The sequence below is a fragment of the Rhodoferax sp. LS1R11 genome, from assembly GCF_056521395.1.
Genome location: NZ_JBWMAW010000010.1, coordinates 114,580 through 171,041 on the forward strand (window position 1 = coordinate 114,580; position 56,462 = coordinate 171,041).

Consider the following 56,462-nt stretch of genomic DNA (forward strand, 5'->3'; position numbering starts at 1 on the left):
CATCTTTTCAGCTGTCTTGGCCTTGACGTTGACCTGATCCACCGTCACCCCCAGCGCCTGCGCGATGCTGGCGCGCATGGCGGGCATGTGGGGCATCAATTTGGGGGACTGGGCAATCACGGTGCTGTCCACGTTGCCGATCTCGAAGCCTTTGTCGCGGACACGGCGCGCCGCCTCGGTCAGCAGCACCTTTGAATCAGCGCCTTTGAAGCGAACATCGGTGTCGGGAAAATGGGTGCCAATGTCGCCTAAAGCAGCGGCACCCAGCAGGGCATCGGTGATCGCATGCAAAAGCACATCTGCATCAGAGTGTCCCAGCAGCCCCAGATGAAAAGGCACCTCCACGCCGCCCAGGATGAGCTTGCGCCCCTCTACCAGGGCATGGATGTCCCAGCCCTCACCGATTCTGAAGTTCATGTGGTTTGCCTTTTGAAAATACCCGCACGGGCGTTCAGCACCGCCTCTGCCAATGCAAAGTCTTCGGGATACGTGACCTTGAAGTTCTGCGCACTGCCCGCCACCAGCAGGGGGTGCAAGCCCAAGGCTTCCATCGCGCTGGACTCATCCGTGACCTTGTCTCCGGCCTGTTCCAGTGCGTCGATCAACGCACCGATGCGAAACATCTGGGGCGTCTGGGCCAGCCACTTGTCGCGGCGGTCCAGTGTGCCCGCCACCCGGCCATCGACTTCGCTTTTCAGCGTATCAGGCAACTTGTGGGCCAGCAGGCCGCCGACGTCATCATTCACACAGGCATCAATCAAGCCGTTGATCTGCTCAGGCGTGATGAGGCAGCGGGCGGCGTCGTGCACCAGCACCCAGTCATCCGCGACCGCACCTTGGGTCAACAGGTAATTTAAACCATTAAAAACGCTTGCAGCCCTTGTATAACCTCCACATGTAGCTATCAAATATGTAGCAACAAGAGATTCAAAAAAATCATTGTCCGACGCTACCACCACGGCGGTGCGTGCAATACGGGCGACCCCGGCGAAGGCGGCCAGGGTGTGCAACACCATGGGCTGGCCCGCCAGCGGCTGGTACTGTTTGGGGCCATTGGCGCCAGAGCGTGAGCCCGTGCCGGCACACGGGATCAGGGCCCAGATACGCGCTGGCGTAAGGGGATTTGAGGGGGAATTGGGAGGGAGGTCAGTCATGGGTGTGGCCCCATTCTAAAATGCTCCCCAGACATGCCCGACACCCCCCGCCTCACCGCGTGGGGTGTTTTGTATTTGTGTTTTTGAACCCTACCCAGGCACACGTTGTCATCAGGCGATTCATGGATTTACCCAAACTGCTCCCCGGCAAACGCTTCACCCTGCCCCGCCCCGTTGGCTCAGCCGATGCCTTGCTACTTGCCCAACTGGGCCAGCGCGAGAAGAGCCAGCACAGGCTCACCGCCATCGTGACCGCCAATGCCGCCGACGCCCAGCGCCTGCTGGACGAAATTGCCTTTTTCGCCCCCGACCTGCGCTGCGCCCTGTTTCCCGACTGGGAAACCCTGCCCTACGACACGTTTTCACCTCACCAGGACCTGATCAGCGAACGGCTGGCCACGCTCTGGCGCATCAGCCAGCGCGACAAGGAGACCGGTGCCGATGTGGTCATCCTGCCAGCCACCACCGCGCTGTACCGGCTGGCACCGCCCTCGTTTTTGGCGGGCTACACCTTCCAGTTCAAGGTCAAGCAAAAGCTGGATGAGGCCAAACTCAAGGCCCAACTCACGCTGGCGGGTTACAGCCATGTGACCCAGGTGGTGAGCCCGGGCGAATACGCGGTGCGTGGCGGGCTGATTGACCTCTTCCCCATGGGCAGCCCGGTGCCGTTTCGTGTGGACCTGTTTGACGACGAGATCGACAGCATCCGCACGTTCGATCCGGACAGCCAGCGCAGCCTGTACCCCGTGCCCGAGGTGCGCCTGCTCCCGGGACGCGAGTTTCCGATGGATGACGACGCGCGCGCGCGCTTTCGCAGCCGTTGGCGCGAGTTGCTCGAAGGCGACCCGACCAAAAGCCGCATTTACAAAGACATCGGCAATGGCGTGGCCACGGCCGGCATTGAGTACTACCTGCCGCTGTTTTTTGAAGAAACCGCCACCGTGTTTGACTACGTGGGCGCGGACGCCACCGTGGTGCTGCATGGCGACCTGGAGCCCGCGTTCCAGCACTTCTGGCAAGACACCAAAGAGCGCTACCGCCTGGTACACGGCGACCCCGAGCGCCCGGTGCTGCCGCCCGAGTCGCTTTTTTTGGGCACCGAGCAGTTTTACGCCCGCGTCAACCAGCACGCGCAACTGGCCCTGCGCCCCTCGGTGGAGGATGTGGCGGACAACGCCCAGTTCCAGAAGCTGGTCGACATCACCGTGGTGCGGGGTGCGGACGACCCGCTGGCCCGCCTGAAAGAGCACATTCGCCAGACCAAGCAGCGTGTGCTGGTGCTGGCCGAGAGCGAAGGCCGCAAAACCAGCCTGCTGGACTTTTTGCACGCCAGCCACCTCAGCCCGCCGTCATTTGATTCGCTGGAAGAGTTCCAGCACAGCGATAAAAAACTGGGCATTGCCACCTCCAGCCTGAACACCGGCTTCGCGTGGATCGAGGCAGGCATCGATTTCGTCACCGAAACCGAGCTTTTTGCCGCCGGTCCCACCACCCGCCGCCGTAAAAAGCAGGAGCAGGTCAGCGACGTTGAAGCGCTCATCAAAGACCTGAGCGAACTCAACGTGGGCGACCCCGTGGTCCATTCGTCGCACGGCATTGGCCGTTACCGTGGCCTGATCAACCTGGACCTGGGCAACAAACTGCCCAATGGCGAGCCCGAGATGCAGGAGTTTTTGCACCTCGAATACGCCGACAAGGCCACACTGTATGTGCCGGTCAGCCAGTTGCAACTCATCAGCCGCTACACCGGCGTGAGTGCGGACGAAGCCCCGCTGCACCGCCTGGGCTCCGGCCAGTGGGAAAAAGCCAAACGCAAGGCCGCCGAACAGGTGCGCGACTCCGCAGCCGAGCTGCTCAACATCTACGCCCGCCGCGCCGCACGCGAAGGTTATGCCTTCCGCTATTCGCCCAGTGACTACGAAACCTTTGCCAACGACTTTGGCTTTGAGGAAACCGCCGACCAAAAAGCCGCCATTCATGCCGTCATTCAGGACATGATCAGCCCGCGCCCGATGGACCGCCTGATTTGCGGCGACGTGGGGTTTGGCAAGACCGAGGTGGCCCTGCGTGCGGCCTTCATCGGCATCACCGGCGGCAAGCAGGTGGCGCTGCTGGCACCCACCACGCTGCTGGCCGAGCAGCACTACCAGACGCTGGTGGACCGCTTTGCCAAGTGGCCGGTCAAGGTGGCCGAGATGAGCCGCTTTCGCTCCGCCAAGGAAATCTCTGCGGCCATGAAAGGCCTTGCCGACGGCACCATCGACATCGTCGTGGGCACGCACAAGCTGCTGAGCAAGGACACCCATTTCAAAGACCTGGGCCTGCTCATCATTGACGAGGAACACCGGTTTGGCGTGCGCCACAAAGAGCAAATGAAAGCCTTGCGCGCCGAGGTCGACGTGCTCACGCTCACCGCCACGCCCATTCCGCGCACCCTGGGCATGGCGCTGGAGGGCCTGCGTGACCTGAGCGTGATTGCCACCGCGCCGCAACGCCGGCTGGCCATCAAGACCTTTGTGCGTACCGAAGGCAATGGCGTGATTCGTGAAGCCGTGCTGCGTGAACTCAAGCGCGGCGGCCAGGTTTACTTTTTGCACAACGAGGTCGAGACCATCGAGAACCGACGCCAGAAACTCGAAGAGTTGCTGCCCGAGGCCCGCATTGCCGTGGCCCACGGCCAGATGCCCGAGCGCCAGCTGGAGAGCGTGATGCGCGACTTTGTGGCGCAGCGCTACAACCTGCTGCTGTGCTCTACCATCATTGAGACCGGCATTGACGTGCCCACCGCCAACACCATCGTCATGAGCCGCGCCGACAAGTTCGGTCTGGCGCAGTTGCACCAGCTGCGCGGCCGCGTGGGCCGTAGCCACCACCAGGCCTATGCCTACCTGATGGTGCCCGACCTGGAAGGCCTGACCAAGCAGGCCAGCCAGCGGCTCGATGCGATTCAGCAGATGGAAGAACTCGGCAGCGGCTTTTACCTTGCCATGCACGACCTGGAGATTCGTGGTGCCGGTGAGGTGCTGGGCGAAAACCAGAGCGGCAACATGCTCGAAGTCGGCTTCCAGCTCTACAACGAGATGCTGAGTGAGGCGGTGCGCTGCCTCAAGGCCGGTATCGAGCCCGACTTGCTCAGCCCGCTCAACGTGACCACCGACATCAACCTGCACGCCCCCGCCCTGCTACCCGACGACTACTGCGGTGACGTGCATTTGCGCCTGAGCTTTTATAAGAAGCTGGCCACCGCCAAGAACACCGACCAGATCGACTCACTGCTCGAAGAAATCGTGGACCGCTTTGGCAAAATGCCGCCCCAGGCCCAAACGCTGATCGACGTGCACCGCCTGCGCGTGCTGGCCAAGCCGTTTGGCGTGGTCAAGGTTGACGCGGCGCCGGGGGTGATCACCATCACCTTCAAGAAAAACCCGCCGATCGACCCGATGAAGATCATCCAGATGATCCAGAAAAACAAGCACATCAAACTGGCCGGCAGCGAGAAGCTGCGCATTGAGCGCGAGCTGCCCGATGCCAAGGACCGCGCGCAGATGGTGCGCGATGTGCTGAAGAATCTGGGGCAGCCGATGGCGGAAACAGTATGACATATGCCAAGGCATAGGCTAGACTCGACATTCAAGCTGCCCAGGAGAATCATCATGCCCATCGCCTCAGAAAAAACCGCTGACTATCTGCTGGAAACCCCGGCACGCCACGTCCGCCTGTTTCGCAACGGGGCGAATCAGGCCGTGCGGATTCCCAAAGAGTTTGAATTGCCTGGCAAAGAGGCGGTCATGCACCGCGAAGGCAACCGGCTCATCATTGAGCTGGTCAAAGTCAAAGCGACCACGTTGGCCGAAGCCATGAAAGACTGGGAAGACATGGACGAACCCTTCCCGGATGTAGACGAAGGCCTGCTGCCACTGAACGACATCATCTTATGACCGCCACTGCACCGGTCTGGATGCTCGACACCAATATCCTGTCACACGCCATTCGCTACTCGCGCGGGCCGCTGGCGGTGCGCATCCAGCAACTCAGCGCCCAAAACGCAAAAAACCTCTGCACCAGCCTTGTCGTTGAGTGCGAATTAAGTTTTGGCGCGGAAAAAGTCGGCTCGATCAATCTCGTCTCCAAAATCGAGACCATGCTTCAATTCGTGCCGTCAAAAGCCATCGACCATGACGTGGTGCAACACTACGCCACCATCCGCGCCCATTTGGAGAAAGCGGGCACCCCCATCGGCCCCAACGACACGTTGATCGCCGCCCACGCTTTGGCGCTTGACTGCACGCTGGTCACAGACAACGAAGCCGAGTTCTTGCTTGTGCCGGGTTTGCGGGTGGAGAACTGGCTCCAAGCGACTGCCATGCTCGCGCCCTGAAACTGCAACCACCAGTTGCAGAAATAGCGCAATAATGTAGCTTGCTACATTGATAACAAATGACATTCAATCATGACGACTTCAGCACCTCATTCAACGTCATCTGCAAAACCACAACAACTGCTTTTGCGTTTGCCAGACGACTTGGCCCAGCGCTTTGCACAAGTGGTGCCCTCGCGCCAGCGCAGTCGATTTTTACTGGATTTACTCCGCTCGGAGTTAGACCGTGAAAGTCTGGCACTGGCGCAGGCAGCCAAAACCTTGACGGAAATGGAATCAGGTCATTCGGCCCTGGCAGCAGAGACGGCGCAATGGGTAGAGTCGTCACTCACCACCGATGACGATGCGGATTTCAACGCAGAGGAGTTTGAGCGCGAGTTTGCCAAAGCACAGGCTCAGGCAAAAAACGCATGAGCGCTTCTATTGAACGAGGCGACGTTTATTGGGTGGAACTCGACCCTACGCGCGGTGCTGAAATTGCCAAAACCCGCCCCTGCTTCGTCTTGTCCGCCACCGAAATCAACCAACACCGTAAAACTGTCGTGGTCATCCCGTTGACCACAACCCCAACCCCTGCTGCTGCACCACTGCTTATCGCTGTACCTTCAACGGGCGCCACAAGCAAGGCACGCATAGAACACATCCGTGCAGTCGATAAAAGCCGCCTGCAACGCAAACTCGGCAAGCTAAGCACCCAAGACCTGCACGCGGTTGAAGATGCGTTGCGACGCGTATTGCGCTTGCCGAAGGACTGAATCAAAACTCCAATCGCTGGTTAGAGAAATTAGATTTATAGCAAATCAGCTTCCAGCCGCCGTCCAACGTGCGCAAGCAGCTATCAAAACAATAGTAAACATTCCTATGCAAGCTACAGAACTCTCCCACGGCCTCGTCATCAAGGGCTTGGTCCCGCCGCTGAATTTGAGCGACTTCAAACTCATTGCCTTCGACATGGATTCCACCCTCATCAACATCGAGTGTGTGGACGAAATTGCCGATGCGGTGGGCCGCAAGGCTGAAGTGGCGGCCATCACCGAGGCCACCATGCGCGGCGAGATTGCAGACTTCAAGGAAAGCCTGCGCCAGCGCGTGGCCCTGCTCAAAGGCGTGACCCTGAGCAGCATGGAAGAGGTTTACGCGCAGCGCCTGCGGCTCAACCCCGGTGCGGCAGCCCTGGTGGCGGCGTGCAAGCAGGTGGGCATGAAAGTGCTGCTGGTGTCCGGCGGCTTCACGTTTTTTGCCGAGCGCGTGTGCGAGCGGCTGGGCATTGACTACATGCGCTCCAACGTGCTTGAGATCGAGAATGGCGTGCTCACCGGCCGCATGATTGACCAGCCGTGGGGCGATATTTGCGACGGTGCTGAAAAACGCAAAACGCTGCTGGAAACCTGCGCGCAACTGGGCATCCGGCCCAGCCAAGCCATCGCCATGGGCGACGGCGCCAATGACCTGCCCATGATGGGCGAAGCGGGCTTGTCAGTGGCCTACCACGCCAAGCCCAAGGTGCGCGAGCAGGCGATGGTGGCGATCAATTCAGGCGGGCTGGACCGCTTGCTGGAAGTGCTGCGCTAAGGCAAAAGCCACATCATGCCCACTCCACCACGGGCCTGCCCGCCTGCACCACAAAGCGGGCCAGGGTTTCGATGCGGGTGTCCTGACGCGTGACATCATCCACGGCGCGCAAGGTGGTGGTGAGTTGACCGGGTGTGAACTCCACCACCCCGTAGCCTTTGGCTTGGGCATCGGCAAACACAAAATGCGGGTTCTCGGCCAGCCGCTCTGGTGTCTTGGCGTTGCCGCCGGAGCGTGACGTGATGCTGGTGCCGCAAAACTCCACGCCCACGTTGGCACTGCCCGGGTTTGCATAATCGGCCTTGACATGGCCCACCCAGTTCTCGTGCACATCACCCCCCAACAACACTGGGTTGGACACGGCGTTGTGCCTCAATGAATCGGTCAAGCGGCTGCGGGCGGCCGTGTAACCGTCCCAGCCATCGTTCCACAAGGTCTGGCCAGGGCCTGCTTTGAAATCCCGCTGGCCGAACAGCGTGGATTGCCCCAACACGTTCCAGCCGGTGTCACGCGTTGAACCTTTCGCGAACTCGTCATCCAGCCAGCGCTCTTGCTGACGACCCAACATGCTGCGCTGCGGGTCAGGCCACGGCGCGCAGCTCACAGAATTGACCAGACTGGAGCCCGGCGCGCCGTCCTTGTTGCACACCTGCGGGTCTTTGTACTGCCGGGCGTCCAGCAAGTAGAGCGAGGCCAGCCGGCCATAGGGCACACGGGCGTAGATGCGCAGCTCGGTGCCCTGCCCTGTGGCGTTGATCAAACCAGCCAAGCCCTGCTTCAGGGTGGAAGTGCGTAGGGGCATGTGCTCGTAGTACGCCTGGTACGCGGCGGCCCGGCGGGCCAGAAAATTGGCGGGCACCGAGGGGTCGGTGGCACTGCTGAACCCTGCCTGCACACCCGCATAGTCGTTCTGCACCTCGTGGTCGTCCCAGGTCATGAGCCACGGGCAGGCCGCGTGCATGGCCTGCAGATCGGCTTCGCCTTTGTAGAGCGCGTAGCGTTGACGGTAGTCGTCCAGTGTCAGCACCCAGCCGCCGCTGGGCACGCGCACCTTGCTGCCTTTGGCGGGGTACTCGTAGAGGTAGTCGCCCAGGAACATCAGCGCGTCCAGGTTTTCCGCGCACATATGACGCCAGGCGGTGAAGTAGCCGTCCTCCCACTTCTGGCACGAAGCGTAGCCCAGGCGCAGCTTCGCAACCATCGCATCAGGCTGGGGGAAGGTTCGCGTGCGCCCCACCGGGCTCTCATAACCGCCCGCCATGAAGCGGTAAAAATACCAGCGGTCCGGCTCAAGACCGGGCACTTCCACATGCACCGAATGGGCTAGTTCGTGCCGGGCCGTCGTGGCACCACGCTGCACGATGCGGCTGAACTGCTCGTCATGCGCCACCTCCCAGCGCACAGTGACGGGGTCGCGCCCGATCTCCCCTTGTCCTGCCGTGGCCAGGCGAGTCCACAAGACGACCGAGTCCAACGTGGGTGATCCGCTCGCCACGCCCAGGGTGAACGGGTTGCTGGCCATTCGGGTCTGGCTCCAGGCGCTGCGCGGCAACCACAAGGTGATCGCGCTGGCACAGGCCAGTTGAAGCCATTGGCGGCGGCTGGGCGATTCTGGTTTAGTCATGGCGGGATGGCACCGTTTCGATAGAGACAATCGGTTGGATTCTGGCAGAGGTTCACGTCCGACTGGCCATCATGTCGCAAGCCACATGTGGTTGTTCTGTGCTTTGGTTGGAGGTTATAGACAACTATTCAATTCCTGGTAGCAGCTGGCTGCTTTGCAAGCGTAACTTGCCGGTCGCGAGTACTCGCTTCCTGGAAGTCCAGTTTCACCGTCTTCACCCCAACCTGTGAACCGCCAGCATCTAAGGCTACACGCGCTGCTCCTTGCCATGCAGCAGATCGGGCAATGGGTGTTTGTCATGCACATTGGCGGCTGTGACCACAGCGCTGTGCGCCAGGCCACTATAAGAAGACTATTTGTAGATCCCACTGCCGACAATGACGCCGTCGGCTTGCTCGATATAGGTTGACTTCCGTTCAATGACACCGGTGACCGGATTCGGCCAACGGTAGTCTATCCAGCCCTTGCCCATCTTGTGCGCGACGCTGACAAACTCCTTGATAAACGCCTTGCCGTCGGCATCTTTCATGGCAATCAGATTTTTTCCAACCAAGGTGGCGTTCTCGCCATGCGCCAGCGTCATGCCTTCCAGGTCAATGACATTGATGTACAGATCGCGCTTCTTGAAGAGTGGTTCCGGCTTGCTGAATGCAGCGAATGCATTTTTCTGGCCATGCGCATGCAAGTAACTGACAGCGCTACGCACCATCGCCACGGCATCATCAGCATTGTTTTCAAGACGAAAGGTGCTGACCGATTTCGCCATCACTGCTGCCTGGTCCATCAGGCGCTCCGCTGCCGCTGCCGCCTGTTCGACCACGGCGGCATTTTTCTGTGTCATGTTGTCCATTTGGGCCACCGCCTGATTGACTTCAACGATGCCTGCACTTTGATCGTGGCTCGCTTGGGCAATTTCACCAATCAGGACGGCGACACCCCGCACCGACTGCACAATCTCATCCATCGTCCTGCCAGCATCAGCCACCACGCGGCTCCCGCTGTCTACCTTGGACACCGAAGTCGTGATCAGGGTCTTGATTTCTTTCGCGGCTGTGCCTGAACACTGCGCCAGGTTACGAACTTCCGCGGCGACCACGGCAAAACCCCGGCCTTGTTCTCCGGCACGCGCAGCTTCCACCGCTGCATTCAAAGCCAGGATGTTGGTCTGGAAGGCAATCGCATCAATCACACCAATGATGTCAACAATTTCGCTTGAGCTTTTCTGGATGTCATCCATCGTCCGTATCACTTTACGCACAGCCTGCCCACCACGGGTGGCGACTTCCGCGGACGACAGTACGAGCTGATTTGCCTCACGTGCGCTGTTGGCATTTCTTTTGACAATCGAGGTCAACTGGTCCATTGATGACGCAGTCTCTTCAAGCGAGGCGGCCTGCGCTTCAGTGCGCGCGGACAAGTCGGCGTTACCCATCGCGATTTCCCTTGACGCCACAGAAATCGAGTCACTTCCGCGGCGGACATCTCCGACGATCGTGAGAAGGAAAACATTCATCGCCACAAGTGCTTGCAGCAGTTCGCTGACTTCATCCTGGCCTGAGATTTTCGGCTGCGACGAAAGGTCGCCCGCGGCCACCTTGCGCGCGATAGACACAGCTTCCTGTAGCGGCCGAGTCACACTGAGTGTGATGCGCCATGCAAGCATGCCCCCGCTCAACAGGGCGGCAAGGCATGCGCCAGCCAGCCAGATGAGTTGACCTTGGGCAGCGAGGCCCGATGTATCCTGGGTCTCCATTCGCACGGATGCAACCAAAAAAATGGTCGCCATCATGATCAGCAGGATGATGCCGAAACCAAATCCAAGCCTCTGACCAATGCGCCAGTTACGCAAATTCATAGGGTCGCCTTGTTCATCAAAATCGAAGGGGGCTCACGCCCGCTTGGTTGCCGTCAGTGATTGCACCTTCGGTGAGCGTACCTGGGGGCGGTCAGGTTCGGCAAAGGGCAGCGGGTCAACCAGTTGCATGGTGGCAATGCAGCGGCGAGTCAGGTCCTGGTAGGTCTGAGTGCCTTGTGTTTTCCAGGCGATTTCGTCCTCGCTTAACTCGCGTTTGACCTTGGCTGGGACACCCGTCACCAAGCTTCGCGGGGGTATTCGCATTCCCGCTGGAACAAAGGCACAGGCAGCCACAATGGATTGCTCGCCGACCTCGGCCTCGTCCATCACTACGGCGTTCATGCCGACCAATGCGCCGCGACGCACGATACAACTGTGCAGCACGGCGCCATGACCGATGTGACCATCCTCTTCGACAACCGTATCGTGGTCGGGAAAACCATGCATTACACACGTGTCCTGAACATTGGCGCCCGCCTTCAGCACAATCCTCCCAAAATCACCACGCAGGCAAGCATTGGGGCCGACATAGCAGTTTTCCCCGATGTTGACATCGCCGATCAATACCGCCGTTGGATGGACATAAGCACTCGGATCGATGACCGGCACCACACCTTCAATTGAATAGCAAGGCATGATGCTCAGCGCTCGTCATAGCTCACCGTTAACTGAGCGCTGGTCGGACGGGCTTGACAAGAAAGTACAAAGCCTTTTTCTGTCTCCCACTTTTCCAGTCCGAAATTCTTGTCCATGTGCACACTGCCTTCCATGACCTTGACTCGACAGGTTGAACAGACACCACCTTTGCACGAATAAGGCAGGTCAAGACCAGCAGCGAGGGCCACATCTAGCACGTGCTGGTCTGACTCCATGTTCAAGTCGTGGGATTTCCCGTCCAACACCACCGTGAGCGCAATTTTTCCCAAAATCGGGGATTTATGACCCGCCACAGCGGCCTGCCGATCCGCGGGTGTGAGCTCTTCCAGCGTCGGCGAAGTAAAACGCTCGCTGTGCACGCGGTTGGCGGGTACACCGGCAGCCAGCAACGCGGTCTCAGTGGCTTCGATCATGACTTCAGGACCGCAGATGAACACTTCGTCCATGCTACCCACCGGGAGCAGTGCGTCGATGATGGCGCGAATCTTGTCGCCGTCGATGCGGCCTTGCAACAGATCGGCCTCCTGCGCCTGGCGCGAGAGGATGTGGATCAGCGTGAGACGATCAGGGTAGAGATCCTTCAAGTCCTGCAGTGCTTCGTTGAACATCACGCTGGCCATGCTGCGGTTGCCGTAAATCAGGGTGAACTTGGAGTCGGGCTGCTCTTCCAGTGAACTCGCCATGATCGACAGAATAGGCGTGATGCCGGAACCGGCGGCAAAACCGACGCGGTGTAGCGCGCGCGGGCGCTTGGACACAAAGCGTCCTTCCGGCGGCATCACGGCCAGCGTGTCGCCCTCCTTGAGTTCATGCGCAGCCCAGTTGGAAAAAACACCCCCCTCCATCGGCCGAATACCCACCACCAATTCATGGTGCGTTGCCAGGTGACTGCGGGTGCTGCAGATGGAGTAGCTGCGCCGCACATCGGCGCCGTTGATGCTGGTGCGCAGCGTCAGGTACTGGCCGGGCTGGAACGCAAAGGTCTCCTGCAGATTGGACGGAATGGCGAACGCGAGGGCGACAGACCCGACAGCTTCTGGGCTGATGCGCGCAAGCTTGAGGTCGTGAAAACGGGGAATGGTGGACATGATGGGGACGCAGAAGCGCTCAATAGGGTTTGAAGTAATCAAACGGTTCCATGCAATTCAGGCAGCGGTACAGCGCCTTGCAAGCCGTGGAACCAAAATGCGAGGTTTCGGTGGTGTTTTCTGAGCCACATTGAGGGCAAGCGATCGCTGGTTGTGTGTAGTCAGCTACTTTTTTGGTAGCAAACTGCACCACGTTGCCGCCCTGGTTCGCACAAGCGCTGGCCTGCGGCGGCGCAATGCCGTAGGCCCGCAGCTTGGCGCGTGCCTCGGGCGTCATCCAGTCGGTGGACCAGGCGGGCGCCAGCTGGGTGACCACGCGGGCGGCCACACCGGCTTGCGCCAGGGCCGCGATCACGTCGTCTTCCATTTGACTCATGGCCGGACAGCCACTGTAGGTGGGGGTGATGACCACCTCCAGCCCGTCAACGCCCTCACGTACAGCTCGCAAGATGCCCATTTCGCGCAGCGACACCACCGGAATTTCCGGGTCAGTCACGGACTCCAGCAAGGTCCACACCGCGTGATGGGGGTCAGAGGCTTGCTTTTCAGCAATGGGCCCGTCCGGTAAGGGTGCTGCGTTCATGGGGTTTACCAAACAGCTTCGGGATGGACGCGGGCCAGGCTCTGCATCTCAGCCAGCACAAACCCTAAATGCTCGGAATGCAGGCACTGCTTGCCGGTGGAGACATGGCCGTCCGTGCTGGATCGCGTGAGCGTGGCCTGGGCCAGCGTGTCGTTGACCACTTCGTTCCAGGCCGCTTGCAGGCTGCTTGTCGCCACGCCGACACCGGCATCAACCGCGACAGTTTCCATAGCACTCGACGTCCAGAACTCCTGCGTGTAAGGCATTAAATGTTCCAGGGCCGCTTGAACTCGGGCGTGCGATTCATCGGTGCCGTCACCCAAACGTAGCAGCCAGTCGCGCGAGTGGCGCAGGTGGTATTGCGTTTCCTTGAGCGACTTGGCGGCTATCGCAGCCAGTTGCGCGTCCTTTGACGCCTTGAGCGCATCCCACACCAGCACCATGAGGGCGCTGTAGAGAAAGTTGCGTGCAATCGTCACGGCATAGTCGCGGTTACCCGCGGCAGTGGGCGCCAGCGCCGTGCTGTGCGGCAACTCCAGCAGGGTGTAGTTGCGGAAGTCCGGCACATCACGGAAATACGCCAGCCGGTCTTCGGTGGCGCGGCCATCGTTGCGCAGCGCGGCGACGTGTTGATACAGCAAACGCGCCTGACCGATCAGGTCCAGGCTGTTGTTGGCCAGGGCCAGATCTTCTTCCAGAATCGGGCCGTGGCCACACCATTCGGCGTTGCGCTGCCCGAGGATAAGGGCGTTGTCGGCCAGATGCAACAGGTAGTCGGTGTGCGCCGCTACCGTAGGGGCTTTGACATCCATTACATGTGCCCCACTTCGTCAGGGATTTCGTAGAAGGTGGGGTGACGGTAGATCTTGTCGGCGGCGGGCTCGAACATCGATTCCTTGTCCTCCGGCGCGCTGGCCGTGATGCTGGCCGAGGGCAGCACCCAGATGCTCACACCTTCCTGGCGACGGGTGTACACATCGCGCGCCATCTGCAGTGCCTGCTGCGCATCAGCGGCGTGCAAACTGCCGCAATGCTTGTGCTCCAAGCCTTGCTTGCTGCGGACAAAAACTTCCCATAGGGGCCATTCTTTCAATGCGGGTGTACTCATGCTGCTTCCTTGCTTGCTTTTGTTTGCTGTTTGCGGGAATAAGCCAGCGCGGCATCGCGCACCCACTGGCCATCGTTGTGGGCCTTGACCCGGGTCGCCAGGCGTTCTTTGTTGCAGGGGCCGTTGCCGTTCACGGTCGACCAGAACTCGTCCCAGTCAATTTGCCCGTAGTCGTGGTGCTGGCGTTCTTCGTTCCACTTCAGATCAGGATCGGGCAGGGTCACGCCCAGCACCTTGGCTTGCGGCACGGTGGCATCAATGAACTTTTGACGCAGGTCGTCGTTCGAGATGCGTTTGATGCCCCAGCGCATGGCCTGGTCGCTATGCGCGCTATCGGCATCGGGCGGACCGAACATGGCCAGGCACTTCCACCAGAATCGGTTGGTCGCGTCTTGCACCATGGCTTTTTGCTCGGCCGTGCCCTTCATCATCACCAGCAGGGCCTCAAAGCCTTGACGCTGGTGAAAAGACTCTTCCTTGCAGACGCGAATCATGGCGCGAGCGTACGGCCCGTAACTGCAACGGCACAGCGGAATCTGATTCATGATGGCGGCGCCATCCACCAACCAACCCACCACACCGACATCAGCCCAATTGAGCGTGGGGTAGTTGAAGATCGAGCTGTACTTGGCTTTGCCACTGTGCAGGCCATCCAGCATCTGGTCACGGCTGGTGCCCAGCGTTTCGGCGGCGCTGTACAGATAGAGGCCATGGCCGCCCTCGTCTTGCACCTTGGCAATCAGGATGGCTTTGCGCTTGAGGCTGGGCGCACGGCTGATCCAGTTACCTTCGGGCAGCATACCCACGATTTCGCTGTGGGCGTGTTGGCTGATCTGGCGCACCAAGGTTTTGCGGTAGGCCTCAGGCATCCAGTCCTGCGGCTCGATCTTGCCGTCGGCGTCGATCTTGGCATCAAAACGGGCCTGAAATTCAGTATTTTCTGATGACGGGGCCACCGGCACCGACTTCAGGCCTGGACTGTCCGGCACATTGAAAGACTGCGTATACATGTTGTCTTACCTCCTGTGGATTGAAAAAATATTCATGAAAGAAGCCAGGCCGGCGTACGTTTATCAAGGAACGAGACGATGCCGTCCTTCCCTTCATCCGTCGCCCGCTGGCGGGCAATGCGCTGAGCCGTTTCCTCCATCACCGTGTCGTCGATGGTGCGGCCGTTGATCGCCTGAATCAAATCCTTGGCCGCTTGCTGGGCCCTCGGGGCGCCGGTGATCAGAGCTTCAACCAGGGCCGCAACGCCTGTATCCAGCGCATCGTCAGCGGTCACTTCGTTGACCAGACCAATCGCCAGTGCCTTGTCGGCAGAAATCCGTTCAGCCGACTGGAAATAGCGCAGCGCATGACGGGGCCCGATGGCGCGCAGAACGTAGGGGCTGATGACCGCCGGAATAATCCCGAACTTCACCTCGGACGTGGCGAACACCGCATTGGACGCAGCCACGGCCATGTCACAGGCTGCGGCCAAGCCGGTCCCGCCCCCAAGTGCCGCCCCTTGCACCCGGGCAATGGTGGGCTTGGACATCCCCGAGAGCGCACGCAACATGCGGGCAAAACGGCGGGAATCGGCCAGGTTTTCCGCTTCGCCATAGGACGAGGCACGCTTCATCCAGTTGAGATCGGCACCGGCTGAAAAATGCCGGCCCCGCCCCGCCAGTACGACCACGCGTACCGACCGATCGGCGTCGAGTTCGGCACAGGCTGCGCTCAAATCGTCGATCAGTTGTTCGTTGAAGGCGTTGAACACCTCCGGACGATTCATCCAGATCGTGGCGACCCGGCCGCTGCGTTCAATTTCAAGGGTTTCGTACATGGCGACTGTTGTTGTCTTGGCGTTACTGGGAAATCGTCCAGTCACCCGCCTTGACTTCCAGCATGCGAAAGGAGGTCAGATCAAGGCCCATGTGATCCGTGGCCGACATCGTCACGTTGCCACTCGACCCGACATAGCCTTTGGTGGCTTCGATGGCGTCACGCACTTTGGCTTTGTCCGTACCGCCTGCGCGCTTGATCGCATCGACGGCAATCATCAAACCGTCGTAGGCATAGCCACCGAAGGTCGATACATCTTGCTGGTAGCGCGTCTTGTAAGCCAGTTCGTAAGCGACGACCACCGGTTTTTGAGGATCGTTGGCAGCCAGTTTGCCGGGGATCAACTGTGCTGGCGAAGGCAGACGCACACCTTCAGCGGCCGGACCGGCCAGCTTCAAAAAGTCATCAGAAGCCACGCCGTGCGATTGGTACAGCGGCAAGGTGATGCCGAGTTGCTTGTAGTTCTTGGTGACAATGGCCGGGCCTTGACCCAACCCAAACACGAACACCGCTTGCACACCGGCTGTGTTTTTGATTTTGGTCAGCTGTGGGCTGATGTCGGTGTCTTTCGGTCCGTAGGTTTCGTTGGCGACCAGGGTGATGCCGTACTTGGCGGCAACGCCTTCGGTCTCTTTCCTGCCGGATTGGCCAAAACCGCTGGTTTCAGACAGCAGCGCCACCTTGGTAAGGCTGCGCTTCTTCATGTCCTCGAACACTTTTTCGGCCGCCATGCGGTCAGTGTGCGGTGTCTTGAACACCCATTTTTTGACCGGCTCGACAATGACCACCGCGCCAGCCAGGGAGATGAAGGGAATGTTGGCTTTTTCTGCCAACGGCACCATCGACATAGTCGAACCCGTGGTCGTCCCACCCACCAGAATATCGACCTTGTCATCATCGATCAGGCGCTTCGCAAAACCGTTGGCTTTGTTGGCGTCACTGCCATCATCGTAGTGAACCAGTTCCAACTGGCGACCGAGCACGCCGCCTTTTTTGTTCAATTCTTCAACATAAAGTTGCAGTGTCTTCAACTCGGGATCGCCGAGAAACGCGGCGGGGCCGGTGACGGAGAGGACCGACCCAATCTTGATCGGATCTGCAGCCTGGGCACTCAAGGTCCCCAGCACCAAAGCGGCACTGAGAGCGATCGTTTTGAGTTTGAATTTCATGGTTTTGACTCCTCGTTGTAAAAATTAAATGCATTCAATAATGATGGCAATGCCTTGCCCGACACCGATACACATCGTGCAGAGCGCATAACGCCCACCACGCCGTGCCAGTTCGTAACTCGCGGTGGTCACCAGGCGGGCGCCACTCATGCCGAGCGGATGGCCCATGGCAATGGCACCTCCGTTCGGGTTCACGCGCGCTTCGTCGTCCGTCAGGCCGAGGTCGCGTAAAACAGCCAAACCCTGCGCAGCAAAAGCTTCGTTCAGCTCAATGACATCCATCTGGTCCAGCGTCAGACCGGCCTTGGCCAGCACCTTGCGCACGGCAGGTGCCGGGCCAAAACCCATGATGCGCGGGGCCACGCCCGCGGTTGCCATCGCCACCACCCGGGCACGTGGCGTCAGGCCATGCTGACGGGTCGCGCCTTCAGAGGCAATCAACAGCGCACAGGCCCCGTCATTCACGCCCGAGGCGTTACCGGCGGTGACGGACAGCTCCGGACTGTTCACGCCCTTTAGCTTGGCCAGCATTTCCAGCGTGGTTTCGGGGCGTGGATGTTCGTCGGTATCGACGACGATTGGCTCCCCCTTCTTGCGCGGAATCAGCACCGGCACAATTTCGGGCAAGAAGCGACCCGCCGCGTGGGCTGCGGCCCAGCGCTGTTGCGAGCGCACGGCAAAAGCATCCTGATCGGCGCGAGAAATTCCGAACTCTTGCGCCACGTTGTCTGCTGTTTGCGGCATCGAATGTGTGTCATACAGCTTCTTCATCTTCGGATTGGTGAAGCGCCAGCCGATGGTGGTGTCAAAGATGGCCGCATTGCGCGAGTAAGCGCTTTCGGCCTTGCCCATCACGAACGGTGCGCGCGACATGCTCTCAACCCCGCCCGCAATCATCAGCTCGGTATCGCCGGCCTTGATGGAACGGGCTGCCAGGCCGATAGCATCCATGCCCGAACCGCACAGGCGGTTGATCGTGGTGCCGGGTACTTCAATCGGCAGACCTGCCAGCAGGCCGGACATGCGGGCCACGTTGCGGTTGTCTTCACCGGCTTGGTTGGCACAGCCATAGATGATGTCGTCCACCATGGCCCAGTCGACCTGGGGGTTGCGCTCCATCAAGGCCTTGAGCGGGATGGCGCCCAGGTCGTCAGCGCGCACGCTGGCCAAAGCGCCAGCGTAGCGGCCGATAGGGGTGCGAATGGCATCGCAGATAAAAGCTTCGGTCATAGATTACGTGAAAAAAACACGTCCACTTGATATAAAAAAGATAGCTGCTTACGCATATGCAGCAAGGGCTAGAGCCCTAAAAGACTAAAAATTTGTACATTCAAGCCGCTAAACTTGCTTGGGCCGTTCGTCGATTACCCGACGAGCCTTGCCCGTCAAGGTGCGCGGAATGGCTTCATGGTCCAAGACCGTCACTTTGGTAGAGATGCCGGCGATGGTTTTGATGTGGTGCTGCATTTCCTTGCTGATCGCCTGGACTTCCAAGGGCGACAACTTGCCGGAAAATTCCCGTTGCAGTTCACAACGCACTTCCACGTTGTCAAGGTGGCCGTCGCGGGTGAGCAGAATTTGATAGGTGCCCGCCAAACGCTTGTCGCGCAAAATTTGCTCTTCAATCACGCTCGGGAAGACGTTGACGCCACGCACGATCAACATGTCGTCGGTACGGCCTGTAATCCGGTCCATGCGGCGGAAGCTGCGCGAGGTGGGTGGCAGCAAGCGGGTCAGGTCGCGGGTCCGGTAGCGAATCACCGGCATGGCTTCTTTGGACAGCGAGGTGAAAACCAGTTCGCCTTCTTCGCCATCGGCCACCACTTCACCGGTATCCGGGTTGATGATTTCCGGATAAAAATGATCCTCCCAAATGACCGGGCCATCTTTGGATTCAATGCACTCACAGGCCACACCGGGTCCCATCACTTCGGTCAACCCGTAAATGTCGATGGCGTCAATGCCCAGCTTGCGCTCAATCTCATCGCGCATGCCGTGGCCCCACGGCTCGGCACCAAAGATGCCGATCTTCAAAGAAATGTCTTCCGGCTTGATGCCCTGCCGCTCAAACTCTTCGGCAATCACCAGCGAGTAAGACGGAGTCACCATGATGATGTCAGGCTGGAAGTCCTGGATCAACTGCACCTGTTTTTCGGTCTGTCCACCCGACATCGGGATCACCATGCAGCCAGCGCGCTCGGCGCCGTAGTGGGCACCCATACCGCCGGTGAACAAACCGTAGCCGTAGGCGATGTGGCAGGTATCACCGGCGCGGCCACCCGCTGCACGGATGGAGCGGGCTACCAGATTGGCCCAGTTATCAATGTCCTTGAGTGTGTAACCGACGACGATCGGTTTACCGGTGGTGCCGGACGAGGCGTGCACGCGTGCCACCTGGGTGCGCGGCACGGCAAACAGACCAAACGGGTAGTTGTCGCGCAGGTCGATTTTGGTGCTGAACGGAAACTTGGCCAGGTCGGCCAAAGTTTTCAGGTCGTCGGGATGGACGCCTTTTTCATCGAACTTCTTTTTGTAGTGCGGCACGTTGTCATAAGCGTGCTTCAGCGTCCACTTCATGCGCTCCAGTTGCAGGGCGGAAATTTCGTCACGGCTGGCGGACTCAATCGGCTCAAGGTCACCGGGCATAGGTTTTTTCACAGGCATGTTGTCTCCTCTTGGTCATTTAATTATTGGGCGTGCTCGGCCTGCTGCAGGCCGTCAATCACTTCACCGCTGATGCGGTAGCTCTTGCCCCGAAATAAGGCGATGGTTTTGCCGCCCCGCACGCGCACCGTGACGTCATAAACGCCGGTACGTCCGGCCAGCGAGCGCTCGACGGCCTCGGCCTCCAGCACGTCGCCTTCTCTGGCGGGTGCCAAAAAGTCGATATGACAGGCCGATGCCACCGTGTTCTGGTTGTGGCTGTTGCAGGCATAGGCAAAGGCACTGTCGGCCAAGGTAAACAGGTAGCCGCCGTGGCAGGTGTGGTGGCCATTGAGCATGTCGCCCTGCACCGGCATCGACACCATGGCGTAACCCGGTTTGACGCTGAGTAGCTGCATCGCCAAGGCGTTGGTAGCGCGGTCACGCGACCACATGGCCGCAGCCACTTCTTCGGCCAAGGCCTGCGGATCGGAATGGGGTTCAGTCATGAAAGTTCTTCTCCGCAAAAACATGGTGTTGAATCAGCGGCGAGACGCGGTAGCGGTCTTCCCCGTAGGCTTGACCGAGGTTGCTGAGCACCTGGCTTATTTGGGGCAGGCCCACGCTATCGGCCCAGGCCAGCGGGCCGCAGGGGTAATTGACCCCGAGGCGCATGGCAGCATCGGCCCCTTTCGCATCACACACCCCTTGATTGACGGCATCTGCTGCTTCATTGGCCAGCATCGCCACGCTGCGCATCACGGTCAGACCCGGCACATCGTTGAACCTGGAAACTGCCATGCCCGCGGCTTGCAGCAAGCCGATCGCCTGCGCTGCGCTGGCGGTGTCACATTGCGCGGCCACACTGATGGCCAGCCGAGTCACCTTGTTGTAATCCAGCGCCAAATCGATCAGCACGGTATTGGCGACGCCAGTCTCAAAGGCCCGACGTGTCGCAGTGCGGCCATCGGTGACGTACAGCTGCGCATCACCGGCTATCGCAAGCAATTCACCGTTGACGTCTGCCTGGCTAAAGCGGATGTGGTTGGTGCGCAAGCGCTCGGCCAGGGCTTTGGCGGCGACCGAATCGCCGTAAATAACCACGGCGTCGGGTGTCGCTTGCGCAGCTTCGGTGTTGGGCGCTGGGCGAACGGCGCCGTCGCGGTAATCATAAAAACCACGGCCGGTTTTTTTACCGAGAAACCCGGCATCGACCAGTTCTTGCTGAATCAGGGACGGCAGAAAGCGCTGGTCGTTGTAGAAGGCATGCCACACCGAACGGGTCACGGCAAAATTAACGTCGTGACCAATCATGTCCATCAGCTCGAACGGCCCCATGCGAAAACCACCGGCCTCGCGGCAACAAGCGTCGATGGTGGCGGCATCAGCGCCGCCTTCGTTGAGCACGCGCAGGGCTTCGGCGTAATACGGGCGCGCGACACGGTTGACGATGAAGCCCGGCGTTGATTTGGCATGCACTGCCGTTTTGCCCCAAGCCGTAGCGGTGGCAAACAGCCTTTGCGCCACGGCCTTGTCAGTGGCCAGTCCGGAGACGATTTCCACCAGTGCCATCAAGGGCGCCGGATTAAAGAAATGCAAACCAGCCAGCCGTTCGGGGTGCTGAAGGGCGGCCCCAATGGCGGTGACGGAAATCGACGAGGTGTTGGTGCCAAAAATGCAATCCACCCCAACGAATGCTTCGAGATCGCTGTACAGCTTTTGCTTGGCTTGCAGGTTTTCGACAATCGCTTCAATCACCAGACTGGCATCGGCCAGATCGGATAACTCATTGACCGCCATCAGTCGCTCAATGGCGGCGGCGGCGGCCTCAGGGCTCATCTTGCCTTTTTGAGCCATTCTGGTGAACTGGGCACGAATGCTGGTCACGGCCTGTTCGGCAGCCTGCGGGCGGGTGTCCAGCAACTTCACCGGATAACCGGCGGCGGCGGCCACCTGGGCAATACCGGCACCCATGGCGCCGGTTCCGACCACAGCGATCACTGACTGCTTGGAGAGCGCGCTCATCCGTTCAGGCCCCCGTGAAACTGGGCGGACGCTTGGCCACGAAGGCGACAACCCCTTCGGTGAAGTCCGCACTCCAGCCCAATTCGCGCATAAAACCGGCTTCCATGGACAGCTGCTGTTCCAGCGTATGACCGGGAGCGGCGTGCATGGCTTGACGGGTGCGCACCAGCGCTTTGGTCGGCGCAGTGGACAGTTGCATCGCCAGGGCGTCCACGGTGGTCGCGAACTCGGCGTCTTCCACGGCGGCCCAAATCAGCCCCCATTCGGCGGCCTTTTCCGCCGACAGTTTGCCCGCCAGCAGTGCCAAACCCATGGCGCGTGCCATGCCGACGCGCTGTGGCAGAAACCAGGTGCCGCCGGTGTCAGGAAGCAAGCCGACCTTGGAGAAGGCTTGTAAAAACGAGGCCGATTTACAGGCGATAACCAAGTCACAAGCCAGCGCCAGACTGGACCCCGCGCCCGCCGCAATGCCGTTAACGGCCGCGATGGTTGGCACCCGCAAATTTTGCAGACGCAAGATCAAGGGTTTGTAGTTTTGCTCAACCACATCGCCCATATCGGGTGGTGTTTCGCCGGGCACAAACTGCACCTGGCTATCGGACAAATCCTGCCCTGCACAAAAACCGCGACCGGCACCCGTGAGCACCAGCACACGGATGGTTTTGTCTTCCTGAACCTGGTCCAGCGCCGCACGCAACTCGGCGTGCATGGCCGCGTTGAAGCTATTCATTTTGTCGGGACGATTGAGCGTCAGGCGGGCAACGTTGCCCTGCACGTCAAACCGGATATTTTCAAAAGTCATGGCTGAGCCTTAGACGTGGTAACGACGCTGAATGACCCGGAAACGATTGGCCACAAAAGCCGAATCCGAGTAGGAGGCGTTTGCCGCCGGGTTGCCACCGGTGCCGTGGTAGTCGGAGAAGGCGGACGACTGATTCACAAACACGCCATTGGTCAGGTTGATCGACAGCGCGACCTTGGAACGCCAGGTGGCAGCGGTCATCGCGTCAATCACTTCAGGGCGGGTGGAGTAAATGCCGGTGGTCAAGGCGCCGTGGGTGCTCACAATCCGCTCTGACAAGGCGATCGCCGCGGCGGTATCGGCCACTTTGACGACAAAGGTAATCGGCCCGAAGCGTTCTTCCATATAGGATTTTTCATCGGCCGCATCGCAAGCCAGCAGCACCGGTGTGCGCACTTCGGCGTTCGGAAATTCGGGGTTGTCGAGTTTCTTCGAGGCAAGAATCACGCGGCCCAGCGCGCCGCTATTGGCTTCATCAATGCGACGCAAAGTGTCTGCTGACTGCACCGCGCCGAGCACGGCAAGCGCGACTTCCGGCTTGGCCAGCGTGCCCTCGATGGTGCGGGCAAGATCCGCGCAAACCTCGTCGTAAGACTTGTGGCCGTCTTCGGTGTCAATCCCACCTGCTGGCACAAACAGCGCCTGCGAGGTGGTGCACATTTGGCCGGAATAGAGCGCGAGCGTGAACGCCAAGTTGCGCAGCATCGGCTTGTAGGTGTCGGTAGAGTCAATCACGATGTTGTTCACACCTGCCAATTCGGCATAGACCTGAGCCTGACGGCAGTTGTCGATCAGCCATTGCCCAAATACATTGCCGCCGGTGAAGTCAACCGACTTGACCGCCGCGTGGGTCACCAACTGCTGCGTGGTTTCGCGTTTTCCCGCAATACACAGGGTGACCAGGTTGGGGTCGATGTCGTTCTCAACCAGCACGGCGCGAAGGGTGCGCACGGTGATGGCCGCTGGCAGAATCGCGTTGCTATGCGGTTTGATGATCACGGCATTGCCGGTTGTCAAGGCAGCAAACAAGCCGGGGTAGGTGTTCCAGGTGGGGAAAGTACCGCAGCCGACGACGACGCCGACACCACGCCCCACCACTTCAAAGTGCTTTTTCATCACCAGAGGTGGGTTCTTGCCCTGCGGCTTTTCCCAAATCGTCTCAGTCGGCACAAAGCTCTGTTCGCGGTAGGCATAAGTCACGGCCTCCAGGCCACGATCTTGCGCGTGGGGTGAACCGGCTTGAAAAGCCATCATCCAGCCTTGACCGGTTGTTGTCATCACGGCGTGCGCCAGCTCGAAACTCTGCTGGTTCAAACGGTCCAGCATCTCAATACAAATGCCGGTGCGCCCCTCGCAGCCCACGGCCTGCCAGGCTGGCATGGCTTTTTGGCCGGCATCGATCAAGGCTTGCACCTCACACACCGGGTACTGCACATTCAGTTGAGTGCCGAAGGGCGACTGCTCGCCGCCCAGCCAACCCGTTTGGCCCGGCTGATCGATCGCAAATTGTTGTCCCAGATGCGCTTCAAAAGCCCGCTTGCCATCTTCAGCCGCAGTTTCACCATACGTTTTGGGGCTGGGCATTTCGTTATAGGCCGCCCAATAACCACGGGTCTGGATCGCCTGAAGCGCGTGGTCGAGTTTCGCGCGGTGTTTTTCGAATAAGAAGTGGGACATTTGATTTTTCCTAAAGGAGGGATGTGTTCGATGGCGTGCAAGGGGACTTCAGTCTCAACAACGATTTTTCCATCCGCTGTTTTAAATTTAAATCGAGCTTATCACATAGTGATTCATTTAGTATTGTTTATGTTTGAATAATGTATCGCTTTTGTTTTAACGAGTTGCGTTCGGCATCTCACACAAAATGCATGATCTTTGCCAGATAGAACAAAACCATGTGGGCTTAAGAAAGTTGGGAGCAGCTAAGATTCACGCCTTTAATTGACAGTAGCTTCCGGAAAATGCCTGTGATCGATCCCATTCAGAACCACCTTGCCGACTTTCGGCAACAAAGCCGCATGAAGGCAGGCTCGCTGATCATTTCCGTTTTTGGTGATGCTGTTTTGCCGCGTGGTGGGCGCATCTGGCTAGGTAGCCTGATTGGTTTGCTGAAGCCCTTACAGCTGAATGACAGGCTCATTCGAACTTCCATTTTTCGCCTCGTCAAGGAAGAATGGATGTACTCCGAAGCCATCGGCCGTCGCGCAGATTACATGCTGACACCTGCAGGGCAGCGTCGCTTTGAAGAAACAGCGCGCCATATTTATGCGTCCAACTCACCCCTCTGGGATCGCCGCTGGCGCCTCATTCTGACGGTTGGAGAACTGGAACCCAAGCAGCGTGAACGCTTACGTCGCGCCCTTTTCTGGCAAGGTTTTGGGGTTGTAGGTTCGGATTGTTTCGTGCATCCCAGCACGGACCTGACGACCGCCTTCGATGCACTCATGACTGAAGGCATGAGCGATTTACTAAAACATTTGACGCCTTTGATCGCAGCCAACGCGGGCTCAGACCTCTCTGCCAGTGATGCCGATCTGGTCCAGCGCGCATGGAATCTGGAGCAACTCGGTAAATCTTATGCCGAGTTCGTGACGCGCTATCAGCCTATTCTGGACCAGCTGCGCCGCGATGTGCAGAATGAAATTGACGACGAATGCGCATTCCTGTTGCGCACACTGCTTATTCACGACTATCGCCGGCTGCTGCTTCGCGACCCGGAGCTTCCCGATGTACTGTTGCCCGGCCACTGGCCCGGGCAGAAAGCGCGCCTGTTATGCAAGGAACTCTACCGACGCCTTCTCGTACCCTCCGAGCGTCACATTGAGTTGCACATGAAACTGTCTGACGGCACAACCCCGGGTGTACTACCCATGTTGGCTGAGCGCTTTCAAAACATAGACCCATTCCCCCTCCAGCACTAACGACTGCTCTGTCTCATGCGCGTCTGAGCAGACTGCATCACCTCTGGCCACTCGCGTCGATGCCCCATCACGCCAACCTGGTCACGCCAAAACTCAAGCATTTGATGTTGTGCGCCTTTTTTGACCTTGAAATGCTGCGTCACGAACAAGGGTATACCCTCTTGACATCAAAATACATGATACAAATTTAGTGTATTTTAATTTTATTTGTATCACTTAATTGACAGATCGCTTGCTGCGTTTGAAAATCGCAAAGTATGGGCGCACAGCCCTTTGCCGAAACGAGAAGGAAACAAATGCTCAAGCAATGGTTCAGCCGCAGGGCTTTCACCCCAACAGGACGGGGCGCGTGATGCTGTCCCAATTCCTGCAATTCCTGTTCTCCGGCGTCACCGTCGGCGCCACCTACGCGCTGGCCGCCTTGGGCTTCACGCTGATCTACAACGCCAGCAACGTGATCAACTTCGCGCAAGGTGAATTCATCATGCTCGGCGGCATGCTGGCGGTGTTTTTCAGCCAGATGGGCCTTCCCCTGCCGGTGGCGCTGCTGCTGGCCATCGCGGTGCCGGCCATCGTCGGCGTACTGCTGGAAAAGCTGGCCATCGAACCGGTCAAAGGGGCGGAGACGGTGACGCTAATCATCATCACCATCGGCGCCTCACTCGTCATCCGCGGCCTGATCCAGGTCTGGCTCGGCAAAGGCACGCACAGCCTGCCGGCCTTCTCCGGCGAAGTCCCGATTGCCATCCTGGGCGCCACCTTGATGCCGCAAAGCCTGTGGGTGCTGGGCGTGACCGCAGTGGTCGTGCTCGCCCTGTGGTACTTTTTCACCCGCACCCTGCACGGCAAAGCCATGCTCGCCACCTCCTTCAACCGGGTGGCGGCCGAGTTGGTCGGTATCAACACCAGCTGGGTTCTGTTCATGAGCTTTGCCATGTCGGCCGCGCTCGGGGCCCTGGGTGGCATTTTGGTGGCGCCGATTACGATGACCTCTTACGACGTCGGCATCATGCTGGGTCTCAAGGGTTTTGTGGCCGCCGTGGTTGGAGGCTTGGGCAACGGCCTGGGTGCCGTGCTGGGCGGCCTGCTGGTCGGCATTCTCGAAGCCATGGGCGCGGGCTACATCTCCTCCGCTTACAAGGATGCGATTCCCTTCGTGCTGATCCTGTTCATGCTGTTCTTCATGCCGCGCGGCCTGTTTGGCGGCAAATCCACCGATCGGGTCTGAGCCATGAAAAAAAGCGCTTATTTCGGCCTGTATATCGTCATCACCATTTTGCTGGTGCTTCCCTTTGTGCTGCCCAACAGTTTTTACATGGATCTGGCGATTCGCATGGCGATCAACGCCGTCATCGTGTTGGGCCTGAACCTGCTGATCGGCTTTGCCGGCCAGATCAGCATGGGCCACGCCGGTTTCCTCGGCATTGGCGCCTATGCGTCCGCCGTGTTGCCGACCCACTTCGGCTGGCATCCGCTGCTGGCCATGGGCGCCGGCGCCCTGGTCACCGGCTTGCTGGCTGCGGTGCTGGCGCGGCCTATCTTCAAACTCAAAGGCCACTACTTGGCGATGGCCACCCTGGGTCTGGGCATCATCATCAATATCGTGCTGCGCAACGAGGCGGCCCTTACCGGCGGCCCTGACGGCATGGCAGTGCCAGCATTCAGTCTGCTCGGTTTCGAGTTGTCCAGCGACAAACACTGGTACTGGGTGGTGGCCTTGCTGCTGTCGGTCAGCGTCTGGGCCTCGCTCAATCTGATCGATTCGCCGTTTGGCCGCGCCCTTCGCGCCTTGCATGGCTCCGAAGTGGCCTCCCAGGTCGCGGGTGTCGATGTGGTGCGCTACAAAGTCTCGATCTTTGTCATCTCCGCGGTGTTTGCCAGCCTGATGGGCAGCGTCACCGCCCATTACGTCGGTTTTGTCACGCCCAACTTCGCCGACTTCTTTCACTCGATTGAACTGGTGACCATGGTGGTGATTGGCGGCATGGCCTCGGTCTATGGCTCGCTGGTGGGCGCCGTGCTGCTAACCGCCTTGCCGCAAGCGCTCGCCTCGCTGGAGGGCTGGGAGACGGTGGCTTTCGGCACTATTTTGATGAGCTGCATGATCTTCATGCCCAAGGGCCTGGTCCCCACGCTGGCCGCTAAATTCGGCAAGGGAAATTAAGCATGGCACTCCTTGAAGTCCAACAGCTCTCGATCCATTTCGGTGGCGTCAAAGCGGTGCAAAACGTCAGCTTCAGCATCGACGCCGGCATTGTGTATGCCGTCATCGGCCCCAACGGTGCCGGCAAGACCACGCTGTTTAACCTGATCACCGGGGTTTACACGCCGACCAGTGGCTCCATCAAATTGGACGGCGAAGCCATTGAAGGCAAGGCCCCCAACGAATTGGCGCGACGTGGCGTCGCCCGCACCTTCCAGAACCTGCAGATCTGCATGAACATGAGCGCCATCGAGAATGTGATGGTCGGCGCCCACCTGCGGCTGGACCGCAATCCGCTCAAGGCGGCGCTGCGCCTGCCCTCCATCACCCGACGCGACGCCGAATTGCGCGCGGAATCCGCCGAGCTGATGCGCTTTGTCGGGCTGGCCGCCTATGTCGAGGCCCGTGCTGACAGCATGCCGTACGGCGCCCTGAAACGGCTGGAGATTGCGCGCGCGCTGGCCCTGAAGCCGCGCATCATCTTTCTGGACGAACCGGCCGCCGGCCTGAACCCGAAAGAAACGATTGAAGTGGATGCCCTGGTGCGCAGGGTCGCGGATTCCGGCGTCACCGTGGTGCTGGTGGAGCACGACATGAAGATGGTGATGAATCTGTCGGATCGCATCCTGGTGCTGGACTATGGCAAGAAACTGACCGAGGGCACCGGCGAAGAAGTGCGCCGCAATCCCGACGTGATCGCCGCCTACCTTGGCACGCACGCTTAAACCAAGAAACACACCCGTAAGGCACCCGCATGCAAGCACTGCGCATCATCAGCGAAGACCACAGCAACCTGTGGCGTCTGGCCAGCACCATCGACCACGTCGCCGGGGAAATCGAGGACGGCGCCCCGGTCGACCCGGCCTTTTTCAGCTCGGTGTTTGACTACATCGAACAGTTTGTGGACCGTTCGCACCACCCCAAGGAAGACGACTTCCTGTTTCGTCTGCTGCGCCTGCGCAGCGACAAGGCCGCCGCCATCCTGGATCCGCTGCAGGAGGAGCACCGGGACGGCCCCGAGAAACTCCAGGCCCTGCGCGCCCACATGAAGCAAGCCGCCGATGGTCAGTTGGCACTGCCGACATTCGCCGCCGCCTTACGCGTCTACACGGTCGGGTTGAAGCGTCACATGCAGGTGGAAGAAAAGTTGGTGATGCCGCTGGCGCGCAGCGTCCTGAACGCGAACGACTGGGCCGAGATCGACCGCGCCTTTCTCGACAACGATGATCCGCTGTTTGGCGAAATCGCCAAGGCCGAGTTCCGGGAACTGTTTCACCGCATCGCCAGCCTGGCACCGGCGTCAATCGGACTGGGTGGACACAGCACTGGCCAGTTGCAGGCCACGGCAACGGCCACCAAGGCGGATGTGCTGCTGCGCGTGAGCGACATGGAGAGCTGCTATGGCCGCATCAAAGCCCTCAAAGGCATCAACCTGGAGGTGCGTCGCGGCGAGACCGTGGCGCTGGTGGGCGCCAATGGCGCCGGCAAGACCACCTTCTTGCGTACCCTGTCGGGCGTGCAGCCAATGAGCTGCGGGCGCATTGAGTTTGAGGGCCAGGACATCAGCAAGTTGCGATCAGACATGCGCATGCGCCGCGGTATTTGCCAGAGCCCAGAGGGGCGCCAGGTGTTCGGGCCGCTGTCGATTGAGGACAACTTGCGCCTGGGCGCTTATACGCAACCCAGGAGTCAGGTGGAGGGCGACCTGGAGAAGGTGTTTTCCATGTTCCCAATCCTGAAAGAAAAACGCCAACTACCCGCTGGCACCTTGTCGGGCGGTCAGCAGCAGATGCTGGCAATTGGGCGCGCCTTGATGGGGCGGCCCAAGCTGCTGCTGCTCGATGAGCCGTCGATGGGCCTGGCGCCACTGCTGGTGCAAGAGGTGTTCAACGTGGTCAAGGCACTCAAGGCGCAGGGTATGACGATTCTGCTGGTCGAGCAGAACGCCTTTGCCGCGCTGGCGATTGCCGACCGCGGCTACGTGCTGGAGACCGGCCAGGTCACCTTGACGGGCAGCGGCCAGGAATTGATCAGCAATGAGCAGGTGCGAACGGCGTACCTGGGTATGTGATCAATTCCTAGACACTATGTAGCCGCTGGCACCACCGATTCAAAACCGGTACACGAGACCAGCATGTATCAATAGCGGATCTACACGTGCTTTGGCAAAAGCCGGAGCGCCACCAAACGCGGGAACAGTCCCGGATACTTCAGTCTCTATGAAAACTTTTTTAACATCAAAGAAAAGCCCGTAGCCGCCACCAAGATCAATATCAGTTCCAATTTGCAAAGCGCTGCCAAACGCGTTTTTTACCTTGAAGTTGGAGACACTCGCGTCCTGAGTCGAGAACACAATTAGATAGGCCGCACCGGCTCCCACATAGGGTTGAAACAACCCGAACTTTCCAAAACGATACGTTGCTGTCAGTATGGCAGGACCGTAGTTGAGTTCCCCCACAGTACCCAAAGGGCCTAATGACCCGGCGCCGGTCACGGTGGACTTCAACGGAATACCTACAGTCAATCGTCCCGTCCAATTGGGTGACAGGTCATATCCAATCTCAACACCTAAGGTCGTACCATCTGACGCGGATAAACTAGCGCCAGGAATCGGTGTTCCTTGGGGCGATTCAGGTGTCGTCTTCACGTTCAGACCTACAGAAACCGGCCCAATATGCACAGACCATGGTGAATTCTGTGCAAAAGTGGAATCAGCACACGTACTGATCATGAGCGCAATAGCCCAATGCATTCTGTTATTTTTCATATCTTCTATTTCCTCAATTCATATTAATACGTAGCGAGCCGGATCTCCTCGACTGGAAAAGCAGAAACTCAAGCAGCATCCGGGCGCATATTCACTGATTTGTCAGGAACCTCAGCATGCGCTAGCGACCAAATTGACGAGCCCTAATAGGTACAAGCTGCACCTTTAAGTTTTGTCGCAAAGAATTTGAAGCTGGCTATTGGTTGTGCAAAACAAAACTTTCAACAATGTGGCCTATTTCCTCCGTAATGCATCAGGTAGCCTGCGCAGAATTAAAAGGCAAACACAGTGAAAATCGAAAGACTTGAACAATTCGTCGGCTTGCGCACTCGCCTTTATTGACAAAACTCCATCATTGGTTTTGAAATGCTTTTCGTGCCATCCAAAGAAGCCCTCCCATGCTCAATACACCAAAGAAATAGGCTGGTGCCAAAGCGATGAAGCTTTCCAGACTACCAGGACCGAATTGATTCGGGCCAAAGGTGAGTCCACGGTTCTGGGAGAAGTTTGCAAAAAAATAAAACACCGTGTTAGCCCATCCTGTACCGACAATGATCCACCCCAGCCGAGCCTGTGTGCGCTGCGCAAAGCCCAGACCCGGAAGAATTAAGGCCACGGCAAAAACCATCAGGGCATTCATGGGCGTCCCGCGATGTGCTTTCGCCCATCCGTCCGGCGTGCCCGGTATCGAAAATTGAGTCACTGTGCCTGGAATGAACTCGAATCCGCCCATCAGCGAGATCCAAAGTCCCATACCAGCGACCAGTGACATAAACAGTATGAGAATGCCGTTGCCAATCATCAGACGCTGTAGTCGGGTAAAGCGGATGGGAGACTCAATTTCTTGTGAAGTTGCCATTTTTCTCTTTCTATAAAGTGAATATTTCAATAAGTACCGAAAAAATTTTTTCTAACTAAATCCTTGACTGTCATACCGCTGTGCTCACCTGAAATCTATGAAGAGGGAACGAACTCAACCCTCTTCTATCATCGAGGATGCTTTGGCAATCAGGCACACTCAATGCGACTCCCTAACGTTTGCTGAATTTTTTGAAATGTCCCAGCATGAAAAAGCAGAGGTCGACGTTCAAAAGTATCGAAGTTTTCAACCTTGCCAACAAACATTAAGTGATCACCTCCATCGTAGATACGGAGCAAGCTACATTCGAAATGCGCAAGCGCGTTGGCCAGCAATGGCACACCATGAGCATTCACGTCTGAATCTATGTTGACGAATTTGTCTTTCGCAGGCGTTGCAAACTGGCTTGCCACACCATTCTGGTCCTCACTTAATATGTTGACGGCGAAATAGGGTGCATCACTAAAAACTTGCAAATTTGGAGAGTGTTTGACCAAACTCCAAGTAATCAGGGGTGGATCAAGAGACAGCGATGAAAATGAATTGACTGTTAGTCCCACTAGGTGCCCATCAAGAGCGCGTGTTGTAACAACTGCCACACCAGTGGCGAACTGTCCAAAGGCAAAGCGCAATTGACGCGGTTCAAATTTGGATTTCGATTCAAGTAAAGCTGTTGCAATTGTTGTACTCATGGCGAATTTCCTTTCACTTTATGCAGCCAATTTCATTTGAGCGGCTTCGTGTTGAATAAATCGTTCGCACTCATTGGCATCCATCCACCAAGGAAAGAGTGATGGAGGATGATTGAATCCATTTACGATCTTGCGAGCAACAGACGGAACTTGTCCAGCAGCACCGAGCAAGTTCAGAACATGTGGTTCGGGCGGCAGCAGCATTGCAGCGCTCCAACTCACCACGTAATCGGCATAGTTCCAGAATTTCTCGAAAGTTTGTTGCATCCACTCTGGCGTAGGTTTTCTGTCACCTAGTTCTAAAATGGAGTGCAAATACGATGTCGCGCATTTCGCAGCATTGTTGGATCCTTGACCATTGATCGGATCCCCCACGACAACAACGTCTGCCATTCCGAATACAAGGCGGCCCGATGGGAGTCGAGCGATAGGCTTACGTACTGTAGGCGTTACCCGACCATTGATGTACCCGTTGTCATCTGTCAACCGCGCGTTACGACAGCGATCGGCCCCCCAGGGCACATAGGTCTTCAGTAATGACATTGTTTTTTCGAGATGCTGCTCGGGTGTCTTTACATCACCCCAGCAGTCCATTGGGCCACCGGGAATGCCGAAGAAGGTCATTATTTCGCATGGCCCAGTGGTTGTGAGTGCTGGAAACATGACCCATTCCCCAATTCCAGGAATCGCAGTGAAAGTAATGCCAGGTAGCGGTGAGCGCGGCTCCACTCCAGCAACATACGTGAGTGCCAGCGCACGTTGCGGACTCGTGAATACTGAGCGAACATCATCGCGCTCAAACAATTTGACGATATCGCCTTTACCAGCTGCGATGACCACTAGATCGTGGGTCTGGCTATATTCTTCTAATTCCTTGACTCCGGCATCCTGGATCACGAGGTGCCCACCCCGGCGTTCGAATTCATCCATCCACGCAGGCATCTTCACACGCTGGTCTACAGACTGTGCATATTCATCCAGCGGTGCGACCCAATCAATTAATTTCGCTCCGATTGCCTCAGGATTGGTCACTGTGACACCAAATCCGTCAATGCGAGGACAATCCTTATCCCACCAATTGAGTCCGAGTTCACGCTCTGTTTGCAATGATGCATCGAACATGCATTGACTGGAGGTAACTTTTCCGGTGCGTATCTGTTCTGCCGTACGATTTGAAATGACGGTCACTTCATATCCTTGATCGAGCAGTGAGAATGCGAGCTGCAAACCCGACTGACCGGCACCAACGATTGCGATTGATTTCATTACTTGTCTCCTTTAGGTGTTTAAAAAACTATGCGAAAAAATCGCGATTCTTGCCAATTCAACGTCATGCCAGCAACACGGTAATCACCTTCTCTTCTGTATATGAAAGCACACCAGAAAGCCCGCATTCCCGGCCAATTCCACTGGATTTGAATCCGCCCCAAGGCAAGTGAGGGTCGATTGGAGCCCAACAGTTAATGCCGACTGCCCCGGCTTTGACTGCCTGTGCGACTTTGTGACCGCGTCCAATGTTCTGTGTCCAAACGGTCGCACCTAACCCATAGTCGCTATCGTTGGCAATGGCTATCGCTTCTTCGTCCGTATCGAAGGGAATCACAACTCCAACTGGCCCGAAGATTTCCTCTCGGGCAATCGACATCGTGTTGTTGACGTTGGAAAAAATTGTGGGCCTAACAAAATATCCCGTGCCACGCTCGGCTACTCCACCAGCTAATACTTGTGCACCGGCTTGAATTCCTTGCTGGATATAACGGTTGACACGGTCAAACTGAACTTTGTTGGCGACCGCGCCCATGCTGATGCCTGGTTTGGAGGGATCTCCAACTTGAATGGATGAGGCAATCTCTCCCAACATCTGAGCGACTTTTTCAACAATAGAGCGATGCGCGAGGATTCGAGTTCCAGCAGCACAGACTTCCCCCTGATTGAAGAAGAGGCCCATTGCGCAGCCTTGAATAGCTTGTTCTAAGACTGCGTCCTCGAAGATAATCTGGGGGCTTTTACCACCGAGCTCCAGGGACAACCGTTTGAACAGCGGCCCTGCGGTTCGCTGGATCTCGCGACCCACTTCCGGGCTACCTGTAAAAGTGATTTTGTCCACGCCAGGATGCATGCACATTGCCTTACCAACCACATCACCGTGACCAGTCACCACATTCACCACTCCATCAGGGAATCCAGCCTCCTTGCACAGTGCCGCAAGATGTAGTGCTGACATAGGCGATTCTTCAGAAGGCTTGATAACCAGCGTGCAACCTGCAGCCAAGGCCGGCCCGACCTTCCAGCAGGTAATCATCAATGGGGTGTTCCAAGGAACGATGGCACCAACAACACCGATTGGTTCGTGCTGCGTGAACGACAATGTCTTGACGCCCATATAACCGGATGTTGGAATCGTTCGACCCTCGATTTTGTCTGCCCAACCGCCACAGGTGCGAAGCGTTCCGATTACATTCGGCAAATCTAGCAAACGTGGTTCGATTGGTGGGCGACCAATGCACAGTGCGTCCATGTCAGCCAGAATTTCGGCATCACGCTCAACGAGATCCGCTAACTTGTTGATCAGGATTCCTCGCTGAACTCCGCTCATCTTGCTCCAATCACCACCGTCAATCTGAGCACGAGCAGCCTGAACAGCTGCATCAATATCGGCGACGGTTCCCTTGGCAGAACTTGCATAAGCTTGCTCCGTTATGGGGCTTATCAACGGCATCGTTGCCATGTCAGACGCAGCGCGTGGCTGGCCTTGAATATAGTGAAGCAGTTCTTTGCTCATGTGGACTCCGGCATCGATAAAAGAAGTGATTGCGGTTAATTGACCGCAGCGAATCTTCAGTGTCGAGTGAATCCATCAATGCCTCAATAGCGTGGACACGCGATAGGGTTTCCACTATGTCCACGTGATTGAGTAGATATGAAAGTGATCAACAACTTCATGACCCCAAATCGTATCTCGGCCTTTCGGGATACCTCAGCGCCCTACTACGAAACCAGCCGTTAGCACCGATTCAAAGTCGGAATTTTCTATAAACGCTGGAGTGATGAATCTGAGGTCACACTAATTAGCTCGCGAATCAACTTGGCAGTAGACGACACGCCCAGCTTGCGGCGGATGCTTCGTAACTGATGATCAATCGTGGACGGCGATCGCGTCAACTGACGCGCGATTTCCTTGTAACTGAGGCCTGCCACAACCAATTGACAAACACGCTGTTCGGCCGGCGTCAACGCATTAGTTCTAATGCAATCTGATTCGAAATCGGCATCACCAGAGACATCTGCATTGGTGAAGTGCAAGCGGCTTAGGCTAGCGAATACCGGGCCGACAACCTCACGCGCTAACGTATCGATTAACCAGCACTCAGAATCCGTCCATGTGCCACCGTCAACAGTTGCATCGCAACACAAAAGGCCTACTTCACCGGTTTGGTCGCGCAAAGCTACGGCGATTTTGCTCCGAGTTCCTGCTGCAAGTAATGAAGATCGCGTATGCGAGCAAAGTCGACTATCACGCTCGATGTCGGAAAATTTAACTGCAATTTTCGAATCCCAGACGATGGAAATAGCAGAGTCACGCGCATTCATTGCAACACCAATTACGCTGCTCATAGGACAGCCGTCCCGGAGGCGCTCAAACTGAGGCCGGTAATTGGTGTCACAGCTGGATCCAAACCCAATATCAATTCGCTGAGCCCGTGTTTTTTTCAAAAGCCATGTGGTGAGCATGTCCCAACATATTGCTGGATCGTCAAGGTACAGCAGCATCTCGGCTGCAAGGTCTCTACCGTTGATTCCACTGTTCAATTGGCGGTAACGGAGCAGTCGATCTCGTAATTCGCGCTGTTGCCCATACAATTTTCCCGCTCCATTGACTTCGATCGTTTGCATAATTCGGGTTCTTTTATTGGTTCTGAAATGTCTTGCGCGCCATCCAAAGAAATAGCACCTGAACTTAGCCATAGACTGAAATCCTGCCGTGCTCACCTCAACATGTGAAAGCAGGAAAAATTCTTCTTACTTTGGACCTGCAACTTGCTTAGATGTCAGACATGCTCAACACCACTAACCCACACCAAGAAATTTTTTAAATTCCGCTCTATGAAAGAGCGTCATACCTCAGATGATTGGGGTTGTAGCCCTTTTCTAAATAAGGTTCTACCGGGCTAATGTGAGCAATGAACTGGGGAAACTGGCATCAAAACTTTTCAAGTTGTTCATGCTTTTCCAACTCCTATGGTTTCCACCAATTGCGTTGATTGACTTGAACATGTAACATTTTTCAAACATTTATCGTGTGTTCATGTAGGGATCTTCTCAAGAAATCCAACCACAATTTTTTTAAATATGGTCCACGTCACAATATGAAAAAAATCTCGTTTTTCCACTATCTACCGATTCGTACGTCCCAAACTGATATGCAATAGGAAGCTCGCTTTCTTGACATGATTTAGGTTCGCGTGGGCATTCAAAAACCCAGTTGACAGTCTCCGGTTATGCCCATTGTGATAACACTTGCTTGCTTAAATTGTTGAGCATATTGTCCTGACATGTCATTTTCTCGCCACCCAAAAAACGAACATATTTCCCCAAAAGCGAAACTATTTGGTACGTCTTCAGATGAGTATTTGAGGACTTCAAGAAGAGAGAAATTCAGTGAACACATTGGTTGATATAGATCGACTTACCAACTGTCTGTCCGGTCATCCGTTGTTTTATAGCGAAGACGACGTCCAGGAAACGAGCACTAAGGTTGGGCAGATCTTCAGGCCACATCGACTTGGAGTTGTTGGTACTCATCAGCGGCTCAGTGCTGAAATGAATCACACCTCGATTGGGCGTATTTCTTTGAGTCGATTGAGCTACGGCGCAGGAGTTTCCATCGATTCGGATCCGCTTGAATCCTTTTTTCTTGTGATGATGCCGTTGTGCGGATCAGCGGAAATACGACACGGAAAGCAATTTTCAATGTCGACTCCAGGCGTGGCTTCGGTTGTCGGATCCTCTGCGCCGTTATCGATGCGTTGGCATGCTGAATGTCAACAACTGATCGTGCGCCTTGATCGTGAATTATTGGAGTCAACATGCGCAGCGCATCTCGGGCATGAGTTATTGCATCCACTGGAATTCGATCTCGAAATGAATTTGAGTGAAAGTCGGACTATAAGTCTGCAAAGCGTTGTTGCACTTCTTGCTTCTACAGATACATTCATTCAAAGCGCAAGCAAATTTCCATTGATCATTGCTCAAACGGAGCAATTACTTATTTGTGCGCTTTTAACTGCCCAGCCACATAACTTTCGTGAAGAACTCCTACGCCCTACTCCGCAAATTGCGCCGTATTACGTCAAGCGTTGTGAGGAGTACATATTCGCCCATGTTGACGAGCCAATCTCTCTGGGAGACCTAGCAAGTCATGCAGGTGTTAGTTCACGGAGTCTTCAGACGGGGTTCCAGCGCTATCGGGGTATGAGCCCAATGCTTTTTCTCAAAAACTTGCGTCTGCAGCGAGTTCATGATGAACTGTTATGCGCCAAATTGCAGAACAAGCCAGAGACAGTGACGCAGGTGGCATTAGCTTGGGGATTCAGTCATCTCGGTCACTTCTCAAAAGCTTACGCTGCCAAGTTTAAAGAGTTACCGTCACAAACCTTGCAGCGCTAATTTCAAAATTTTCTGTATCTGCATGCATGCTAATTTATGAGATTTTGTCGCAGTACTCGTCAGTCTGAATCGCCCCGGGTTTTGAGGAGGCTCCAACATTTGAGAATATGGAGCCATGAGAAAGTCAACGAAGTTTTCCCCCGAAGTACGCGAACCTGCAGTGCGCATGGTGCGGTAATCCCCCCGTTTTCCACTGACGTCAGAAGTAGAAGGTTTATGCAGCCTTGGCCATGTGCGGGCGGTCGTGATTGTAGGACCAGGTCCATTGCGTGGCGTGCTCCTGAACCTCGTCAATAGTTGACCAGTGATTCTGCGAAAGCCACTCATAGCGCACGGTTCGATTGAATCTCTCCACGTAGGCATTTTGCTGGGGGTTGCCAGGCTGGATGTAGTCCAGCCTGATGCCCATGCCCTTGGCCCAGTTTTGAATCACGGCGCTGATGTATTCCGGGCCGTTGTCGCTGCGAATGGCGACTGGCTTACCCCGCCAGCCAATGATCTGCGTGAGCGAGCGAATGACACGTTCAGACGGAAGTGAGAAGTCCACTTCAATGCCCAGCGCTTCACGGTTGAAGTCATCAATGACATTGAACAGCCTGAAGGTTCTGCCGTCTTGCAACTGGTCATGCATGAAGTCCATTGACCAGACCTCGTTCATGGCGCTTGGCACCGCAAGCGGTTCAGGCTTATCGCGCACCAGGCGCCTCCTGGGCTTGATCCTCAGATTGAGTTCGAGCTCGCGGTAGATCCGGTAAACGCGTTTGTGATTCCAGTTGCACTTCTTCACATTGCGCAGGTACAGGAAGCACAGGCCAAAGCCCCAGTTGCGGTGGTTGTCCGTCAAGCGAATCAACCAGTTGGCGATCTCTTCATTCTCAGCGTTGTGCTTGGATTCATACCGGTAGCAGGACTCGCTCACCCGAAAGGCCTCACAGGCAAGCCTGATGGCAACACCCTTGTGCTCAACCGCTTGTTTGGCCATCTCACGTCTTTGAGATGGCCTCACCACTTTTTTGAGAGCCTCGGCCACGATGTCGGCCTTGAGTTGGGCCTCGACATACAGCTTCTTGAGGCGCCGATTCTCTTCCTCAAGCTCTTTCATGCGGGTCATCATGGAGGTATCCATGCCGCCGTACTTGGCACGCCATTTGTAAAACGTGGCAGTGCTGACTCCCAGGTCGCGGCACAACTCCGGTACGGGTAATCCAGATTCAACCCGTTTGAGTGCATCCATGATCTGGCTGTCGGTAAATCTTGATCTCTTCATGTAGAACTTCTTTCTAAGAAAATTCTACTTCTGGCGCCGTTGGTTTACCGGGGGGATTACCGTCGTTTTGTCACCCCCTATTTGGGCGCAATGCACCTTCAAGAGCGACACACTTTGTCGCTCTTGAAGACGATTGGAGATGGATGCTATGGTGCTGCCTGGAGTTTCAATAGCGCAGAACAGCAGCAACTCAATCAATCTATAAAAATCACTATCAAAATGATGAACACACTGGAACAACTGCGTTCGGGGCAACTCACCGGCACCCGGCGACTGACCCTGGCCTGCGGGCTGACGGAGTTTCCACGCGAGATTTTTGAGCTGGCCGACACGCTGGAAATTCTGGACCTCTCTGGCAACGCCCTCTCCTCGCTGCCCGACGACCTGCCGCGCCTGGGCAAACTGCGCATCGTGTTTTGCTCGGACAACCAGTTCACCGAATTGCCCAAGGTGCTGGGCCAATGCGCGCACCTGAGCATGATCGGCTTCAAGGCCAACCAGATCCGCACGGTGCCGGGCGAAGCACTGCCCGCCGGGCTGCGCTGGCTGGTGCTGACCGACAACCGCATTGACACACTGCCGGCTGCCATCGGCCGCTGCACCCAGTTGCAAAAGCTGATGCTGGCGGGCAACCAGTTGCAAGCCTTGCCGCCCGAGATGGCCCACTGCACCGCGCTGGAGCTGCTGCGTATCTCAGCCAACCGCCTGACCGAACTGCCCGCGTTCCTGCTCTCGCTGCCCAGACTGTCGTGGCTGGCTTTTGCCGGCAATCCGTTTTGCGAGGCGCATGAGGCGGCCGCATTGACTCAGACACCGATGGCGTTAATCCAGTGGGACCGGCTGAAAATCGGCCATCAACTGGGACAAGGGGCCTCCGGCGTCATTCACCACGCGCACCTTCAGCAGGAGACGGCCACACAACCCGTGGCGGTCAAGCTTTTCAAGGGCGAGGTCACCAGCGATGGCCTGCCGCACTGCGAGATGACGGCCTGCATCAGCGCCGGTTCTCATGCCCACCTGATTCCGGTGTTGGGCAAGGTGCATGATCATCCGGCAGGCGCCCTGGGTATGGTCATGGCCCTGATCGACCCCGTGTTTCGCAACCTGGCCGGGCCGCCCAGCCTGGAGTCCTGCACCCGGGACATCTATGCCGAAGACACCACGTTTGATCTGCCCACCGCGCTGCAAATGGCGCGGGGCATGGCGTCGGCCGCACAGCATCTGCATGGGCAAGGCCTGATGCACGGCGACTTGTATGCCCACAATATCCTGCACGACGGTGAAGGCGCCGCCTTGCTCGGGGACTTTGGCGCGGCGTCGTTCTTTTCACCGCAGGACGCGCCGCTGGCCCATGCCCTGCAACGGCTTGAAGTACGGGCGTTTTCCTGCCTGCTGGATGAACTGGTAGCGCGCTGCCAGACCGGCCTTGACACCGCGCCTGCGCTCCAGCAATTGACCGCACTGAAGGCATTAAGTGTGGCCTGCGCTCAGCCCAACACCCATGCAAGGCCGCTTTTTCATGAAATTGGGCGGGCGCTGAGCATCCTCTAAAATGGCGCCCCTGCCATCACCTACCTGCCTGCCTCACATGAACATCACGGTCAACGAAGAACTGCTTGCCTACATCGACCCGCTGACCCCTGACGAACACGACGCGCTTGAAAAAAGCCTGCTGGCGGAAGGCTGTCGCGACTCTCTGGTGCTCTGGGGCGAGGTGCTGGTAGATGGCCATAACCGCTACGGCATCTGCACCCAACACGGTATTCCGTTCAACACTGTGCAGAACAGCCAGTTCAAGACCCTTGACGACGTGCACCTGTGGATGATTAACCAGCACCTGGGGCGGCGCAGTGTGTCGGACTACCAGCGCGGTGTGCTGGCCTTGCGCAAGAAGGACATTCTGACGGCGCGTGTGCAGCCGTCCTCCACGGCGGCATCGGCTGAAGCACCCTCTTCGACCCCGGCGCCAGCGCCCGAAGCGCACATGACCCGCGACGATATTGCCAAGGCGGCGCGCATCAGCAATGCCACCATCAACCAGATTGAGAAAATCCAGAAGTCAGCTACGCCTGAGCTGGTGGCGGCTGTGAAGTCCGGCACGATTTCCATCAACGCGGCGGCGACCGTGGCCTCCTTGCCGGTGGAAGAACAGGTGGCGGCTGTAGCCGGTGGTAAAAAAGAACTGCAACAGGCGGCCCGTCAGGTCCGCGAGGCCAAAGCCGTGGCGCGCACCGAACCCGAAACGCCAGAGGGCATGATTGCCCGGCTAAAGCAAACCATCACAGAACTCAGCGCAGAGAATGCTGCACTGAAGGCCAAACTGGCCGAGCTGAAAAATAGCTGATGGCTACAAACCGGAGCGTTTGAACAAAACAAACGCGACCAGCAGCAACACCGCGGCCAGCAGTGTTTTGAGCACCGGGTGGCTGTTGTTTGCCCGGTCGGGCAGGGAGGGGAAATCATCCGGCATCAAAACCGAAGGAATCGTGGTGGGGTGTTCTTCCATAGCGACGTCATCCTAATTGCCCGACTCTAACGGTGGGTGTTTCAAATTCTACAGGCTGCGGGCACCTTTGATGTGCGGATCAACCCCATGTCGGTACCGTTTTCAAGATCCACAGCAAAGTGCTGAGCGTGAAGAATGAGGCCATGGTGGTGACCAACAGCGCCGCCGCGCTGAGGTCTTCATGCCCGTGTTTTTGCGCCAGGATGGGGTAAATGCCCAACATCGGCATGGCGGCGGTGAGGAGCACGGCGGTGCGCAGGTGCGGGTCGCTCACCGGCACCAGCCAGAGCACGACGGCCAACACCACCAGTGGATGCAGGATCAGCTTGGCAAACGAGATTTGCGCCACCTGGCGGCGCAGGCCTTTGACCTGCAGACCGACTAGCGTGCCGCCAATGACAAACAGCGCCAGCGCGCCGCTGGCCTGGGCGAACAGATTGACCGTGCGGGCAATGGCACCCGGCAATTGCCAACCCATGAGAGACACCACGAAACCGGCCACGATCGCCACGATCATCGGGTTACGCACGAGCCGCCCCCCGATTTGTCCCAAGGTCTGCAGCCAATGACTCCGGCCGTCGGCCTCGCCACCCGCCATCTCGGCCATCACCATCAGCAGCGGCAACAACAGCAGGTTTTCCACCACCATATTGAGCGCCAGCGACACGCCCGCCACCGGGGCGCCCAGGGTGAGCAGCATCACGGGGTACCCGACGAAACCACTGTTTGAGCACGACATGCCCATGGCCACATAGGTGCTCTCGCGCAGGGGACGACGCGTCACCCGGAGTGTCCACAACACGCCGCCGGCCATGACGATCAAGGAACCCAGGGCATAGGCCAGCAAGTACTCGCCATTGAGAATATCGCGCACCGGGTGCTGCGACAGGGCGTTGAACAGCAGCGCAGGCAGCGCCAGGTTGACAACAAATTTTCCAAACACCCGCATGTCGGCTTTGGAAAACAGGCCCAACCGGGTGGCCAGGTAGCCGGTGAGGATGGTGAGGTAAATGGGACCGGTGATCGAAAGAATGTCGAGCATTGAATCAATTACTGTTTTGGAATATTGGCCGTGGTGATGACGTCACCCCAGCGCTTGATCTCAGCCGACAGCAAGCCGGTGGCTTGCGCGGGGGTGCTGGCGAAGGCGTCCACATTGAGGTCATGCAGTTTTTTCTTCACATCAGGGGACTCCAGCGCAGCGGTCACGTCTTTGTTCAGGCGGGCGATCACGTCTTTGGGCGTTTTTGCAGGTGCGGCCAGGGCGTTCCAGCTGGAGGCCACGAAGTTCGGCAAACCACTTTCTTTGGCGGTCGGCACGTGGGGCAGGACCTCGGCGCGTTTGTCGCCGGTGACGGCAAGGGCGCGCAGGGCTTTGGCGTTGATTTGCGGCAAGACGGGGCCCAGGATTTCCACCGCAGCGTCAATCTGGCCACCCCGCAAGGCGGTGATGACCGCTGGCGTGCCGTTGAAGGGCACGACCTGCACGTCCGCACCCGAGGTGGACTTGAACAATTCGGCCGTGAGGTTTTGCGTGCTGCCGATGTTGATGCTGCCCAGGTTGAGCTTGCCCGGATTGGCTTTGGCAAAGCTCAGCATCTCGCCCAGCGTTTTGAACTTTGAATCAGCGGGCACGATGATCGCGATGTCAAAAAAACCCAGGGTGGAGATCGGCGCGAAATCGCGCTGGGCATCAAAGGGCAGCGCCTTGAACAGCGTGGCGCTGATCGCCGTGGCGTTGGACATGAGCAGCAAGGTGTAGCCATCCGGGGCCGATTTGGCCACCAGGTCACCCGCCACCGCGCCCCCGGCGCCGGGCTTGTTGTCAATCACCACCGGCTGGCCGAGCGAGGCGCTGAGCTTTTGGGCTACGGTGCGGGCCGTCAAGTCGGCCACGCCACCGGCGCCGAAGGGCACGATGATTCGGATGGGCTTGCCCGGAAAAGTCTGGGCCGTTGCGGCATGGGCCACCACCAGCGTGGCAAACAGGGTGGCGATAAAACGCTTGATGCTCATGAACTTGCCCTTGAAGAACTGAATTTAAACGAAACAGGCCTCTAGCCCAGGTGGGACGTGCGGGAGTAGCTATCTATTTAATAGCAATATGAATTTAGCGCGCCACACCCAGCAGCTTGTCCAGCAAGGCCGGCTGCTCCAGCAGGCTGCGTGCCGTGCCAGCGTACACCACCGTGCCCCGGTCCAGCACAGCCGCGGTGTCCGAGATTGCCAGAATCGCCTGCGGATGCTGCTCCACGATGATGGCCGACAAGCCTTCTTCGCGCGTGATGCGCCGGATCGCCCGCAGCAGCTCCTGCACGATGATGGGCGCCAGGCCTTCGCACGGCTCGTCGAGCAACAGCAGCGTCGGGTTCAGCACCAGCGCGCGGCCCAGCGCCAGCATCTGCTGCTCGCCGCCCGAGAGTTGCGTGCCCAGGTTGGTCTTGCGTTCGGCCAGCCGGGGGAACAACTCGTACACGCGCTCGGGCGTCCACGGGCTGGAGGCCCGCCCTGCCCTGGCCGGTCGGGCCACGGCGGTCAGGTTCTCATGCACCGAGAGCGATTTGAAGATGTTGCGCTCTTGCGGCACCCAGCCAATACCGGCGGCTGCGCGCTCGTGCGAGGGCAGCTTGTGCAGCGCCACCGCAGACTGGCCCGCACCCAGCATGATGCTGCCCGCATGCTGGCGCGTGGCCCCCGCCAGCGTGTTGATGAGCGTGGTCTTGCCGGTGCCGTTGCGCCCGAGCAAAGCCAGGGTCTGGCCCTCCCCCAGGGTGAGCGAAACACCCTGCAGCACCACCGCTTCGCCGTACCCGGCGCTCAATCCCTCTACCTTGAGCAACTCAGCCATGATGCATTCCTCCTGCGCCGGGCACCGCCACGGCCTCGTTGATTTCATCCCCATGACCCAGGTACACCGCCTTGACCTGCGGGTCGTTGGCAATCTGGTCCGGGTCGCCTTCGGTCAGCACCGTGCCATTGACCAGCACCGTCATGCGATTGGCAAAGCTGAAGACCAGGTCCATGTCGTGTTCGATCAACAAAATAGACACGTCGGCCGGCAAGGCCGCCACGGTCTGTAACAGTTCTTCGCGTTCTCCGGCGGGCACACCGGCCACCGGTTCGTCCAGCAGCAGCACGCGAGGTTCACACGCCAGCGCAATGGCAATCTCCAGCAAACGGCGCTTGCCGTAGGCCAGCACCCGGGTTTCCTGCGCCATCACCGCCGTCAGGTGGAATTGCTCCAGTAGCTGCTCACAGCGCTCGGTCACCCGTCTGGAGGAGCCCAGCGCCTGCCACCACTTGTTGCCCAGGCCCTGGTGTCGGGACACCGTCATGGCCAGGGTTTCCAAAGGGGTCAGGGTGTCAAACAGCTGGTTGATCTGGAAGGTGCGCACCATACCGCGGCGCACGCGCTGATAAGGGGCCAGGTCGGTGATGTCCTGCCCTTCAAGCACGATCTTGCCGCTGGTGGGTTGCAACACGCCGGTCAGCAGGTTGATGAGTGTGGTCTTGCCCGCGCCGTTGGGGCCGATCAGGGCGTGTCGGGCGCCTTTTTTCAGGTCGAGCGTGACGTTGTTGGTGGCAGTGATGCCGCCAAACTTCATCACCAGGCCCTGGGCGGACAACACGGTGTTGGTCGCGCTCATGGTTGGGCTCCTGCGGTGTTGGATTTTTTGAACCAGGTCCAGGGCCGGATCAGGCGTTCACGCCCGACCAGCACCAGCACCACCAAAAACAGGCCGATCCAGAAGGTCCAGTACTGCGGCGTGATGCTCGATATGGCGTCCTGCATCAGCTTGAACACAATGGCCCCGGCAATGCCGCCATACAACCAGCCGACACCGCCAATAACGAGGATCAGCATGACGTCGGCCGAGCGGTGAAACTCGAACACGTCCAGCGAGGCAAAGCCGGTGGTTTGCGCCAGCAGCGCGCCAGCGGCCCCGGCCACTGCCGCCGCCACCGTGTACACGATGGCCAGGCGACTGCTGACAGGAATGCCGATGGCCATGGCGCGCAGCCGGTTGTCACGAATGGCCTTGAGCGTGGCGCCAAACGGCGAGTTCACCAGGCGGCGGGCGATCACAAACAGCACCAGCAGCACCGTTATTGAATACCAGGCCGCCGTGCGCCCACTCAAGTCAAACTCGAATTTTCCCAGCAGCGGCCCCATCACCACGCCTTGCAGGCCATCGGCACCGCCGGTGAGCCAGTCGAGCTTGTTGGCCAGTTCCATCAGGATCAGGCCAACGCCCAGGGTGACCATGAGACGCGTGAGGTCGGTGCCGCGCAGGATGGTGGCGCTGCACAAGGCGCCCAGCACCCCGGCGGCGGCCATACCGACGGCCAGACCCAGCAGCGGATCAGGCGTAATGAACTTGGCAAACAAGGCGGCCGAGTAGGCGCCCATGCCAAAGAAGGCGGCGTGGCCGAGCGACACAATGCCGGTGTAACCCAGGATCAAATCCAGCGACAGGGCGAACAGCGCGACGATCGCGATTTCGTTGATGATCAGCGCGTGGCTGGACAGCAGCAGGGGCGAGGCCAGGGCCAGCAGCCACAAGGGAAGCTCCCAGGCTTTCCAGCGGCCGCTTTGCAGCAGCAGGTTTTGTGAGTTGGTCAGTGCGTTCTTCATCACTTGCCTCCTTGGCGGACGAACAGGCCTTGCGGGCGCCAGATCAGAATCATGATCATCAGGCTGTACACAATGAAACCGCCCAGTTTGGGGATGTAGTACTTGCCCGCCACATCGGCAATGCCCAGCAGGAGGGCTGCCAGCAGCGGCCCGGTGATGCTGGAGGTGCCGCCCACCGCGACCACGATCAAAAAGTAAATCATGAACTTGAGCGGAAAGGTCGGGTCCAGTCCCAGCACTTCGGCACCCAGCGCACCGCCCAGCCCGGCCAGGCCGGAGCCCACGGCAAAGGTGCCCAGAAACACCACGTTGACGTTGATGCCCAGACCGGCGGCCACGCGCTGGTCGTCGACCGAGGCGCGCAGGCGGCTGCCAAAGCGGGTTTTGGTCAGTATGTATTGCAGCGCCACCGTGAGCGCGGCACACACCGCAATGATGAACAGGCGGTAGTGGCCCATGCCCAGCATCCAGGCGCCCTCGCCCAGTTCGGTGCGGCCTTTGAGCCACTCGGGCAGTTGCACGATTTGCTGGCTCGACCCAATGAAGTAGTCGGCAGTGGCCACGGCCATGAAGGTCAGGCCGATGGAGAACAGCACCTGGTCCAGATGGGGCTTGTGGTACAGCGGCCGGTACAGGGTGCGCTCCAGCACGCCGCCCAGCAGCGCCGAACCCAGAAAGGCCAGCGGCAGACACAGCAAAAAGGGCACGCCGAGTTTCTGCATCAGCAGCACGGTGATGTAACCCCCCACCATGGCAAAGGCGCCGTGCGCGAGGTTGATGAAGTTCATCAGGCCCATGGTCACGGCCAGGCCGACGGCCAGGATGAAGAGCAGCATGCCGTAGGCGATGCCGTCAAAAAGAATGGTCAACATGGTGTTACAGGCTCACGTTAAAACTGGCGCACCACCCTTGCAGGCCGCGCGCCAGTGAACAAAAGATCAATCCCTGATCCGTCGGCCGGTTTATTTGGTCTTGCCGGGGTCCTTGACGTCCTTAATCACATCGAATTCGACGTTATACAACTGGCCGTCCTTGCGCTCGACTTTGCGCAGGTAGATGTTTTGCACCACGTCGCGGGTTTGGGCGTCGATGAACATGGGGCCGCGCGGGCTCTCGAAGATCTGGCCTTTCATCGCGGCCAGCAGGGCGTCACCGTCGCCCTGCCCTTTGGTGGCTTTCAGCGCTTCATAGATCACGCGCATGCCGTCATAACCACCGACGGCCATGAAGTTGGGGCGAAGACCCTTGTTGGCTTTGCCGAAAGCGTCCACAAATTTCTTGTTGAGTGCCGAGGGATGCGCCGTGGAGTAGTGGTGCGAAGTGACCACGCCCAGCGCGCCGTCGCCCATGTCGTTCAACTGGTCGTCATCGGTCACGTCGCCCGTGCCAATGAGTTTGATGCCGGCCTTGTCCATGCCGCGTTCCAGGAACTGCTTCATGACGGCGGCGCCCGCGCCGGAGGGTACGAACACAAACAGGGCGTCAGGTTTCAGATCACGCACCTTCTGCAGGAAGGGGGCGAAGTCGGGGTTGCGCAGGGGCACACGCAGGGACTCGGTCACCTGGCCGCCGTTAAAAACCAGGCGCTCTTTGAAATACTTTTCAGCATCGATACCGGGACCGTAGTCGCTGACCAGTGTCACCACTTTCTTGATGCCATTCTTGGGCGCCCAGTCGCCCATGGCCACAGCAGCCTGCGCCAGCGTGAAGCTGGTGCGCACGATGTACGGCGAGGCTTGGGTGATGCTGGAAGTTGCCGCCGCCATCACCACCATGGGAGTTTTGGACTGCGTGGCAATGGGTGCGGTGGCGAGGGCCGAGGGCGTGATGCCAAAACCGGCCAGCACATTGACCTTCTCGTTCACCACGAGTTCTTGGGCCATGCGCTTGGTGACGTCGGGAATGCTGGTGTCGTCCTTGACGATGAGCTCGACCTTGCGGCCCGCCACGGTGTCGCCGTTCTGGGCCATGTACAACTTGGCGGCGGCCTCAATCTGGCGTCCGGTGCTGGCTTGCTGGCCGGTCATCGGGAGAATCAGGCCAATTTTGAAGGGCGTGCCCTGCGCTATTGAATTGGTAGCTGTCAGCGCAACAACGGCGAGGGCTGTGGCGTGAAGGAATAGTCTTTTTTGCATTTTTGTCTCCAGAGGATGGTCGAACGATAAACTTTTATAAGAATTTTCCAGTTACTGTGGCCGCAAAAGTTAACCGCCGCAATAGTGATTTCAGACTCGTTGTTATAGCAATGATGAATAACTGAAATTTGACAGTTCAAGCCTCAGGCCGGTAGGCCGAGTCCAGTGTAATGGCGCCCACGACGCGCGACACACACACGCAGATGCGTTTGTTTTGCGCTTTCTCATCGTCACTCAAGAAAACGTCACGGTGGTCAATCACACCCTCCACCGCCAGCACATCCATCGCGCACAAGCCGCACTCACCGCGACGGCAGTTGGACAGGGTTTGCACCCCGGCCATCTCGATGGCATCGAGCAGACTGCCATCGGCGGGCACCATGATGTCGATCTGCTGGCGCGGTATCTGCACCCGAAAAGCTTGCGGCGCAAACCGGCCACTGCTGCCAAAGGTTTCATAACGCAGGTCGGCGGCGGGGCGCCCAGCCTGCGCCCAGGCACGGCGTGCGGCATCTAGCATCGGCGCCGGGCCGCAAACCACCATTTGCCCACCGGCAGGCAACGCGGCAATCTCGGCGGCAAAGTCAATCAAGTGTCCTTGCCCGGCAACATAGGTCTGTAAACGCCCGCCCAAGGCCTCCTTCAACACGGCCTCATAGGCCAGTTCCGGCTCGGTGCGGGCCGCCTGCAACATGCGCACCGGGGCGTTGCGTCGGGCCAGCGTTTGCGCCATCAGCACCAGCGGCGTGACCCCAATGCCGCCCGCCACGAGCAGATAAGACGGTGCTGTGAGGTCCAGCGGGAAATGATTTTGCGGCTCCGTGACCCGGATGCGGTCGCCCGCGGTGAGCCGCCACATGGCCAGGGAGCCGCCACGCCCGTCATCGAGGCGTTTGACCGCAATGCGGTAGGCCACACCGTCCGGCTGGTCAATCAGGGAATACGAACGGGTTTGCGGTTTGCCGTTGACCAGCACCTGAACTTGCAGGTGGCCGCCGGGCTCGTGCGGCAACACGCCGCCGTCGGGCTGAATCGTGAACTCGCGCACGGTGGGCGTGACGTCACGAACCGATTGAATAACGGCGTCAAACCAGTCTGGGGTGTTGCGCATGGGGTGATGAAGGTGAAGGGTTGAGGGGCTGCGGATCAGCTGCGCTTGCGAATCAGCTGTACGCCGGGCATTTGGTCCAGGCGTTGGCTCTGCACCGCCTCGCGCAGGTTGCGCTGGGCCATGCGGGAATGCTCGCGCATGAGGCTCTCGGCGCGTGAGCCTTCGCGCCGGTCGATAGCGTCCAGCACCTGCCAGTGCTGGTCTTGCGCCACGATCAGCATGTCGCGCGCCTTGGGTGAATTGGCCTGCACCACCACAAACCCCGAGGGCGAGGCAAACGGCAGGCTGCACACACGGTCCAGCTCTTTGGCGATCACGGCACTGCCAGCCATCTCACTCAGCAGCGCATGAAACCGCTCGTTGAGCGTGACGTAGCGGGAGAAAGCGTCGTCATCCAGCGCGGGTTGGCTGAGCACGGCGTCAATCTCGCGCAGGCAGGCACGGGCTTCATTCAACACCACGGGCGGCGCACCACGCTCGGCCGACAAGCGCACGGCGAGCCCTTCCAGCGTGCCGCGCAACTCGATGGCGTCGGACACATCTCGCTCCGAGAAGGTCTTGACGGCATAACCGCCATTGGGCAGGGCATCGAGCAGCCCCTCCTGCTCCAGGCGCATGAGCGCGGCGCGAATCGGCGTGCGCGAGAAGCCCAGTTTTTCAACAATCGACAACTCGGCAATGCGCGCGCCGCCAGGCAACTCGCCGGCCAAAATCATCTCGCGCAAACGCAATAAAGCCTGCACTTGTACACTGGATTGGCCTGTAGCCCCCGTATCCATTGCGGGAGTAGCTATTAAAACAGGAGCAATTGCCATGGTGTTTCCTTTGAGCGTCAAGTTGCCGCGCGAATCGGAATGACGGTGTTGGCGGTGCTGGTGCCGGTTTGCTCACGCGCCACCAGCCCGTCAATCAAGCGCCGCGCCCACATGGAGCCGGCGTCGATGCTGAGGTTGTAAAAGGTGTGGCCGGGGCGCTCGTCCATCGCCACCTGCTGGGCTTCAAGCACCAACTCATCCTCCCGGAAGATGGTGGCCACGCCTTCGCGCAGTTTGTGCGTCAGGGCCTGCTCACCCAGGCAGTAGTTGCGGGCAAAGGCCCAGAAATACAGGCAGGTGCCGTCGGTCTCGGGGGTGATGGTGTTGAGCACAAAGCCGTTCACGCCCTGGGTCCGGTCGCTGGTGCGGGCATCCCCGGCATTGCCACCGGGCGGGATGGCACCGGTGCCGGTCCGGGCCACACCGACATCAATCGTAACGGTGCAAGGCGCTTCAAAACGAATGATTTGCCAGCGGTCCACCGGCCCTGCATAACCCAGCGCATGCTTGATCTGCCCGGCCCAGAACGGCGGTGCCTCGATGTTCTCCATCCAGCGGGTGACCACGGCGGTGCGGTCGCCATAGGTTGCCACAAACGGGGCTTCGGCCACGGCGCGCTGGCCGATGCTGGAGCCGTGCACAAAGGTCTCGTGGGTCAGGTCCATCAGGTTGTCGACGACCAAACGGTAGTCGCACTTCACACGGATCATCTTGCCGTCACCAGCCCACTGGGGGTCGTCATTCCAATGCAGGTCGGGCACCAGGGCAGGATCGGCCTTGGCCGGGTCGCCGGGCCAGATCCACACAAAGCGGTGTTTCTCGATGACGGGGTAGCTGCGCACGCAGGCCGAGGGGTTGATGGTTTCCTGGCTTGGCATGTGGGTGCAACGCCCCTGCGCGTTGAACACCAGGCCGTGGTAACCGCAGGTGAGTTCATCCCCCTCCAGATGCCCCATGGACAGCGGCAACAGGCGGTGCCAGCAGGCATCTTCCAGCGCCGCCACGGTGCCGTCGAGTTTGCGGAACAGCACCAGTTTCTGGTTGCAGAGGGTGCGTGACATCAGGGTGCGGGCCACTTCCACATCATAGGCAGCGGCGTACCAGGCATTCAGGGGAAATGAAGATTTCGAGGTGCTCATGGATACTTATTGTATACATTGAAGACGGATATTGACACTAATCAGGGTTTATCCGGATAAAAAAGCGACTCTCTGTATTCAATTCGACTCTCGGAAGATGGTCTACCATTCGAGCTTCAGCACCACACCACCGGAGACCGTCATGACCCAGCTACCCGCCCATTACGACCATGTGGGCAGTTTTCTGCGCCCCCACTACCTGCTGGAGGCCCGCGAGCAAAAAGCCCAGGGCGTCATCACCCCGGAGCAACTGCGTTTGGTGGAAGACCAGGCCATCACCGAGATCGTGAAGTTCCAGGAAGACGTGGGCCTGAAAAGCATCACCGACGGTGAGTTCCGCCGCACCTATTTCCACATCGATTTTCTGGAGCAGATCGGCGGCGTGAAAACCGACATTCCCGTCACCATCCAAAAGCCCGATGGCACGCTGGAACTGGCACCCCCCGTGATGCGCGTGATCGACAAGGTGCGCCACGTCAAGGACATCCAGCTGGTGGACTTTCAGTACCTGAAAAGCCAGGTGAGTGCGGGCAACACGCCCAAGGTCACCATCCCCTCGCCCACCATGCTGCATTTCCGCGGCGGCCGCGCCGGTATCAGCAAGCAGCATTACCCCGAGCTGGACCCCGACTTTTACCAGGACGTGGCCAACGCCTACGGTGACGAGTTGCGCAGCCTGGCCGCCGCCGGATGCACCTATGTGCAAATGGACGACACCAACCTGGCCTACCTGTGTGACGAAAAAATGCGCGAAGCCGCCCGCCAGCGCGGGGACGATCCCAACGAGTTGCCCCACCGCTACGCCAAGTTCATCAACCTGGTGGTGGCGCAAAAACCACCGGGCATGTTGCTGGCCATGCACCTGTGCCGCGGCAATTTCAAAAGCACGCATGCGGCCAGCGGCAACTACGAGCCGGTGGCCGAGGCCTTGCTCAAGGAGATGAACCTGGACGCCTACTTCATGGAGTACGACGATGTGCGCAGCGGCGACTTCAAGCCCTTGCGCTACCTGCCCAAAGGCAAGACCGTGGTGCTGGGGCTGGTGACCACCAAGTTTGGCGCGATGGAGAGCAAAGACGACCTCAAACGCCGCATTGACGAAGCCGCCCGCTACGCACCACTGGAGCAGCTGGCTCTGTCACCCCAGTGCGGCTTCAGCAGCACCGTGCATGGCAACGACATTGCGGTAGAAGCGCAGCGCGCCAAGCTGCGCCTGGTCATTGAAACGGCGCAGGAAGTTTGGGGCGGCTGAGCCTCAAATCCCAGCCTTCGCACGGGGCTACCATCTGCGCTGGGAATAAGATGCACCTTTCCCGATACTGACAAGACAAGCCATCACATGACAAAAAAACTGCAATCCTATAAAGCACGCACCGGCGAGCCCCTCGGCGCACCGTTGATGTCCCACACATCCGAGCAGGTTGACGCGGCTGCCGAAGCCGCCGCACAAGCCTTTGTCAGCTGGTCCGCCAGTGACGGCGCCACCCGCGCAGCCTTGCTGCGCGGCCTGGCCACAGCACTTGAATCAGACCGTGACGCGCTGGTCGCGCTGGCCGACGAAGAGACCGCCTTGGGCCCCGTTCGTCTCAATGGCGAACTGGACCGCACCACGTTCCAGTTGCGGCGCTTTGCGGACATCGCCGAACGCGGCGTCCCGTTTGACTTTGTGAACGACCCCGCCGTCGCAGGTGGACCGCCCGCTGGCCACCCTGCGATGGTGCGCCAGCGCGTGCCGCTGGGTCCGGTTGCCATGTTCTCGGCCAGCAATTTTCCGTTTGCGTTCTCGGTACTCGGTGGTGACACGGCCTCCGCTTTGGCTGCGGGCTGTCCTGTGGTTGTCAAGGCGCACTCGGGTCATCTGGTGTTGTCCAACCGCGTGGCGGGCCTGATTCCACCGGTGCTCAAAAGCCTGGGGCTGCCTGCCGGTTTGATCAGCATGATTCAGGGCGGCGGCACGGACGTGGGTGTGCACCTGGTACGGCATCCGGCCATTGCAGCGGGCGCTTTCACGGGGTCCACTCGCGGCGGCGCAGCCCTGCAGGCGCAGGCCAATGCACGCCCCCGCCCCATTCCTTTCTATGGTGAGTTGGGATCTACCAACCCCGTGGTCGCTCTGCCCACGCTGCTCGCAGCCAAAGGCGCTGAACTGGCCGCCACATTGGCGGGCTCCATCGCCCAAGGCTGTGGCCAGTTTTGCACCAGCCCCGGTGTGATTGTGTTGATTGATAGCCCCGCCGACAAAGCCACCAACGACACGTTTGTCACCCACCTTGCCAGCGCCCTGTCCGCGCAAAACCCCCACGCCATGCTGACCCCCGGCATGCGCCAGGCGTTTGACGCCGGTGTGGCCCACCTGGTGGCGTCTGGTGTGCAGCCGCTGGTGCAAGGGGCCGGTAATGCAGAAGCACCCCGCCCTTTCCTGGCTCAGGTCAGCGCAGTGAGTTTCATTGCCAAAGCCGCGTTGCGTGAAGAAGTGTTCGGCCCCGCCAGCCTGATCGTGCGGGCCGAATCGGTCGCTGACGCACTGGACGTTCTGCAAGCCGTGGGCGGCAGCCTGACCGTGACCCTGTGGGGCGCCGAGAACGAGACCGATGACACGCGTGCGTTGGTGCGCGGTGCCATGAATATCGCGGGTCGCGTGCTGTTTGCTGGCGTGCCAACCGGCGTGGCCGTTACCGCCGCGCAGCAGCACGGTGGCCCATGGCCCTCCAGCACCCAGCCCATGACCACCTCGGTGGGTGATGCGGCGCTGGACCGATTCCTGCGCCCTGTGTGCTTGCAAGATGCACCGCAGTGGCTGCTCGCCCGCCGCGGTCAGCCCTGCTGATTGACCAAGCGCCGCCCAAACAAGGGGTGGCGCATGCTGCGCACTTCATGCTCCAGCGTGGCGAGCACCTCGCCGGTGTCCAGGTCGGTGATGTCCTGAAACCGGTACTGGCTCTCGTCGCTCTCCTCGGTGACCAGTCCGCGCGCCAGCAAACGCCCATGAACGCCCGAAAAATCGGCCACGGTTATTTGCACATGGTGGCCGTCATAGGGAGGCAACGCACGGTCCGTTTCGCGGAACAGCAGGCTTTCATTCAAGCCCATGGCGATGCGGGCAAAGGCGCCCCCCGCATCCTCTCCATGGTGGGCCAAGCCACCCAGGATGTCGGCGTAGAAGCGGGCAATCCGCTGTGCGCTGCCCGGTGCGGTGTCTATCTCCACATACGGCATGCCCCGGGTCATGTTGCCAAACCGTGCCGGGTCTGGCGCATGCACCCGCATGCGGTTGCCCCAGGGGCAAGTGACATCAACCGTCGGTCCGTGGCGGACAAAGGCGAACGCAGAATCGGCAAGCAACTGTTCAACGCTGTCCAGTCGCGCCATGAGCGCGTCCAGATCGGGCAGTACCAAGCCGGTTACCCCACGCAGCACCTGGGCTGGGCCAACCGGCAGATGAAACTGGGAGGTGCCGACATTGATCCAGGCGTTGGTGATGCCGATGCGCTGATACGGGTCACGGGTCAAACCCAAGCCCATGAGGTAAAACACGATCGCCTTTTGCTGGTCTGGCACGCGCACGTTGACGTGGCCAAACTCGACGATGTTGCCCACGTCTTGCGTGGCGCGGTTGAACACAGATTGATTCATCGCTTCGGTCTATAGGTAGAGAGACAATTGTAGGCATCATCACCCCGAGAAACAGGCCCCTGAATGAACCCCTCCCACATCCTGTCCAACAACGCCCGCGAGCCCACCAGCACGGAAGCCGCCGTCCTGCAAGCGATGCACGCGCTCAGTGACGCCTGCCTGGGCGCCAACCGTGCGGCTATTGCGGCCCTCACATCCCATGAGATGACCTACAGCCACTCGGACGGTCACATTCAGAATCAGGAGATGTTCATCAGTTCGCTCGAGACCGGCCACTCCGGTTTTCGCAACATCGAGTTGCTCGATGTCTCCGTCCAGCTCGCCGGCAACGTAGCGTTGGTCAGCCACCACGCGCTGTACAACACCTTCAACCAGGGGCAGCACGGCACCGCCGATTTGCGGGTGAACCAGGTCTGGGCGAGTGATGCTGGCCACTGGCGCCTGCTGCTGCGCCAGGCCAGAAAAACACAAATGACCGCTTGAGTTGCCGACTCAGGTTACCGGCGCCGGGTTGAACAGCACCAGGGCGTTGTGCAGCTTCCAGTGCTCGGCCCAGGTCTTCTTGCGGCCACTGGCCACATCGAGCATCAGGCGAAAGAGCTCCCAGCCCACCTCGTCAATGGTCTTCTCGCCCGTGGCGATCGTGCCCGCGTTCACGTCCATCAGGTCGTGCCAGCGCCGCGCCAGGTCGCTGCGCGTGGCCACCTTGATGACCGGTACTTCGGCAAGTCCGTAAGGCGTACCGCGCCCGGTGGTGAACACATGCAGGTTCATGCCTGCAGCCAGTTGCAGGGTGCCGCAAATGAAATCGCTGGCGGGGGTGGCTGCGTAGGTCAGCCCTTTTTGCTTCAGCTTCTCACCCGGCGACAGAACGCCTGTGATGGGCGCCGAGCCGGACTTGACGATGGACCCCATCGCCTTTTCCACAATATTGGACAAGCCGCCTTTTTTGTTGCCGGGCGTGGTGTTGGCGCTGCGATCGGCACCGCCACGTTTGAGGTAGGCGTCGTACCAGGCCATCTCGCGGATCATGGCCTCGGCCACCTCGGGCGTGGAGGCGCGGGAGGTGAGCTGGTCAATGCCGTCACGCACCTCGGTGGTCTCTGAAAACATCACACTGGCACCAGCGCGCACGAGCAGGTCGGTACAAAAACCCACCGCCGGATTGGCGGTGACACCAGAAAACGCGTCACTGCCGCCGCACTGCACGCCCACCACCAACTCGGAGGCCGGTACCGTCTCGCGCTGGCGGGCATTCAGTCGTTCAAGATGCAGTTCGGCCTGGCGCATGATGGACTCGACCATGGACATGAAGCCCACATGCGCATCGTCTTGCAGGCAGACCACGTCCAGCGGGGTGTCCGCACTGGTGCCGACGTCCGATACATTTCGCTCATCGACCAGGGGAATGCTGCCGGGCGGAAGCAGTCGCTCGGGTTGCAGTTTTTCACAACCCAGGCTGACCACCATGACTTCGCCGCCGAAATTGGGATTCAGGCTGATGTTGCGCAGCGTGCGGATGGGGATGAGCGCGTCCGGCGCATCAATCGCCACCCCGCAGCCGTAGCTGTGCTCCAGCGCCACCACGTCGTCCACATTGGGAAACTTGGAAAGCAGTTCAGTCTT

The 56,462-nt window shown here is 58.7% G+C and carries 55 protein-coding genes and 2 pseudogenes (2 of these 57 only partly in view); 18 read left to right on the forward strand and 39 right to left on the reverse strand.

Annotated elements, in window-relative coordinates; all coding sequences use genetic code 11:
• Together ispF and ispD are read right to left on the reverse strand one after the other, a co-directional pair.
• Window positions 1–417, reverse strand: the 5' portion of a protein-coding gene (gene ispF / locus AC097N_RS13350) for a 2-C-methyl-D-erythritol 2,4-cyclodiphosphate synthase (protein ID WP_479581618.1). 69 nt of this gene lie to the left of the window's left edge; only the first 417 of its 486 coding nucleotides appear in the window; the start codon lies at window positions 415–417; its stop codon lies beyond the left edge, outside the window.
• The gene (ispD, locus tag AC097N_RS13355) at window positions 414–1,154 is read right to left on the reverse strand and encodes a 2-C-methyl-D-erythritol 4-phosphate cytidylyltransferase (protein WP_479581620.1); all 741 of its coding nucleotides are present in this window, start codon (window positions 1,152–1,154) and stop codon (window positions 414–416) included. Before ispD ends, ispF begins: the two co-directional genes overlap by 4 nt.
• 122 nt (window positions 1,155–1,276) lie before the next feature.
• Between ispD and mfd the strand changes: the two genes are divergently transcribed.
• The 6 genes from mfd to serB all read left to right on the forward strand — a co-directional run bounded on the left by mfd (window position 1,277) and on the right by serB (window position 7,104).
• Window positions 1,277–4,753: a transcription-repair coupling factor gene (gene mfd / locus AC097N_RS13360; RefSeq protein WP_479581622.1), complete on the forward strand. Its 3,477-nt coding sequence runs from the start codon at window positions 1,277–1,279 to the stop codon at window positions 4,751–4,753.
• A 54-nt stretch (window positions 4,754–4,807) separates the two neighbouring features.
• Entirely contained in the window at window positions 4,808–5,092 is a 285-nt protein-coding gene (locus tag AC097N_RS13365) for an antitoxin (protein WP_479581624.1), read from the forward strand.
• A complete protein-coding gene (locus AC097N_RS13370; RefSeq protein ID WP_479581626.1) occupies window positions 5,089–5,532 on the forward strand; it encodes a PIN domain-containing protein in 444 nt (147 codons plus the stop codon). Before AC097N_RS13365 ends, AC097N_RS13370 begins: the two co-directional genes overlap by 4 nt.
• 126 nt (window positions 5,533–5,658) lie before the next feature.
• Window positions 5,659–5,946 carry a hypothetical protein gene (locus tag AC097N_RS13375; RefSeq protein WP_479581628.1) on the forward strand — a complete coding sequence of 96 codons (288 nt, stop codon included), beginning with the start codon at window positions 5,659–5,661 and terminating at the stop codon, window positions 5,944–5,946.
• Window positions 5,943–6,287, forward strand: coding sequence for a type II toxin-antitoxin system PemK/MazF family toxin (locus AC097N_RS13380; protein WP_479581630.1), 345 nt, complete (start codon window positions 5,943–5,945; stop codon window positions 6,285–6,287). The genes AC097N_RS13375 and AC097N_RS13380 overlap by 4 nt, the downstream gene beginning before the upstream one ends.
• 106 nt (window positions 6,288–6,393) lie before the next feature.
• Complete coding sequence (gene serB, locus AC097N_RS13385; RefSeq protein WP_479581632.1) at window positions 6,394–7,104, forward strand: phosphoserine phosphatase SerB; 711 nt, start codon at window positions 6,394–6,396, stop codon at window positions 7,102–7,104.
• Window positions 7,105–7,117: 13 nt separating this feature from the next.
• Here the strand turns inward: serB and AC097N_RS13390 are convergent, their stop codons facing one another.
• The 17 genes and pseudogenes from AC097N_RS13390 to paaN all read right to left on the reverse strand — a co-directional run bounded on the left by AC097N_RS13390 (window position 7,118) and on the right by paaN (window position 24,162).
• The gene (locus AC097N_RS13390; protein WP_479581634.1) at window positions 7,118–8,728 is read right to left on the reverse strand and encodes an alkaline phosphatase D family protein; all 1,611 of its coding nucleotides are present in this window, start codon (window positions 8,726–8,728) and stop codon (window positions 7,118–7,120) included.
• Window positions 8,729–8,978: 250 nt separating this feature from the next.
• Window positions 8,979–9,077: pseudogene (locus tag AC097N_RS13395) on the reverse strand (IS5/IS1182 family transposase); the annotation flags it as partial.
• Between the two features lie 3 nt (window positions 9,078–9,080).
• Window positions 9,081–10,583 carry a methyl-accepting chemotaxis protein gene (locus AC097N_RS13400; protein ID WP_479581636.1) on the reverse strand — a complete coding sequence of 501 codons (1,503 nt, stop codon included), beginning with the start codon at window positions 10,581–10,583 and terminating at the stop codon, window positions 9,081–9,083.
• Between the two features lie 33 nt (window positions 10,584–10,616).
• Window positions 10,617–11,219, reverse strand: coding sequence for an acyltransferase (locus AC097N_RS13405; protein ID WP_479581639.1), 603 nt, complete (start codon window positions 11,217–11,219; stop codon window positions 10,617–10,619).
• A gap of 5 nt (window positions 11,220–11,224) precedes the next feature.
• Complete coding sequence (locus AC097N_RS13410) at window positions 11,225–12,328, reverse strand: 2Fe-2S iron-sulfur cluster-binding protein (RefSeq protein WP_479581641.1); 1,104 nt, start codon at window positions 12,326–12,328, stop codon at window positions 11,225–11,227.
• A 19-nt stretch (window positions 12,329–12,347) separates the two neighbouring features.
• Complete coding sequence (paaD, locus tag AC097N_RS13415; RefSeq protein WP_479581643.1) at window positions 12,348–12,911, reverse strand: 1,2-phenylacetyl-CoA epoxidase subunit PaaD; 564 nt, start codon at window positions 12,909–12,911, stop codon at window positions 12,348–12,350.
• A 5-nt stretch (window positions 12,912–12,916) separates the two neighbouring features.
• Window positions 12,917–13,723, reverse strand: coding sequence for a 1,2-phenylacetyl-CoA epoxidase subunit PaaC (gene paaC / locus AC097N_RS13420; RefSeq protein ID WP_479581645.1), 807 nt, complete (start codon window positions 13,721–13,723; stop codon window positions 12,917–12,919).
• Window positions 13,723–14,019 (reverse strand): 1,2-phenylacetyl-CoA epoxidase subunit PaaB, encoded by a 297-nt coding sequence (gene paaB, locus AC097N_RS13425; RefSeq protein ID WP_114969719.1) that lies wholly within the window; start codon window positions 14,017–14,019, stop codon window positions 13,723–13,725. Before paaB ends, paaC begins: the two co-directional genes overlap by 1 nt.
• The gene (gene paaA / locus AC097N_RS13430) at window positions 14,016–15,029 is read right to left on the reverse strand and encodes a 1,2-phenylacetyl-CoA epoxidase subunit PaaA (RefSeq protein ID WP_479581649.1); all 1,014 of its coding nucleotides are present in this window, start codon (window positions 15,027–15,029) and stop codon (window positions 14,016–14,018) included. The genes paaB and paaA overlap by 4 nt, the downstream gene beginning before the upstream one ends.
• A 32-nt stretch (window positions 15,030–15,061) precedes the next feature.
• Window positions 15,062–15,847, reverse strand: a complete 786-nt coding sequence (locus AC097N_RS13435; protein WP_479581651.1) for an enoyl-CoA hydratase/isomerase family protein — start codon at window positions 15,845–15,847, stop codon at window positions 15,062–15,064.
• 22 nt (window positions 15,848–15,869) lie between these two features.
• Window positions 15,870–17,015, reverse strand: a complete 1,146-nt coding sequence (locus tag AC097N_RS13440; RefSeq protein ID WP_479581652.1) for an ABC transporter substrate-binding protein — start codon at window positions 17,013–17,015, stop codon at window positions 15,870–15,872.
• 24 nt (window positions 17,016–17,039) lie between these two features.
• Window positions 17,040–18,245, reverse strand: coding sequence for a 3-oxoadipyl-CoA thiolase (gene pcaF, locus AC097N_RS13445; protein WP_479581654.1), 1,206 nt, complete (start codon window positions 18,243–18,245; stop codon window positions 17,040–17,042).
• A gap of 108 nt (window positions 18,246–18,353) precedes the next feature.
• A complete protein-coding gene (gene paaK, locus AC097N_RS13450; protein ID WP_479581656.1) occupies window positions 18,354–19,679 on the reverse strand; it encodes a phenylacetate--CoA ligase PaaK in 1,326 nt (441 codons plus the stop codon).
• A 23-nt stretch (window positions 19,680–19,702) separates the two neighbouring features.
• Window positions 19,703–20,167: a hydroxyphenylacetyl-CoA thioesterase PaaI gene (gene paaI / locus AC097N_RS13455; protein ID WP_479581658.1), complete on the reverse strand. Its 465-nt coding sequence runs from the start codon at window positions 20,165–20,167 to the stop codon at window positions 19,703–19,705.
• Window positions 20,160–21,683, reverse strand: coding sequence for a 3-hydroxyacyl-CoA dehydrogenase PaaH (paaH, locus tag AC097N_RS13460; protein WP_479581660.1), 1,524 nt, complete (start codon window positions 21,681–21,683; stop codon window positions 20,160–20,162). Before paaH ends, paaI begins: the two co-directional genes overlap by 8 nt.
• Before the next feature lie 4 nt (window positions 21,684–21,687).
• Window positions 21,688–22,485, reverse strand: a complete 798-nt coding sequence (paaG, locus tag AC097N_RS13465) for a 2-(1,2-epoxy-1,2-dihydrophenyl)acetyl-CoA isomerase PaaG (protein ID WP_479581662.1) — start codon at window positions 22,483–22,485, stop codon at window positions 21,688–21,690.
• Between the two features lie 9 nt (window positions 22,486–22,494).
• Window positions 22,495–24,162 carry a phenylacetic acid degradation protein PaaN gene (gene paaN / locus AC097N_RS13470; protein WP_479581664.1) on the reverse strand — a complete coding sequence of 556 codons (1,668 nt, stop codon included), beginning with the start codon at window positions 24,160–24,162 and terminating at the stop codon, window positions 22,495–22,497.
• A gap of 290 nt (window positions 24,163–24,452) precedes the next feature.
• Between paaN and AC097N_RS13475 the strand changes: the two genes are divergently transcribed.
• The 6 genes and pseudogenes from AC097N_RS13475 to AC097N_RS13500 all read left to right on the forward strand — a co-directional run bounded on the left by AC097N_RS13475 (window position 24,453) and on the right by AC097N_RS13500 (window position 29,680).
• Window positions 24,453–25,406, forward strand: coding sequence for a PaaX family transcriptional regulator (locus AC097N_RS13475; protein ID WP_479581667.1), 954 nt, complete (start codon window positions 24,453–24,455; stop codon window positions 25,404–25,406).
• A gap of 355 nt (window positions 25,407–25,761) precedes the next feature.
• Complete coding sequence (locus AC097N_RS13480; RefSeq protein ID WP_479581729.1) at window positions 25,762–26,634, forward strand: branched-chain amino acid ABC transporter permease; 873 nt, start codon at window positions 25,762–25,764, stop codon at window positions 26,632–26,634.
• 3 nt (window positions 26,635–26,637) lie between these two features.
• The gene (locus tag AC097N_RS13485) at window positions 26,638–27,570 is read left to right on the forward strand and encodes a branched-chain amino acid ABC transporter permease (RefSeq protein ID WP_479581668.1); all 933 of its coding nucleotides are present in this window, start codon (window positions 26,638–26,640) and stop codon (window positions 27,568–27,570) included.
• 2 nt (window positions 27,571–27,572) lie between these two features.
• Entirely contained in the window at window positions 27,573–28,334 is a 762-nt protein-coding gene (locus AC097N_RS13490; RefSeq protein ID WP_479581671.1) for an ABC transporter ATP-binding protein, read from the forward strand.
• A 29-nt stretch (window positions 28,335–28,363) separates the two neighbouring features.
• A pseudogene (locus AC097N_RS13495) lies at window positions 28,364–28,762 on the forward strand (hemerythrin domain-containing protein); the annotation flags it as partial.
• 216 nt (window positions 28,763–28,978) lie between these two features.
• Window positions 28,979–29,680 carry an ABC transporter ATP-binding protein gene (locus AC097N_RS13500; RefSeq protein WP_479581731.1) on the forward strand — a complete coding sequence of 234 codons (702 nt, stop codon included), beginning with the start codon at window positions 28,979–28,981 and terminating at the stop codon, window positions 29,678–29,680.
• Between the two features lie 39 nt (window positions 29,681–29,719).
• On the opposite strand, the gene AC097N_RS13505 is transcribed toward AC097N_RS13500, so the two are convergent.
• The 6 genes from AC097N_RS13505 to AC097N_RS13530 form a co-directional block, all read right to left on the reverse strand.
• The gene (locus AC097N_RS13505) at window positions 29,720–30,376 is read right to left on the reverse strand and encodes an OmpW/AlkL family protein (RefSeq protein WP_479581673.1); all 657 of its coding nucleotides are present in this window, start codon (window positions 30,374–30,376) and stop codon (window positions 29,720–29,722) included.
• A 352-nt stretch (window positions 30,377–30,728) separates the two neighbouring features.
• Window positions 30,729–31,235, reverse strand: a complete 507-nt coding sequence (gene styC / locus AC097N_RS13510) for a styrene-oxide isomerase StyC (protein WP_479581674.1) — start codon at window positions 31,233–31,235, stop codon at window positions 30,729–30,731.
• Between the two features lie 149 nt (window positions 31,236–31,384).
• The gene (locus AC097N_RS13515; protein ID WP_479581676.1) at window positions 31,385–31,927 is read right to left on the reverse strand and encodes a flavin reductase family protein; all 543 of its coding nucleotides are present in this window, start codon (window positions 31,925–31,927) and stop codon (window positions 31,385–31,387) included.
• Between the two features lie 18 nt (window positions 31,928–31,945).
• Window positions 31,946–33,193, reverse strand: coding sequence for a styrene monooxygenase/indole monooxygenase family protein (locus tag AC097N_RS13520; RefSeq protein WP_479581677.1), 1,248 nt, complete (start codon window positions 33,191–33,193; stop codon window positions 31,946–31,948).
• A gap of 64 nt (window positions 33,194–33,257) precedes the next feature.
• Entirely contained in the window at window positions 33,258–34,709 is a 1,452-nt protein-coding gene (locus tag AC097N_RS13525; protein ID WP_479581679.1) for an aldehyde dehydrogenase family protein, read from the reverse strand.
• A gap of 248 nt (window positions 34,710–34,957) precedes the next feature.
• Complete coding sequence (locus tag AC097N_RS13530; protein WP_479581681.1) at window positions 34,958–35,821, reverse strand: helix-turn-helix transcriptional regulator; 864 nt, start codon at window positions 35,819–35,821, stop codon at window positions 34,958–34,960.
• 765 nt (window positions 35,822–36,586) lie between these two features.
• Here AC097N_RS13530 and AC097N_RS13535 point away from each other — a divergent pair.
• Window positions 36,587–37,594: an AraC family transcriptional regulator gene (locus AC097N_RS13535; RefSeq protein WP_479581683.1), complete on the forward strand. Its 1,008-nt coding sequence runs from the start codon at window positions 36,587–36,589 to the stop codon at window positions 37,592–37,594.
• Window positions 37,595–37,808: 214 nt separating this feature from the next.
• Here the strand turns inward: AC097N_RS13535 and AC097N_RS13540 are convergent, their stop codons facing one another.
• On the reverse strand, window positions 37,809–38,861 hold the full coding sequence (locus tag AC097N_RS13540; protein ID WP_479581685.1) for an IS3 family transposase: 1,053 nt from the start codon (window positions 38,859–38,861) through the stop codon (window positions 37,809–37,811).
• Between the two features lie 219 nt (window positions 38,862–39,080).
• Here AC097N_RS13540 and AC097N_RS13545 point away from each other — a divergent pair, with 219 nt between their 5' ends.
• Together AC097N_RS13545 and AC097N_RS13550 are read left to right on the forward strand one after the other, a co-directional pair.
• On the forward strand, window positions 39,081–40,412 hold the full coding sequence (locus AC097N_RS13545) for a leucine-rich repeat-containing protein kinase family protein (protein WP_479581687.1): 1,332 nt from the start codon (window positions 39,081–39,083) through the stop codon (window positions 40,410–40,412).
• A gap of 37 nt (window positions 40,413–40,449) precedes the next feature.
• Window positions 40,450–41,205 (forward strand): hypothetical protein, encoded by a 756-nt coding sequence (locus AC097N_RS13550; protein ID WP_479581689.1) that lies wholly within the window; start codon window positions 40,450–40,452, stop codon window positions 41,203–41,205.
• Between the two features lie 3 nt (window positions 41,206–41,208).
• Here the strand turns inward: AC097N_RS13550 and AC097N_RS13555 are convergent, their stop codons facing one another.
• The 11 genes from AC097N_RS13555 to AC097N_RS13605 all read right to left on the reverse strand — a co-directional run bounded on the left by AC097N_RS13555 (window position 41,209) and on the right by AC097N_RS13605 (window position 51,203).
• Entirely contained in the window at window positions 41,209–41,367 is a 159-nt protein-coding gene (locus tag AC097N_RS13555; protein WP_479581691.1) for a hypothetical protein, read from the reverse strand.
• 79 nt (window positions 41,368–41,446) lie between these two features.
• On the reverse strand, window positions 41,447–42,409 hold the full coding sequence (locus AC097N_RS13560) for an AEC family transporter (protein WP_479581693.1): 963 nt from the start codon (window positions 42,407–42,409) through the stop codon (window positions 41,447–41,449).
• Window positions 42,410–42,417: 8 nt separating this feature from the next.
• The gene (locus tag AC097N_RS13565) at window positions 42,418–43,383 is read right to left on the reverse strand and encodes a Bug family tripartite tricarboxylate transporter substrate binding protein (RefSeq protein ID WP_479581694.1); all 966 of its coding nucleotides are present in this window, start codon (window positions 43,381–43,383) and stop codon (window positions 42,418–42,420) included.
• Between the two features lie 94 nt (window positions 43,384–43,477).
• The gene (locus tag AC097N_RS13570; RefSeq protein WP_479581697.1) at window positions 43,478–44,215 is read right to left on the reverse strand and encodes an ABC transporter ATP-binding protein; all 738 of its coding nucleotides are present in this window, start codon (window positions 44,213–44,215) and stop codon (window positions 43,478–43,480) included.
• On the reverse strand, window positions 44,208–45,014 hold the full coding sequence (locus AC097N_RS13575; protein WP_479581700.1) for an ABC transporter ATP-binding protein: 807 nt from the start codon (window positions 45,012–45,014) through the stop codon (window positions 44,208–44,210). Before AC097N_RS13575 ends, AC097N_RS13570 begins: the two co-directional genes overlap by 8 nt.
• A complete protein-coding gene (locus AC097N_RS13580; protein WP_479581703.1) occupies window positions 45,011–46,003 on the reverse strand; it encodes a branched-chain amino acid ABC transporter permease in 993 nt (330 codons plus the stop codon). Before AC097N_RS13580 ends, AC097N_RS13575 begins: the two co-directional genes overlap by 4 nt.
• Window positions 46,003–46,875: a branched-chain amino acid ABC transporter permease gene (locus tag AC097N_RS13585; protein ID WP_479581705.1), complete on the reverse strand. Its 873-nt coding sequence runs from the start codon at window positions 46,873–46,875 to the stop codon at window positions 46,003–46,005. Before AC097N_RS13585 ends, AC097N_RS13580 begins: the two co-directional genes overlap by 1 nt.
• 90 nt (window positions 46,876–46,965) lie before the next feature.
• A complete protein-coding gene (locus AC097N_RS13590; RefSeq protein WP_479581708.1) occupies window positions 46,966–48,138 on the reverse strand; it encodes an ABC transporter substrate-binding protein in 1,173 nt (390 codons plus the stop codon).
• Window positions 48,139–48,274: 136 nt separating this feature from the next.
• Window positions 48,275–49,249, reverse strand: a complete 975-nt coding sequence (locus tag AC097N_RS13595; RefSeq protein ID WP_479581711.1) for a PDR/VanB family oxidoreductase — start codon at window positions 49,247–49,249, stop codon at window positions 48,275–48,277.
• A gap of 35 nt (window positions 49,250–49,284) precedes the next feature.
• Entirely contained in the window at window positions 49,285–50,028 is a 744-nt protein-coding gene (locus AC097N_RS13600; RefSeq protein WP_479581734.1) for a GntR family transcriptional regulator, read from the reverse strand.
• Between the two features lie 53 nt (window positions 50,029–50,081).
• Window positions 50,082–51,203, reverse strand: coding sequence for an aromatic ring-hydroxylating dioxygenase subunit alpha (locus tag AC097N_RS13605; RefSeq protein WP_479581713.1), 1,122 nt, complete (start codon window positions 51,201–51,203; stop codon window positions 50,082–50,084).
• A gap of 142 nt (window positions 51,204–51,345) precedes the next feature.
• Here AC097N_RS13605 and AC097N_RS13610 point away from each other — a divergent pair, with 142 nt between their 5' ends.
• Together AC097N_RS13610 and AC097N_RS13615 are read left to right on the forward strand one after the other, a co-directional pair.
• On the forward strand, window positions 51,346–52,455 hold the full coding sequence (locus AC097N_RS13610) for a 5-methyltetrahydropteroyltriglutamate--homocysteine S-methyltransferase (protein ID WP_479581715.1): 1,110 nt from the start codon (window positions 51,346–51,348) through the stop codon (window positions 52,453–52,455).
• Window positions 52,456–52,542: 87 nt separating this feature from the next.
• Window positions 52,543–54,030, forward strand: coding sequence for an aldehyde dehydrogenase (NADP(+)) (locus AC097N_RS13615; RefSeq protein WP_479581717.1), 1,488 nt, complete (start codon window positions 52,543–52,545; stop codon window positions 54,028–54,030).
• Here AC097N_RS13615 and AC097N_RS13620 read toward each other — a convergent pair.
• Complete coding sequence (locus tag AC097N_RS13620) at window positions 54,018–54,836, reverse strand: hypothetical protein (protein ID WP_479581719.1); 819 nt, start codon at window positions 54,834–54,836, stop codon at window positions 54,018–54,020. The two genes, AC097N_RS13615 and AC097N_RS13620, sit on opposite strands and share 13 nt — an antisense overlap.
• 63 nt (window positions 54,837–54,899) lie before the next feature.
• Between AC097N_RS13620 and AC097N_RS13625 the strand changes: the two genes are divergently transcribed.
• Entirely contained in the window at window positions 54,900–55,319 is a 420-nt protein-coding gene (locus AC097N_RS13625; RefSeq protein ID WP_479581721.1) for a nuclear transport factor 2 family protein, read from the forward strand.
• Between the two features lie 9 nt (window positions 55,320–55,328).
• On the opposite strand, the gene garD is transcribed toward AC097N_RS13625, so the two are convergent.
• Window positions 55,329–56,462, reverse strand: the 3' portion of a protein-coding gene (garD, locus tag AC097N_RS13630; RefSeq protein ID WP_479581723.1) for a galactarate dehydratase. It continues 447 nt past the right edge of the window; only the last 1,134 of its 1,581 coding nucleotides appear in the window; its start codon lies beyond the right edge, outside the window; it ends in the stop codon at window positions 55,329–55,331.

What these genes read in the sequence shown, in the direction of transcription:
- AC097N_RS13580 (WP_479581703.1), bottom strand. Translation starts at nt 46,003, where the DNA reads ATGAAGAACGCACTGACCAACTCACAAAACCTGCTGCTGCAAAGCGGC.
- paaG (WP_479581662.1), bottom strand. Translation starts at nt 22,485, where the DNA reads ATGACTTTTGAAAATATCCGGTTTGACGTGCAGGGCAACGTTGCCCGC.
- AC097N_RS13525 (WP_479581679.1), bottom strand. Translation starts at nt 34,709, where the DNA reads ATGAGCAAAGAACTGCTTCACTATATTCAAGGCCAGCCACGCGCTGCG.
- paaC (WP_479581645.1), bottom strand. Translation starts at nt 13,723, where the DNA reads ATGGATGTCAAAGCCCCTACGGTAGCGGCGCACACCGACTACCTGTTG.
- AC097N_RS13405 (WP_479581639.1), bottom strand. Translation starts at nt 11,219, where the DNA reads ATGCCTTGCTATTCAATTGAAGGTGTGGTGCCGGTCATCGATCCGAGT.
- AC097N_RS13625 (WP_479581721.1), top strand. Translation starts at nt 54,900, where the DNA reads ATGAACCCCTCCCACATCCTGTCCAACAACGCCCGCGAGCCCACCAGC.
- AC097N_RS13620 (WP_479581719.1), bottom strand. Translation starts at nt 54,836, where the DNA reads ATGAATCAATCTGTGTTCAACCGCGCCACGCAAGACGTGGGCAACATC.
- AC097N_RS13585 (WP_479581705.1), bottom strand. Translation starts at nt 46,875, where the DNA reads ATGTTGACCATTCTTTTTGACGGCATCGCCTACGGCATGCTGCTCTTC.
- AC097N_RS13565 (WP_479581694.1), bottom strand. Translation starts at nt 43,383, where the DNA reads ATGAGCATCAAGCGTTTTATCGCCACCCTGTTTGCCACGCTGGTGGTG.
- mfd (WP_479581622.1), top strand. Translation starts at nt 1,277, where the DNA reads ATGGATTTACCCAAACTGCTCCCCGGCAAACGCTTCACCCTGCCCCGC.
- AC097N_RS13485 (WP_479581668.1), top strand. Translation starts at nt 26,638, where the DNA reads ATGAAAAAAAGCGCTTATTTCGGCCTGTATATCGTCATCACCATTTTG.
- AC097N_RS13400 (WP_479581636.1), bottom strand. Translation starts at nt 10,583, where the DNA reads ATGAATTTGCGTAACTGGCGCATTGGTCAGAGGCTTGGATTTGGTTTC.
- AC097N_RS13370 (WP_479581626.1), top strand. Translation starts at nt 5,089, where the DNA reads ATGACCGCCACTGCACCGGTCTGGATGCTCGACACCAATATCCTGTCA.
- serB (WP_479581632.1), top strand. Translation starts at nt 6,394, where the DNA reads ATGCAAGCTACAGAACTCTCCCACGGCCTCGTCATCAAGGGCTTGGTC.
- AC097N_RS13600 (WP_479581734.1), bottom strand. Translation starts at nt 50,028, where the DNA reads ATGGATACGGGGGCTACAGGCCAATCCAGTGTACAAGTGCAGGCTTTA.
- AC097N_RS13610 (WP_479581715.1), top strand. Translation starts at nt 51,346, where the DNA reads ATGACCCAGCTACCCGCCCATTACGACCATGTGGGCAGTTTTCTGCGC.
- AC097N_RS13575 (WP_479581700.1), bottom strand. Translation starts at nt 45,014, where the DNA reads ATGAGCGCGACCAACACCGTGTTGTCCGCCCAGGGCCTGGTGATGAAG.
- paaN (WP_479581664.1), bottom strand. Translation starts at nt 24,162, where the DNA reads ATGTCCCACTTCTTATTCGAAAAACACCGCGCGAAACTCGACCACGCG.
- paaI (WP_479581658.1), bottom strand. Translation starts at nt 20,167, where the DNA reads ATGACTGAACCCCATTCCGATCCGCAGGCCTTGGCCGAAGAAGTGGCT.
- AC097N_RS13540 (WP_479581685.1), bottom strand. Translation starts at nt 38,861, where the DNA reads ATGAAGAGATCAAGATTTACCGACAGCCAGATCATGGATGCACTCAAA.
- ispD (WP_479581620.1), bottom strand. Translation starts at nt 1,154, where the DNA reads ATGACTGACCTCCCTCCCAATTCCCCCTCAAATCCCCTTACGCCAGCG.
- AC097N_RS13545 (WP_479581687.1), top strand. Translation starts at nt 39,081, where the DNA reads ATGATGAACACACTGGAACAACTGCGTTCGGGGCAACTCACCGGCACC.
- AC097N_RS13520 (WP_479581677.1), bottom strand. Translation starts at nt 33,193, where the DNA reads ATGAAATCAATCGCAATCGTTGGTGCCGGTCAGTCGGGTTTGCAGCTC.
- paaK (WP_479581656.1), bottom strand. Translation starts at nt 19,679, where the DNA reads ATGCCTGTGAAAAAACCTATGCCCGGTGACCTTGAGCCGATTGAGTCC.
- AC097N_RS13560 (WP_479581693.1), bottom strand. Translation starts at nt 42,409, where the DNA reads ATGCTCGACATTCTTTCGATCACCGGTCCCATTTACCTCACCATCCTC.
- AC097N_RS13435 (WP_479581651.1), bottom strand. Translation starts at nt 15,847, where the DNA reads ATGTACGAAACCCTTGAAATTGAACGCAGCGGCCGGGTCGCCACGATC.
- paaD (WP_479581643.1), bottom strand. Translation starts at nt 12,911, where the DNA reads ATGAACGCAGCACCCTTACCGGACGGGCCCATTGCTGAAAAGCAAGCC.
- paaA (WP_479581649.1), bottom strand. Translation starts at nt 15,029, where the DNA reads ATGTATACGCAGTCTTTCAATGTGCCGGACAGTCCAGGCCTGAAGTCG.
- AC097N_RS13490 (WP_479581671.1), top strand. Translation starts at nt 27,573, where the DNA reads ATGGCACTCCTTGAAGTCCAACAGCTCTCGATCCATTTCGGTGGCGTC.
- AC097N_RS13570 (WP_479581697.1), bottom strand. Translation starts at nt 44,215, where the DNA reads ATGGCTGAGTTGCTCAAGGTAGAGGGATTGAGCGCCGGGTACGGCGAA.
- AC097N_RS13595 (WP_479581711.1), bottom strand. Translation starts at nt 49,249, where the DNA reads ATGCGCAACACCCCAGACTGGTTTGACGCCGTTATTCAATCGGTTCGT.
- AC097N_RS13605 (WP_479581713.1), bottom strand. Translation starts at nt 51,203, where the DNA reads ATGAGCACCTCGAAATCTTCATTTCCCCTGAATGCCTGGTACGCCGCT.
- AC097N_RS13550 (WP_479581689.1), top strand. Translation starts at nt 40,450, where the DNA reads ATGAACATCACGGTCAACGAAGAACTGCTTGCCTACATCGACCCGCTG.
- paaH (WP_479581660.1), bottom strand. Translation starts at nt 21,683, where the DNA reads ATGAGCGCGCTCTCCAAGCAGTCAGTGATCGCTGTGGTCGGAACCGGC.
- AC097N_RS13615 (WP_479581717.1), top strand. Translation starts at nt 52,543, where the DNA reads ATGACAAAAAAACTGCAATCCTATAAAGCACGCACCGGCGAGCCCCTC.
- AC097N_RS13365 (WP_479581624.1), top strand. Translation starts at nt 4,808, where the DNA reads ATGCCCATCGCCTCAGAAAAAACCGCTGACTATCTGCTGGAAACCCCG.
- AC097N_RS13590 (WP_479581708.1), bottom strand. Translation starts at nt 48,138, where the DNA reads ATGCAAAAAAGACTATTCCTTCACGCCACAGCCCTCGCCGTTGTTGCG.
- AC097N_RS13390 (WP_479581634.1), bottom strand. Translation starts at nt 8,728, where the DNA reads ATGACTAAACCAGAATCGCCCAGCCGCCGCCAATGGCTTCAACTGGCC.
- AC097N_RS13380 (WP_479581630.1), top strand. Translation starts at nt 5,943, where the DNA reads ATGAGCGCTTCTATTGAACGAGGCGACGTTTATTGGGTGGAACTCGAC.
- paaB (WP_114969719.1), bottom strand. Translation starts at nt 14,019, where the DNA reads ATGAGTACACCCGCATTGAAAGAATGGCCCCTATGGGAAGTTTTTGTC.
- styC (WP_479581674.1), bottom strand. Translation starts at nt 31,235, where the DNA reads ATGGCAACTTCACAAGAAATTGAGTCTCCCATCCGCTTTACCCGACTA.
- AC097N_RS13555 (WP_479581691.1), bottom strand. Translation starts at nt 41,367, where the DNA reads ATGGAAGAACACCCCACCACGATTCCTTCGGTTTTGATGCCGGATGAT.
- AC097N_RS13530 (WP_479581681.1), bottom strand. Translation starts at nt 35,821, where the DNA reads ATGCAAACGATCGAAGTCAATGGAGCGGGAAAATTGTATGGGCAACAG.
- pcaF (WP_479581654.1), bottom strand. Translation starts at nt 18,245, where the DNA reads ATGACCGAAGCTTTTATCTGCGATGCCATTCGCACCCCTATCGGCCGC.
- AC097N_RS13515 (WP_479581676.1), bottom strand. Translation starts at nt 31,927, where the DNA reads ATGAGTACAACAATTGCAACAGCTTTACTTGAATCGAAATCCAAATTT.
- AC097N_RS13505 (WP_479581673.1), bottom strand. Translation starts at nt 30,376, where the DNA reads ATGAAAAATAACAGAATGCATTGGGCTATTGCGCTCATGATCAGTACG.
- AC097N_RS13410 (WP_479581641.1), bottom strand. Translation starts at nt 12,328, where the DNA reads ATGTCCACCATTCCCCGTTTTCACGACCTCAAGCTTGCGCGCATCAGC.
- AC097N_RS13440 (WP_479581652.1), bottom strand. Translation starts at nt 17,015, where the DNA reads ATGAAATTCAAACTCAAAACGATCGCTCTCAGTGCCGCTTTGGTGCTG.